The 57,671-nt window shown below is 59.2% G+C and carries 51 protein-coding genes, 2 tRNA genes, 1 other RNA gene and 1 pseudogene (1 of these 55 running past the window's edge); 26 read left to right on the top strand and 29 right to left on the bottom strand.

The features are described 5' to 3' along the window. The 10 genes from infB to ftsH all read right to left on the bottom strand — a co-directional run. On the bottom strand, positions 1–442 hold the 5' portion of the coding sequence (gene infB / locus BM275_RS19720; protein WP_044315672.1) for a translation initiation factor IF-2. Its footprint begins 2,060 nt before the window's first position; 442 of the gene's 2,502 nt are visible here — the first part of the coding sequence; it begins with the start codon at positions 440–442; its stop codon lies off the left edge, out of view. Positions 443–470: 28 nt separating this feature from the next. Further along, positions 471–1,952: a transcription termination factor NusA gene (nusA, locus tag BM275_RS19715; RefSeq protein ID WP_046620279.1), complete on the bottom strand. Its 1,482-nt coding sequence runs from the start codon at positions 1,950–1,952 to the stop codon at positions 471–473. Positions 1,953–1,999: 47 nt separating this feature from the next. Next, positions 2,000–2,458, bottom strand: a complete 459-nt coding sequence (rimP, locus tag BM275_RS19710) for a ribosome maturation factor RimP (RefSeq protein WP_015275886.1) — start codon at positions 2,456–2,458, stop codon at positions 2,000–2,002. Positions 2,459–2,585: 127 nt separating this feature from the next. After that, positions 2,586–2,662 (bottom strand) — tRNA-Met (locus BM275_RS19705). Between the two features lie 96 nt (positions 2,663–2,758). Next, a tRNA-Leu gene (locus BM275_RS19700) sits at positions 2,759–2,844 on the bottom strand. Between the two features lie 7 nt (positions 2,845–2,851). Continuing rightward, a complete protein-coding gene (gene secG, locus BM275_RS19695) occupies positions 2,852–3,235 on the bottom strand; it encodes a preprotein translocase subunit SecG (RefSeq protein ID WP_046620278.1) in 384 nt (127 codons plus the stop codon). A 4-nt stretch (positions 3,236–3,239) separates the two neighbouring features. Further along, complete coding sequence (gene tpiA, locus BM275_RS19690) at positions 3,240–3,995, bottom strand: triose-phosphate isomerase (protein WP_023446162.1); 756 nt, start codon at positions 3,993–3,995, stop codon at positions 3,240–3,242. Positions 3,996–4,060: 65 nt separating this feature from the next. Beyond that, the gene (gene glmM / locus BM275_RS19685) at positions 4,061–5,398 is read right to left on the bottom strand and encodes a phosphoglucosamine mutase (RefSeq protein ID WP_090523106.1); all 1,338 of its coding nucleotides are present in this window, start codon (positions 5,396–5,398) and stop codon (positions 4,061–4,063) included. Positions 5,399–5,408: 10 nt separating this feature from the next. Beyond that, a complete protein-coding gene (folP, locus tag BM275_RS19680; protein ID WP_090523104.1) occupies positions 5,409–6,260 on the bottom strand; it encodes a dihydropteroate synthase in 852 nt (283 codons plus the stop codon). A gap of 170 nt (positions 6,261–6,430) precedes the next feature. Continuing rightward, positions 6,431–8,341 carry an ATP-dependent zinc metalloprotease FtsH gene (ftsH, locus tag BM275_RS19675; protein ID WP_041016119.1) on the bottom strand — a complete coding sequence of 637 codons (1,911 nt, stop codon included), beginning with the start codon at positions 8,339–8,341 and terminating at the stop codon, positions 6,431–6,433. Between the two features lie 491 nt (positions 8,342–8,832). Between ftsH and yhbY the strand changes: the two genes are divergently transcribed. Further along, positions 8,833–9,144, top strand: coding sequence for a ribosome assembly RNA-binding protein YhbY (yhbY, locus tag BM275_RS19670; protein ID WP_041016118.1), 312 nt, complete (start codon positions 8,833–8,835; stop codon positions 9,142–9,144). A 33-nt stretch (positions 9,145–9,177) separates the two neighbouring features. Here the strand turns inward: yhbY and BM275_RS19665 are convergent, their stop codons facing one another. The 8 genes from BM275_RS19665 to grpE all read right to left on the bottom strand — a co-directional run bounded on the left by BM275_RS19665 (position 9,178) and on the right by grpE (position 19,402). Continuing rightward, positions 9,178–9,609, bottom strand: a complete 432-nt coding sequence (locus BM275_RS19665) for a hypothetical protein (protein ID WP_014819229.1) — start codon at positions 9,607–9,609, stop codon at positions 9,178–9,180. Beyond that, entirely contained in the window at positions 9,587–10,063 is a 477-nt protein-coding gene (gene greA, locus BM275_RS19660) for a transcription elongation factor GreA (RefSeq protein WP_014819228.1), read from the bottom strand. Before greA ends, BM275_RS19665 begins: the two co-directional genes overlap by 23 nt. Then, complete coding sequence (carB, locus tag BM275_RS19655; protein WP_090523102.1) at positions 10,060–13,281, bottom strand: carbamoyl-phosphate synthase large subunit; 3,222 nt, start codon at positions 13,279–13,281, stop codon at positions 10,060–10,062. The genes greA and carB overlap by 4 nt, the downstream gene beginning before the upstream one ends. Positions 13,282–13,317: 36 nt before the next feature. After that, complete coding sequence (gene carA, locus BM275_RS19650) at positions 13,318–14,466, bottom strand: glutamine-hydrolyzing carbamoyl-phosphate synthase small subunit (protein WP_090523100.1); 1,149 nt, start codon at positions 14,464–14,466, stop codon at positions 13,318–13,320. Positions 14,467–14,682: 216 nt separating this feature from the next. Then, the gene (dapB, locus tag BM275_RS19645; protein WP_014819225.1) at positions 14,683–15,489 is read right to left on the bottom strand and encodes a 4-hydroxy-tetrahydrodipicolinate reductase; all 807 of its coding nucleotides are present in this window, start codon (positions 15,487–15,489) and stop codon (positions 14,683–14,685) included. Positions 15,490–15,566: 77 nt separating this feature from the next. Next, positions 15,567–16,697, bottom strand: a complete 1,131-nt coding sequence (dnaJ, locus tag BM275_RS19640) for a molecular chaperone DnaJ (RefSeq protein WP_003280872.1) — start codon at positions 16,695–16,697, stop codon at positions 15,567–15,569. A gap of 122 nt (positions 16,698–16,819) precedes the next feature. Then, positions 16,820–18,733 carry a molecular chaperone DnaK gene (gene dnaK, locus BM275_RS19635; RefSeq protein WP_090523097.1) on the bottom strand — a complete coding sequence of 638 codons (1,914 nt, stop codon included), beginning with the start codon at positions 18,731–18,733 and terminating at the stop codon, positions 16,820–16,822. A 99-nt stretch (positions 18,734–18,832) separates the two neighbouring features. Further along, positions 18,833–19,402 (bottom strand): nucleotide exchange factor GrpE, encoded by a 570-nt coding sequence (gene grpE, locus BM275_RS19630; protein WP_041016112.1) that lies wholly within the window; start codon positions 19,400–19,402, stop codon positions 18,833–18,835. A gap of 201 nt (positions 19,403–19,603) precedes the next feature. Between grpE and recN the strand changes: the two genes are divergently transcribed. Next, a complete protein-coding gene (recN, locus tag BM275_RS19625) occupies positions 19,604–21,277 on the top strand; it encodes a DNA repair protein RecN (RefSeq protein ID WP_090523095.1) in 1,674 nt (557 codons plus the stop codon). 56 nt (positions 21,278–21,333) lie between these two features. On the opposite strand, the gene fur is transcribed toward recN, so the two are convergent. Continuing rightward, a complete protein-coding gene (gene fur, locus BM275_RS19620) occupies positions 21,334–21,738 on the bottom strand; it encodes a ferric iron uptake transcriptional regulator (protein ID WP_003280866.1) in 405 nt (134 codons plus the stop codon). A 95-nt stretch (positions 21,739–21,833) separates the two neighbouring features. Between fur and BM275_RS19615 the strand changes: the two genes are divergently transcribed. Then, positions 21,834–22,349, top strand: a complete 516-nt coding sequence (locus BM275_RS19615) for an outer membrane protein assembly factor BamE (protein ID WP_014819220.1) — start codon at positions 21,834–21,836, stop codon at positions 22,347–22,349. 41 nt (positions 22,350–22,390) lie between these two features. Here the strand turns inward: BM275_RS19615 and BM275_RS19610 are convergent, their stop codons facing one another. Together BM275_RS19610 and BM275_RS19605 are read right to left on the bottom strand one after the other, a co-directional pair. Then, on the bottom strand, positions 22,391–22,705 hold the full coding sequence (locus BM275_RS19610; protein ID WP_090523093.1) for an RnfH family protein: 315 nt from the start codon (positions 22,703–22,705) through the stop codon (positions 22,391–22,393). After that, positions 22,698–23,132, bottom strand: coding sequence for a type II toxin-antitoxin system RatA family toxin (locus tag BM275_RS19605; protein ID WP_023446175.1), 435 nt, complete (start codon positions 23,130–23,132; stop codon positions 22,698–22,700). Before BM275_RS19605 ends, BM275_RS19610 begins: the two co-directional genes overlap by 8 nt. 210 nt (positions 23,133–23,342) lie before the next feature. Here BM275_RS19605 and smpB point away from each other — a divergent pair, with 210 nt between their 5' ends. Further along, positions 23,343–23,825 (top strand): SsrA-binding protein SmpB, encoded by a 483-nt coding sequence (gene smpB / locus BM275_RS19600; protein WP_003299438.1) that lies wholly within the window; start codon positions 23,343–23,345, stop codon positions 23,823–23,825. Between the two features lie 71 nt (positions 23,826–23,896). Here smpB and BM275_RS19595 read toward each other — a convergent pair whose 3' ends face one another. Beyond that, on the bottom strand, positions 23,897–24,682 hold the full coding sequence (locus BM275_RS19595) for a GntR family transcriptional regulator (RefSeq protein WP_041016108.1): 786 nt from the start codon (positions 24,680–24,682) through the stop codon (positions 23,897–23,899). A 267-nt stretch (positions 24,683–24,949) separates the two neighbouring features. Between BM275_RS19595 and BM275_RS19590 the strand changes: the two genes are divergently transcribed. The 10 genes from BM275_RS19590 to BM275_RS19545 all read left to right on the top strand — a co-directional run bounded on the left by BM275_RS19590 (position 24,950) and on the right by BM275_RS19545 (position 39,110). Further along, positions 24,950–26,644 carry an L-lactate permease gene (locus BM275_RS19590; RefSeq protein WP_045667110.1) on the top strand — a complete coding sequence of 565 codons (1,695 nt, stop codon included), beginning with the start codon at positions 24,950–24,952 and terminating at the stop codon, positions 26,642–26,644. Positions 26,645–26,892: 248 nt separating this feature from the next. Beyond that, entirely contained in the window at positions 26,893–27,714 is an 822-nt protein-coding gene (locus BM275_RS19585) for a (Fe-S)-binding protein (RefSeq protein WP_014819215.1), read from the top strand. Beyond that, positions 27,711–29,171, top strand: a complete 1,461-nt coding sequence (locus BM275_RS19580; protein WP_090523091.1) for a LutB/LldF family L-lactate oxidation iron-sulfur protein — start codon at positions 27,711–27,713, stop codon at positions 29,169–29,171. The genes BM275_RS19585 and BM275_RS19580 overlap by 4 nt, the downstream gene beginning before the upstream one ends. Continuing rightward, positions 29,168–29,839 carry a LutC/YkgG family protein gene (locus BM275_RS19575; RefSeq protein ID WP_042924391.1) on the top strand — a complete coding sequence of 224 codons (672 nt, stop codon included), beginning with the start codon at positions 29,168–29,170 and terminating at the stop codon, positions 29,837–29,839. The genes BM275_RS19580 and BM275_RS19575 overlap by 4 nt, the downstream gene beginning before the upstream one ends. After that, complete coding sequence (locus tag BM275_RS19570) at positions 29,836–32,688, top strand: FAD-binding and (Fe-S)-binding domain-containing protein (protein ID WP_090523089.1); 2,853 nt, start codon at positions 29,836–29,838, stop codon at positions 32,686–32,688. Before BM275_RS19575 ends, BM275_RS19570 begins: the two co-directional genes overlap by 4 nt. 181 nt (positions 32,689–32,869) lie before the next feature. Next, positions 32,870–33,175, top strand: coding sequence for a hypothetical protein (locus BM275_RS19565; protein ID WP_014819211.1), 306 nt, complete (start codon positions 32,870–32,872; stop codon positions 33,173–33,175). Between the two features lie 133 nt (positions 33,176–33,308). After that, positions 33,309–33,687: a transfer-messenger RNA gene (gene ssrA / locus BM275_RS19560) on the top strand. 98 nt (positions 33,688–33,785) lie between these two features. Further along, positions 33,786–36,227, top strand: coding sequence for a site-specific integrase (locus tag BM275_RS19555; protein WP_014597600.1), 2,442 nt, complete (start codon positions 33,786–33,788; stop codon positions 36,225–36,227). A gap of 162 nt (positions 36,228–36,389) precedes the next feature. Beyond that, entirely contained in the window at positions 36,390–37,649 is a 1,260-nt protein-coding gene (locus BM275_RS19550; protein WP_042924400.1) for a site-specific integrase, read from the top strand. Positions 37,650–38,744: 1,095 nt separating this feature from the next. After that, positions 38,745–39,110, top strand: coding sequence for a histone-like nucleoid-structuring protein, MvaT/MvaU family (locus tag BM275_RS19545; protein WP_017243953.1), 366 nt, complete (start codon positions 38,745–38,747; stop codon positions 39,108–39,110). 125 nt (positions 39,111–39,235) lie between these two features. On the opposite strand, the gene umuC is transcribed toward BM275_RS19545, so the two are convergent. Together umuC and BM275_RS19535 are read right to left on the bottom strand one after the other, a co-directional pair. Next, on the bottom strand, positions 39,236–40,516 hold the full coding sequence (gene umuC, locus BM275_RS19540; protein WP_017243954.1) for a translesion error-prone DNA polymerase V subunit UmuC: 1,281 nt from the start codon (positions 40,514–40,516) through the stop codon (positions 39,236–39,238). Then, on the bottom strand, positions 40,503–40,934 hold the full coding sequence (locus tag BM275_RS19535) for a LexA family protein (RefSeq protein WP_011914412.1): 432 nt from the start codon (positions 40,932–40,934) through the stop codon (positions 40,503–40,505). Before BM275_RS19535 ends, umuC begins: the two co-directional genes overlap by 14 nt. A gap of 82 nt (positions 40,935–41,016) precedes the next feature. Here BM275_RS19535 and BM275_RS19530 point away from each other — a divergent pair, with 82 nt between their 5' ends. The 4 genes from BM275_RS19530 to BM275_RS19510 all read left to right on the top strand — a co-directional run bounded on the left by BM275_RS19530 (position 41,017) and on the right by BM275_RS19510 (position 46,196). Then, positions 41,017–41,730: an SOS response-associated peptidase family protein gene (locus tag BM275_RS19530; RefSeq protein ID WP_011914413.1), complete on the top strand. Its 714-nt coding sequence runs from the start codon at positions 41,017–41,019 to the stop codon at positions 41,728–41,730. Positions 41,731–42,168: 438 nt separating this feature from the next. Next, complete coding sequence (locus BM275_RS19525; RefSeq protein WP_019406364.1) at positions 42,169–43,077, top strand: DMT family transporter; 909 nt, start codon at positions 42,169–42,171, stop codon at positions 43,075–43,077. A 136-nt stretch (positions 43,078–43,213) separates the two neighbouring features. After that, complete coding sequence (locus BM275_RS19515) at positions 43,214–44,584, top strand: IS1182-like element ISCfr1 family transposase (protein WP_003116647.1); 1,371 nt, start codon at positions 43,214–43,216, stop codon at positions 44,582–44,584. A gap of 367 nt (positions 44,585–44,951) precedes the next feature. Beyond that, on the top strand, positions 44,952–46,196 hold the full coding sequence (locus tag BM275_RS19510) for a helicase/relaxase domain-containing protein (RefSeq protein ID WP_079328581.1): 1,245 nt from the start codon (positions 44,952–44,954) through the stop codon (positions 46,194–46,196). Positions 46,197–46,236: 40 nt separating this feature from the next. Here the strand turns inward: BM275_RS19510 and BM275_RS19505 are convergent, their stop codons facing one another. Then, positions 46,237–47,100 carry a DUF6685 family protein gene (locus tag BM275_RS19505; protein ID WP_020307701.1) on the bottom strand — a complete coding sequence of 288 codons (864 nt, stop codon included), beginning with the start codon at positions 47,098–47,100 and terminating at the stop codon, positions 46,237–46,239. Positions 47,101–47,343: 243 nt separating this feature from the next. On the opposite strand from BM275_RS19505, the gene BM275_RS19500 reads away from it, so the two are divergent. Then, a complete protein-coding gene (locus tag BM275_RS19500; protein ID WP_017246258.1) occupies positions 47,344–47,985 on the top strand; it encodes an SOS response-associated peptidase in 642 nt (213 codons plus the stop codon). 407 nt (positions 47,986–48,392) lie between these two features. Continuing rightward, positions 48,393–48,818: pseudogene (locus tag BM275_RS22490) on the top strand (DNA cytosine methyltransferase); the annotation flags it as partial. 125 nt (positions 48,819–48,943) lie between these two features. Here the strand turns inward: BM275_RS22490 and BM275_RS19485 are convergent. Continuing rightward, positions 48,944–49,837, bottom strand: a complete 894-nt coding sequence (locus BM275_RS19485; RefSeq protein WP_026006648.1) for a cation efflux transmembrane domain-containing protein — start codon at positions 49,835–49,837, stop codon at positions 48,944–48,946. Between the two features lie 101 nt (positions 49,838–49,938). On the opposite strand from BM275_RS19485, the gene cadR reads away from it, so the two are divergent. The 6 genes from cadR to BM275_RS19455 all read left to right on the top strand — a co-directional run bounded on the left by cadR (position 49,939) and on the right by BM275_RS19455 (position 54,296). Next, on the top strand, positions 49,939–50,346 hold the full coding sequence (gene cadR, locus BM275_RS19480) for a Cd(II)/Pb(II)-responsive transcriptional regulator (protein WP_090523084.1): 408 nt from the start codon (positions 49,939–49,941) through the stop codon (positions 50,344–50,346). Between the two features lie 107 nt (positions 50,347–50,453). Continuing rightward, the gene (locus BM275_RS19475) at positions 50,454–50,801 is read left to right on the top strand and encodes a DUF3703 domain-containing protein (protein WP_017246253.1); all 348 of its coding nucleotides are present in this window, start codon (positions 50,454–50,456) and stop codon (positions 50,799–50,801) included. After that, positions 50,798–51,307 (top strand): signal peptidase II, encoded by a 510-nt coding sequence (gene lspA, locus BM275_RS19470; RefSeq protein ID WP_017246252.1) that lies wholly within the window; start codon positions 50,798–50,800, stop codon positions 51,305–51,307. Before BM275_RS19475 ends, lspA begins: the two co-directional genes overlap by 4 nt. After that, positions 51,304–52,050, top strand: coding sequence for a helix-turn-helix transcriptional regulator (locus BM275_RS19465; RefSeq protein ID WP_023083084.1), 747 nt, complete (start codon positions 51,304–51,306; stop codon positions 52,048–52,050). Before lspA ends, BM275_RS19465 begins: the two co-directional genes overlap by 4 nt. Before the next feature lie 68 nt (positions 52,051–52,118). Next, a complete protein-coding gene (locus BM275_RS19460) occupies positions 52,119–53,027 on the top strand; it encodes a sterol desaturase family protein (RefSeq protein WP_023083085.1) in 909 nt (302 codons plus the stop codon). Positions 53,028–53,048: 21 nt separating this feature from the next. Beyond that, a complete protein-coding gene (locus BM275_RS19455) occupies positions 53,049–54,296 on the top strand; it encodes a cytochrome P450 (RefSeq protein WP_038663091.1) in 1,248 nt (415 codons plus the stop codon). A 157-nt stretch (positions 54,297–54,453) separates the two neighbouring features. On the opposite strand, the gene BM275_RS19450 is transcribed toward BM275_RS19455, so the two are convergent. The 3 genes from BM275_RS19450 to BM275_RS19440 form a co-directional block, all read right to left on the bottom strand. Next, positions 54,454–55,038 (bottom strand): protein-disulfide reductase DsbD domain-containing protein, encoded by a 585-nt coding sequence (locus tag BM275_RS19450; RefSeq protein WP_017246245.1) that lies wholly within the window; start codon positions 55,036–55,038, stop codon positions 54,454–54,456. A 17-nt stretch (positions 55,039–55,055) separates the two neighbouring features. After that, positions 55,056–56,246, bottom strand: a complete 1,191-nt coding sequence (locus BM275_RS19445) for a protein-disulfide reductase DsbD family protein (protein WP_017246246.1) — start codon at positions 56,244–56,246, stop codon at positions 55,056–55,058. Positions 56,247–56,606: 360 nt separating this feature from the next. After that, positions 56,607–57,602, bottom strand: coding sequence for an IS5-like element ISPsp6 family transposase (locus tag BM275_RS19440; RefSeq protein WP_017246247.1), 996 nt, complete (start codon positions 57,600–57,602; stop codon positions 56,607–56,609). Between the last annotated feature and the right edge of the window lie 69 nt (positions 57,603–57,671).

The following is a 57,671-nucleotide window of genomic DNA, read 5'->3' as shown; positions in this document are numbered from 1 at the left end:
AGGCCTCGCCCTGAGGCTTGACCGACTCAGCCTGACGGCGTGCTTCTTCTTCGGCACGCTCGCGCGCGTCCTGCTCGGCCTTCAGGCGAGCAGCCTCTTCAGCCGCGCGTTGCTCCTCGGCTTCGCGACGCTGTTCGGCTTCGATTTCCTCGGCGCTGCGCTTGACGAAGGTCTTCTTCTTGCGCACTTCAACGCTGATGGTCTTGCTACCGCCAACCTTGAGTTTGGTAGTGGTCTTGCGCTGCAAGGTGATCTTGCGCGGCTCGTCCACTTTCGCCCCGTGGCTGCTTTTCAAATGGGCCAACAGGGCCTGTTTCTCGTTATCGGTCACTACTTGCTCGGCGCTGGTGTGCGACAGTCCTGCCTCACGCATCTGCTGAAGCAGTCGCTCGACCGGTGTGGCGACCACCTGGGCCAGTTCTTTCACCGTGACTTGCGTCATGCATTTCTCTCCTCAGGCCGCTAATTACTTACTCGAACCAATGGGCTCGGGCGGCCATGATCAGCTTGCCGGCACGCTCTTCATCGATGCCGTCTATGTCGAGCAGGTCGTCTATCGACTGCTCGGCCAGGTCTTCGCGGGTGATGACGCCCCGCACGGCCAACTCGACCGCCAGTTCTTTATCCATGCCATCGAGTGCCAGCAGATCTTCAGCCGGCTGAGCATCCGCAAGCTTCTCCTCGTTGGCGATGGCCTTGGTCAGCAGGCGATCTTTGGCCCGCGTACGCAGCTCATTGACGATGTCTTCGTCGAAGCCTTCGATGCCAAGCATTTCCTCCATGGGGACATAGGCAATCTCTTCGAGGGAGGTGAAGCCCTCTTCCACCAGCACCTGTGCAAGTTCCTCATCAACGTCCAACTCATCAATGAAGTTGCGCAGGATGTCACCGGTTTCTTCCTGCTGCTTGGCCTGGATGTCCGCTTCAGTCATGACGTTGAGCGTCCAACCACTAAGCTGACTGGCCAGACGCACATTCTGACCGCCACGGCCGATCGCCTGCGCCAGATTGTCTTCGGCAACCGCGATATCCATGGCGTGAGCGTCTTCGTCGACGATGATCGCGGCCACTTCAGCCGGAGCCATCGCATTGATGACAAACTGAGCCGGGTTCTCATCCCACAGGACGATATCGACGCGCTCGCCGCCGATTTCGCCAGAGACGGCCTGAACCCGCGAACCGCGCATGCCGATGCAGGCGCCCTGCGGATCGATGCGCTTGTCCTTGGAGCGAACGGCGATCTTGGCCCGCGAACCAGGATCACGCGACGCCCCCATGACCTCAATGAGGCCTTCGGCGATTTCTGGCACTTCGATGCGGAACAGCTCGATCAGCATCTGCGGCGCAGTACGCGACAGAATCAACTGCGGGCCGCGGTTCTCAGTGCGAATTTCCTTGAGCAGTGCGCGAACACGGGCACCGACGCGGAAAGTTTCACGCGCAATGATGTCTTCTCGGGCAAGCAATGCTTCGGCGTTGTTGCCCAGATCGACGATTACGCTGTCGCGGGTAACTTTTTTGACCGTACCGGAAATGATCTCGCCCAGACGATCGCGGTAGGCTTCTACCACCTGCGCACGCTCGGCCTCGCGGACCTTCTGCACGATCACCTGTTTGGCGGTCTGCGCGGCGATACGCCCGAATTCGATAGACTCGATCTTCTCTTCGAACACATCACCGAGCTTGGCGTCTGGATTGCGCTCCTGAGCCTGATCGAGCGCCAGCTGATGGGCTGGATCATCGAAATGCTCATCGTCGACCACGGTCCAGCGACGGAACGTTTCGTAACTGCCGTTCTGGCGATTGATTTCTACACGCAGATCAACTTCGTCTTCGTAACGCTTCTTGGTAGCCGTGGCCAAGGCCAGCTCCAGTGCTTCGAAAATCACACTAGCCGGTACGCCCTTTTCATTGGACACCGACTCCACAACCAGCAGTACTTCTTTGCTCATCGTACGCCTCGCCTTTCGCAATCCATTGGGGTCCGCGGGATCCGTTCTCAGTCAAAACGGGGAATGATGTTGGCCTTATCGATCATGTCGATCGGCAGCAGGTATTCATGATCATCTACCAGCACCACAACATCCTGCTCTTCCACCCCACGGAGAAGACCCTGGAAATTGCGCCTGCCCTCGAAGGGCGAGCGCAGCTTTATTTTTACCTGGTCACCGACATGGGCGGTGTACTGCTCAATGGTGAACAGGGGCCGATCCATACCGGGAGAAGAAACCTCAAGGGTGTAGTCCACGCTGATCGGATCTTCCACGTCGAGCACACCACTCAATTGACGGCTGACCTTCTCGCAGTCGTCGATGAGGATGCCGTCGGCATGGTCGATATAGACTCGCAGCAGTGAATGCCGCCCCTGGGAAATGAACTCAATACCCCAGCACTGATAGCCAAGCGCCTCAACCACCGGGGCCAACAAGGCCTGCAACTGTTCTAGCTTGCTCGACATCGAAGTCCCTCGCGCATGCTGTACAAATGAAAAATGGGCGAAACGCCCATCCCTTTGACCGCCTGTAAATGCCGGCGACCTGGCCTCAAGCTAATAAAAAGCCCCTGTACAGGGGCTCTTTATTGACTGGTTGCGGGGGCTGGATTTGAACCAACGACCTTCGGGTTATGAGCCCGACGAGCTACCAGACTGCTCCACCCCGCGTCAAACTGGGCACGAATTATACGACTCACGCCTAATACAGGTCAACTTAAAACCCTTAAAACACAAGAAAGCCCGCACTAGGCGGGCCTGCTTGTTTGGTACCGAGGAGGGGACTCGAACCCCTACAGCCTATGGCCACTACCACCTCAAGGTAGCGTGTCTACCAATTCCACCACCTCGGCAAAAACCTTATTGCCCTTTTTCTACCTCAGGCAGATCACTAGCAGCATCTGCCGGCTTGCGCTGCTCGAGCACAGGCACATCTTCTACCGCCGGCATACTGACCGGAACTTCCAGCACAGCTGGATCCGGCAACCCCGCCTGAGACAACTGATCAGCCTGCTGCTTCGCGAAGAACGCCAAACCGAGACTAGTCACGAAAAAAACGCCGGCGAGTATAGCAGTAAGACGACTCAAAAAGGTAGCAGAACCTTGGCTTCCGAAAACAGTTGCCGAAGCACCCGAACCAAAAGAAGCACCAGCATCCGCACCCTTGCCCTGCTGCAGCAGCACCAGCGCAACAACACCTAGAGCAACCAGCAGATGCACCACAATCACGACAGTCTGCAACATCTGTTCAGTTCCCCGCGGCGCGACAGATCGCACCAAATTCATCCGCTTTCAGAGAGGCCCCACCAACCAGCCCCCCGTCAATATCCGCCATTGCGAATAGCTCAGCGGCATTCTCCGCCTTGACGCTGCCGCCGTACAGAAGCCTTACGCCTTCAGCGATGCGGCCATCATGACGCGACAACTGCTCTCGAATGGCAGCATGTACTTCCTGCGCCTGCTCAGGCGTTGCGGTCAAGCCACTACCAATCGCCCAAACAGGCTCGTAAGCAATAACCGCCGACTCGAATGCGGCGACACCACGGTCATCCAGCACTCGCGCCAACTGACGCCCAACCACTTCAAGCGTCTTGCCTGCCCGTCGCTCTTCAAGCGTCTCACCCAGGCACAACACAGGCTTAAGACCACCCACCTGCGCTGCCGAAAACTTGCGACTGACCACTTCGTCCGTCTCACCCAACAACAGGCGACGCTCGGAGTGACCAACCAGAACCCACTTACAACCGAAATCAGCGAACTGCTCAGCCGAAACCTCACCGGTCAGCGCCCCGAAGCCATTCTGCGCCGCACAATCCTGGGTACCGACGGCAACGTGCTCACCATCAACACCATCCAGAACCTGAGAGACATGCACAGCGGAGGGAAACACCGCAATCTCGACATCCGCAGGCAAAACCTGCATCCGGAGAGACTCGACAAGCTCTGCGACGCTAGCGCGGGTACCGTTCATTTTCCAGTTACCAGCTACCATGGGGCGACGCATGCTTTACCTCATCGGTCAAAGTGGGCGCAGATGTTACTCAACAGCAAACGCCCTGGCAAGCGCGATTACGCACAAACTTCGGTAACGATCTTCGCCAGCTCCTCAGCCACGCCACGCACCTTACTTTCGTCATCGCCTTCAACCATGACACGTACCAGCGGCTCGGTCCCGGACTTGCGCAAAAGCACGCGGCCACGCCCACCCATGCGCTCGGTAGCACTGTCGCAAGCAGCTTGCACGCTAGGATGCGAAATTGGATCGCGCTCGCCAGAAAAGCGCACGTTGATCAGCACCTGAGGGCACTTGTGCCAAGCCAGTCGCTCCTGTGCGAGCGTCTGGCCGCGCCGACGAAGCGCCAGCACCACCTGCAACGCCGCGATGATCGCATCGCCCGTGGTGGTGTGCTGCGCACAGACTATATGCCCGGAGTTCTCACCACCCAATGCCCAGCCACGCTCAAGCATCTCCGCGATCACGTAGCGATCTCCCACCTTGGCGCGGGTGAACGGTATCTCCCGCGCTTTCAAGGCAAGCTCAAGCCCCAGGTTACTCATCAGCGTGCCGACAACGCCGCCAGCCAACCGATCTCGCTCCTGCAAATCAGTCGCGATGATGTAAAGCAGTTCGTCGCCATCCACGACCGCACCGGTATGGTCGACCATCATCACCCTGTCACCGTCGCCATCGAAGGCTATGCCCAGATCCGCGCCATGATCGACAACCGCCTTCTGCAGCTGCCCGACATGAGTGGAGCCGACATCGGCATTGATGTTTAGACCGTCCGGCTGCGCACCTATAACCACCACCTCTGCACCCAGCTCACGGAACACGCTGGGTGCAACCTTGTAGGTCGCGCCATGCGCGCAGTCGATCACCAGCTTCAACCCGGAGAAATCAGTGCTGGTTGGCACGCTGCTCTTGCAGAACTCGATATAGCGGCCAGCCGCGTCATTGATGCGGGATGCCTTGCCAAGCTGTGCCGAGTCGACCACGGTCATCGGCGCATCGATCAACTCCTCGATCATCAGCTCCACTTCATCAGGAAGCTTGGTGCCGCGACCGGAAAAGAACTTGATTCCGTTATCGTGATGCGGATTGTGCGAGGCGCTGATCACAATACCCGCCTCAGCATGGAAGGTACGCGTCAGATAGGCGACTGCGGGCGTCGGCATGGGCCCAAGCAACAGTACGTCCGCGCCAGCCGCCGACAAGCCCGCCTGCAATGCTGACTCGAACATGTAGCCCGAAATACGCGTGTCCTTTCCGATCAGAATCCGGCACTTTCCCTGCTTGCGAAAGGCCATGCCAGCCGCCCAACCCAGCTTGAGCATGAAGTCCGGGGTGATCGGAGCCTGCCCGACGTGCCCACGGATGCCATCGGTACCGAAGTATTTTCTAGTCATGGTGCCTTCCCTATTGCGCCGCCTGCACTGCAGCAATCATTCGAACTACATCAACCGTCTCGGCAACGTCATGGACGCGCACAATTTGCGCGCCCTTGCCTACGGCGAGCGCCGCCAAAGCCAGACTGCCGTACAAGCGCTCATCAACTGGCCGACCCAGCACGGCCCCGATCATGCTCTTGCGCGAGACACCGACCAGCAAAGGCCGACCCAGCCGATGCAGTATCTCCATACGCCTGAACAGCACAAGATTATGGTCCAGCGTCTTGGCGAAGCCGAAGCCGGGATCGAGGACGATGCGATCGCGCGGGATTCCCGCCGCAGCACACGCACCCATTCGCTGCTCAAGAAACGAACAAACCTCCTCCACAACGTCGTCGTATCGGGGATCCCTCTGCATATCACCTGGCTCGCCGCGCATGTGCATGAGGCAGACCGGCAGGCCAGCGTCAGCCGCGGCATCCAGCGCACCGTCGCGCTGCAGCGAGCGCACGTCGTTGATCAGCCCAGCACCCAGCCGCGCACACTCGCGGATGACTGCGGGCGTGGACGTATCCACCGAAACGACCACGTCGAGCTCCCGCGCGATCATCTCTACGATCGGTGCGACCCGCTCCAGCTCCTCGGTCGGCGAGACGGCGCGCGCGCCAGGGCGCGTAGACTCGCCACCAACATCGATCAGCGTAGCCCCAGCCACGGCCATTGCTTCGGCATGCCGCAGGGCTGCCTCGCGCTCGGCAAAGCGACCACCATCAGAGAAAGAATCGGGTGTGACATTGAGAATCCCCATCACATGAGGACGGGAAAGATCGAGAACCCGGCTGCCACATACCAGCCGAGCGGGGGAAAGAGATTCGGTCATTTACGAGCCTTGAGCTTTCAGGCCGGACACCCTGAACAGGCGCCCCCACACCAGCTGCACCACCATGGCGTAGCGGGCTGGACAATTTACACCAGAAGGGGCGCCTATGCGCCCCTTCTGGTGTCTCCGATTTTCACGCGCTCGATGCAGCCATCGGCTTGCGCATGCCGTCAATGCTCGCCGGCAGGACCTCCGATCGGGGTTTGCGGGCGACTATCATCCGGCACGACTGGCGTACCGGACGCGCCCGAGCCGCCTTCCCAATCACGCGGTTCCCGAGGTGTGCGCCCAGCCATGATGTCGTCGATCTGCGGCGCATCGATGGTCTCGTACTTCATCAAGGCTTCGGCCATCACATCCAGCTTGTCGCGATTATCGGTCAAGATCTGCTTGGCCGTTCCGTAGCAGTGGTCGATGATGCTGCGGACCTCTTCATCGATCAGCCGCGCGGTTTCACCGGATACATTGGAATGCTGGCTGCCAGCACTGCGACCGAGAAACACCTCGCCCTCTTCCTCGGCGTACATCAACGGCCCGAGCTTCTCCGACAAGCCCCACTTGGTCACCATGTTCCGCGCCAACTGCGTGGCGCGCATGATGTCGTTCGACGCACCCGTGGTGACACCCTCGAAGCCCAGCGTCATCTCTTCCGCAATCCGTCCTCCGAACAAAGAACAGATCTGACTGATCAGCGCGCGCTTCGACAGGCTGTAACGATCTTCCTCTGGCAGGAACATGGTGACGCCTAGCGCCCGACCACGAGGAATGATGGAGACCTTGTAAACGGGATCATGCTCGGGGACCACGCGCCCAACGATGGCATGACCTGCTTCGTGGTAAGCGGTGTTGAGCTTCTCCTTTTCGGACATGACCATGGACTTGCGCTCGGCGCCCATCATGATCTTGTCCTTGGCCAGCTCGAACTCACGCATTTCGACGATGCGCTTATTGGAACGCGCAGCAAACAGCGAAGCCTCGTTGACCAGGTTGGCGAGATCCGCACCGGAGAAACCCGGCGTCCCACGCGCAATTACAGCGGGCTCAACGTTCTCACTGATCGGCACCTTGCGCATGTGCACCTTCAGGATCTGCTCGCGACCGCGAATGTCCGGCAGGCCGACCACCACCTGACGATCGAAACGCCCTGGACGAAGAAGCGCAGGATCGAGCACATCGGGACGGTTGGTCGCCGCAATGACGATGATCCCGTCGTTCATCTCGAAACCGTCCATCTCCACCAGCAACTGGTTGAGGGTCTGCTCGCGCTCATCGTGCCCACCACCGAGACCTGCGCCACGATGACGGCCGACTGCATCGATCTCGTCGATAAAGATGATGCACGGCGCGTGCTTCTTCGCCTGCTCGAACATGTCGCGGACACGACTGGCACCGACACCGACGAACATCTCGACGAAATCCGAACCGGAAATGGTGAAGAACGGCACCTTGGCTTCACCTGCAATCGCCTTGGCCAGCAGCGTCTTACCAGTGCCGGGCGGGCCGACCATCAGCACACCACGCGGAATGCGACCGCCGAGTCGTTGAAACTTGCCAGGATCACGCAGGAACTCGACCAACTCGTGGACTTCTTCCTTCGCCTCATCGCAGCCGGCGACGTCAGCAAAGGTCGTCTTGACCTGATCTTCGGAAAGCAGGCGCGCCTTGCTCTTGCCGAAACTCATCGGCCCACCCTTGCCACCCGCACCGCCCTGCATCTGCCGCATGAAAAACATGAATACAGCGATGATCACCAGAATCGGGAAGCTGGCAACAAGAAGCTGGGTCCAGATACTTTGCTGCTCAGGCTGCTTGCCCTCGATCAGCACGTTGTTGTCGAGCAGATCGCCGATCAGACCATTGTCCTGAATCGCCGGGCGAATGGTCTTGAAGGTATCGCCTTCGCTGCGCTTGCCGATGATCACGAAACCATCGACCGTCACACGCTCGACGCGCCCTTCCTTGACCTGCTCGAGGAAGTCGGAATAGCTCAGCGTCTGCGGCTCGCTGGGGCTGGAGAAGTTGTTCATCACCGTGACCAGGACGGCGGCGATGATCAGCCACAGAATCAGGTTTTTTGCCATGTCGTTCAAATTAACTACCCTCTGGAGCAAACCCGTTGTCTGCGGGCCGCATGACGGCCGGTTGGTTGCTCGGCCTAACTTACTACACAACGTACTGGAACTGGCAGCCGGTCTGTAACCCTATGAAACAGCCTAGCCCTTGTAACACCGAGCCGTCCATTCAACTGAAGCCTGCACGATAGACCGCAAGATATGGCATTTTGCACCGAGCGCTATTCGCTACATTTTTTGAGGCAGCGCGCCCCGCGACGCAACTCTGCAACCCATATTGGGGCCGTATGGACAATCACAAGGCCGGCATGATTTTTCGTCAGCTGATATCTGACGCGAATCCAGAGACATTCGACGCACGACCCCAGCCACCGAAGAAGAACTTTTTGTGGGTACGGACGGATACAGCATGCCCCAAGCTGACACCTCATCTGTGCGGTCATGCACCTCTCGGTTACACTAGCCGCCGTTTTTCAAGGTTCTGACGCAAGGGTCGACATATGCCGCTCACCAACGAGCAAAAGAAGCAGTACAAATCCATCGGCCACCATCTGAAACCGGTCCTGATCGTAGCCGAGAACGGACTGACCGAAGGCGTTCAAGCCGAACTCGAGCGGGCCCTGAACGACCATGAGCTGATCAAGATCCAGTTCCGCCTCGCAGAGCGTGAAGACCGCCGCGCGCTGATGGAAGAACTGTGCAAGGTCGGCAAGTGCGAGCTGGTACAGACCATCGGCAAGATGGCCCTGGTGTACCGCAAGAATCCGAAGCCGAACAAGCAGCTTTCGAATATTCACCGCTTCCAGGCCTGAGATCGTGCGCGACAGACTCAATCTGCCGCGCGCTCAGTACTCGCGTCCCGGAGCGGGCTGCAAGACCAGCATCAGGCCACACAGCGCCATCACCAGAAAGCTGAAGCTGGCCCAGTAGAGCGAGTCGAACCAGCCCGCCCGCATCAACAACTGGCTGCCCGCGAGCATCATTACTGTCAGCAAAAGCTGGCCGCGAACGTCACGCCACAAGCCGCGCAGCCCCATCACCTGAACCAATACCAGCGCCTGCAGCGCGCTACAGAATGCGGCAAAGCCGACCAGCAGCGGCTTCAGGCTGCCAGCGATCTCATCGACCAATAAAGGTGCCAGCCCGACGCGCCCAAGGGCAGGCAAGACCAGAAATTGCAGCAGCCACAAGCCGCCGACCCAGAATGTCTGGGCCAGCTGCCAGGTGATGATGCCAGCCCGCGCCGGCTGTCGGTCAGACGTGGCGGACTTCGACAATCTCGTACTCGATCAACCCACTGGGCGTTTTGACGGCTACGACATCACCTTCTTCCTTGCCGATCAATGCGCGGGCAATCGGCGAACTGACCGAAAGCTTGCCCTGCTTGATGTCAGCTTCATCGTCGCCGACGATCTGGTAGGTCACCTGCTCGTCGGTCTCGACATTGGCGATATCCACAGTGGTACCGAAGATTACCTTGCCAGTCGGCGTGATGTTGGCGATATCGATAACCTGGGCGTTCTGCAGTCGACCCTCGATGTCGCGGATACGCGCCTCAACCATGCCCTGCTGCTCACGCGCAGCATGATACTCGGCGTTCTCCTTAAGATCGCCCAGTTCGCGCGCCTCGGCGATCGCCTGGGTGATCTGCGGACGCAAAACGGTCTTCAGATGCTTGAGTTCGTCTTCCAGGGCGCGAGCGCCCTGGATGGTCATTGGAAATTTTGTCATGCCTTGATTCCTGCATGGAGATCCTGCAAGCGGCGCACGGTCTTCTCGGGACCGAACTTGAGCGCCTCACAGATCGCCTGGCCACCCGCGATAGTGGTGGTGATGCAGATCTTGTGCTGCAGGGCGTTGCGCCGAATGGAATACGAATCGGCGATGGACTGGCGGCCTTCGGTAGTGTTGATGACCAAGGTGACTTCGTCATTCTTGATCATGTCGACCACGTGCGGACGGCCTTCGGTCACCTTGTTCACACGGCGCACCGGCAGTCCGGCCGCCTCGATGATCCGCGCGGTGCCGGCGGTGGCCACCACCTCGAAACCGAGCCCGACCAGATCACGAGCGACCTGCTCGACGTAAGGCTTGTCGTCTTCGCGCACGCTGAGGAACGCGCAACCCGTGGTCGGCAGGATTTCGCTAGCGCCCAGCTGGGCCTTGGCAAAGGCTTCGGCAAAGCTGTCGCCTACGCCCATCACCTCACCGGTGGACTTCATCTCCGGACCGAGGATGGTATCGACGCCGGGGAACTTGGCGAACGGGAATACCGCTTCCTTGACGCTGTAGTAGGTCGGGATGATTTCGCGAGTGAAGCCGATTTCCTTCAGCGTCTTGCCAGCCATCACGCGCGCCGCAACCTTGGCCAGCGACTCGCCAATGCACTTGGAAACGAACGGCACCGTACGCGAAGCACGCGGATTGACCTCAAGCACGTAGATATCTTCGCCCTGCACGGCCATCTGTACGTTCATCAGGCCTATCACGTCGAGCTCCAGGGCCATCTTGCGCACCTGGTCACGAATCTCGTCCTGAATATGCTGCGGCAACGAGTAGGCCGGAAGCGAGCAGGCCGAGTCACCGGAGTGGACACCGGCCTGCTCGATGTGCTGCATGATGCCGCCGATGACGACGTCAGTACCGTCGCAGACCGCGTCGATATCCACTTCGATGGCGCAGTTGAGGAAGTGATCCAGCAGCACCGGGCTGTCGTTGGATACCTGGACCGCTTCACGCATATAGCGCTTGAGTTCCTCTTCCTCGTAGACGATCTCCATCGCCCGGCCGCCCAGCACGTAGGACGGGCGCACCACCAGCGGGTAGCCGATCGCCTTGGACGCAGCGATGGCTTCCTCCTCACTACGCGCCGTGGCGTTCTGCGGCTGACGCAGATTCAGACGCTGCACCATCTGCTGGAAGCGTTCACGGTCTTCGGCGCGGTCGATCGCATCCGGACTGGTGCCGATGATCGGTACACCCGCCTCCTCCAAAGCACGGCAGATCTTCAGCGGGGTCTGCCCGCCATATTGCACAATCACGCCCTTGGGCTGCTCGACACGGACGATTTCCAGCACGTCTTCCAGGGTTACCGGCTCGAAGTACAGGCGGTCGGACGTGTCGTAGTCGGTGGAGACGGTTTCCGGGTTGCAGTTAACCATGATGGTCTCGTAGCCGTCTTCGCGCATCGCCAGCGCGGCGTGCACACAGCAGTAGTCGAACTCGATGCCCTGTCCGATACGGTTGGGGCCGCCACCCAGGATCATGATCTTGTCGCGGTTCGACGGGTTGGCCTCGCACTCTTCCTCGTAGGTCGAATACATGTAGGCCGTGTCGGTAGCGAACTCGGCGGCGCAGGTGTCGACGCGCTTGTAGACCGGCAGCACCTTGAGCTTGTGACGGTGGCTACGCAGGTTCTTCTCGGTGACGCCCAACAGCTTGGCCAGACGCGCGTCGGAAAAACCCTTGCGCTTGAGCTTGTACATCAGATCGCGGTCGATGCTGGACAGGCCCAGCGTCTTGACGTGCTCTTCATCCTTGACCAGATCCTCGATCTGCACCAGGAACCAAGGATCGATCTTGGTCAGCGCGAACACATCTTCGACGCTCTTGCCGGCACGGAAGGCGTCGGCGACATACCAGATGCGATCGGCGCCCGGCACCGTCAGTTCGCGTTTGAGGGTGCTCTCGGCCTCGGCGTCAGCCAGATTCAGTTTCGGATCGAAACCGGTTGCGCCGACTTCCAGGCCACGCAGCGCTTTCTGCATGGACTCCTGGAAGGTGCGACCGATCGCCATGACCTCACCGACCGACTTCATCTGAGTAGTCAGGCGCGCGTCGGCCTTGGGGAATTTCTCGAAGGCAAAGCGCGGCACCTTGGTCACGACGTAGTCGATGGCCGGCTCGAAAGACGCAGGCGTGCGACCGCCAGTGATGTCGTTCTGCAGTTCGTCGAGGGTGTAACCGACGGCCAGCTTGGCGGCGATCTTGGCGATCGGGAAGCCTGTGGCCTTGGACGCCAGCGCCGAGGAACGCGACACCCGCGGGTTCATCTCGATCACCACCATGCGGCCGGTATCTGGACAAATGCCGAACTGCACGTTGGAGCCACCAGTTTCCACGCCGATCTCGCGCAGTACCGCCAGGGAGGCGTTACGCAGGATCTGGTATTCCTTGTCGGTCAGGGTCTGGGCCGGCGCGACCGTGATCGAGTCGCCAGTGTGCACGCCCATCGGGTCGAAGTTTTCGATGGCGCAGACGATGATGCAGTTGTCCTTCTTGTCGCGGACCACCTCCATCTCGTACTCCTTCCAACCGATCAGCGACTCGTCGATCAGCAGCTCACTGGTCGGTGAAAGGTCCAGGCCGCGGGCGCAGATCTCTTCGAACTCTTCACGGTTATAGGCGATGCCGCCGCCAGTGCCACCCATGGTGAACGACGGGCGAATGATGCAGGGGAAGCCGACCTTGTCGAGCACGCCGTAGGCTTCTTCCATGTTGTGCGCGATGCCGGATACCGGACAGGCAAGACCGATGTCCTTCATCGCCTTGTCGAAGCGCGAACGGTCTTCGGCCTTGTCGATGGTGTCGGCGTTGGCACCGATCATCTCGACGCCGAACTTCTCCAGAATGCCGTGCTTTTCCAGGTCCAGCGCGCAGTTCAGCGCGGTCTGGCCACCCATGGTCGGCAGCAGTGCGTCCGGACGTTCCTTCTCGATGATCTTGGCCACGGTGGCCCATTTGATCGGCTCGATGTAGGTGGCGTCAGCCATGGCCGGGTCGGTCATGATGGTCGCCGGGTTGGAATTCACCAGGATGACGCGGAAGCCTTCCTCCTTCAGCGCCTTGCAGGCCTGAGCGCCGGAGTAATCGAACTCGCACGCCTGGCCGATGACGATGGGGCCGGCGCCGAGGATGAGGATGCTTTTGATATCTGTACGTTTTGGCATTTTCTTACTCTCGAATCCTTTGGACAGTCGGCAGGCTTAGCGGCGCTTGGCCATGGCTTCGATGAAACGGTCGAACAGCGGCGCGACGTCATGCGGCCCCGGGCTCGCTTCGGGGTGACCCTGGAAGCTGAAGGCAACCTTGTCGGTGCGCTCGATGCCCTGCAGGGTGCCATCGAACAGCGACTTGTGTGTCGCACGCACATTGGCCGGCAGACTAGCTTCGTCCACGGCAAAGCCATGGTTCTGACTGGTGATCATCACCACACCGGTCTTCAGATCCTGAACCGGGTGGTTCGCACCGTGGTGGCCGTTGGGCATCTTCACGGTCGTGGCGCCGGAGGCGAGCGCCAGCAACTGGTGACCAAGGCAGATGCCGAACACCGGGATGTCGGTTTCGAGCACTTGCTGGATCGCCTTGATCGCGTAGTCGCAAGGCTCGGGGTCACCCGGGCCGTTGGCCAGGAAGATACCGTCCGGGTTCAGCGCCAGGGCTTCGCTGGCAGGCGTCTGTGCCGGAAGCACGGTGACGCGGCAACCGCGGGCGACCAGCATGCGCAGGATGTTGTACTTCACGCCGTAATCAAAGGCGACGACATGGTAGGACAGCTCGCTGGCGGGAATCTCGGCATGGCCGTCATCCTTCAGGCACCAGACACTGGAGCGCCACTCGTAACGCTCCTTGACGCTGACTTCCTTCGCCAGATCCATGCCCTTGAGGCCGGGGAAGCTGCGCGCCAGCTCCAGCGCTTTCTCTTCTGTCGCGTCGCTACCAGCCAGGATGCAGCCGTTCTGCGCACCCTTCTCACGCAGGATACGGGTCAGGCGACGAGTATCGATGCCGGCGATGGCAACGGTGCCATTGGCCTTGAGGTAGTCAGGCAGGGGTTGCTTGTCGCGCCAGTTGCTGGAAATCAGCGGCAGGTCGCGAATAACCAGACCCGCAGCCCAGACTTTCCAGGACTCGGCATCCTCCGGCGTGGTACCCGTGTTGCCGACATGAGGATAGGTCAGGGTTACGATCTGCTTGGCGTAGGAAGGATCGGTGAGGATTTCCTGATAGCCGGTCATGGCGGTGTTGAACACCACCTCACCAATGGTTTGCCCATCGGCGCCGATGGATTCGCCGCGAAAGATGCTGCCATCGGCAAGAGCCAGAATGGCTGGCGTAAGGGCTGGCTTAGTCAAGAGACCTCCCGTAGATCAAGGCTGGAGCAGACGCAGATTGTAAAAAAGCGGGATGACGTGTGAAGGTCATCCCGCTTTTTGTTTGATTCATTTCTGCGCAACTTTTAGTGGACACACTAAAGCGGGAAGCTTACATAAAACCGCCTTTCGGGTCCAGCCAAAATAGCCGGCAAACGCACTCGAACGGGGCGCGACGCTGCCAGCCGACGCACCGAATCATTTCAGACCGAGCACATCCTGCATGTCGTAAAGACCTGCCGGCTTCTCGTCCAACCATAGCGCGGCACGCACGGCGCCCTTGGCGAAGGTCATGCGGCTGGAGGCCTTGTGGGTGATTTCCACGCGCTCACCATCGGCGGCGAACAACACTGTGTGATCACCGACCACGTCGCCGGCACGGACGGTAGCGAAGCCGATGGTGTCGCGCTGACGCGCACCGGTTTGCCCCTCACGCCCATATACCGCAACCTTCTGAAGGTCACGCCCGAGCGCCTCGGCGACAACTTCACCCATGCGCAGCGCGGTACCAGAAGGCGCATCCACCTTGTGCCGGTGATGCGCTTCGATGATCTCGATATCCACGTCGTCACCTAATACCCGCGCTGCCGTATCCAGCAGCTTGAGGCACAGATTGACGCCAACACTGAAGTTGGCGGCAAAGACGATCGGGATGTCCCTGGCCGCCGCAACGAGACGCTCCTTCTCGTCAGGCGAGAATCCGGTGGTACCGATCACCATCGCCTTGCCGGCGCGCCGGCAGACTTCCAGATTCTTCAGGGTCACCGACGGATGGGTGAAATCGATCAGCACGTCGAACTCATCAATGGCCCTGACGAGCTCACCGGTCAGCGGCACCCCCAGACGACCGATGGCTGCCAGCTCGCCGGCATCGGCACCCACCAGAGTGCTGTCCGGACGATCGATGGCCGCCGTCAGGCCGGCGGCACCACTGGTCTGCTGCACCGCCTCGATCAAGGTCTTGCCCATACGCCCGGCGGCGCCGGTCACTGCAATACGTCGCATCAATTCAGCTCCAGGCTGCAGGCTTCAAGCGAAGGACGCAGGCACGAAGCCTGTCATCCTCCACCCATAGCCCCTTGTCATACATCACCGAAAAAGCGCTTCACACCTTCGAACCAGCCACTGGCCTTGGGGGAATGCGAGGTGTCACCCTGCAGCGTGCCGCGAAACTCCTCGAGCATCTCACGCTGACGCTTGCTCAGGTTGACCGGCGTCTCCACCGCGACCCGACACAGCAGATCGCCCGCCGCACCACCGCGCACCGGCGCGACCCCCTTGCCACGCAAGCGGAACTGCTTGCCGGTCTGGGTACCCTCAGGAATCTTCAGCTTGACGCGGCCATCCAGGGTCGGCACTTCCAGCTCGCCACCCAACGCGGCATCGGCAAAGCTGATCGGTACTTCGCAATACAAATGTTTGCCATCGCGCTGGAAGATCGCGTGCTCGCGCACATTGACCACCACATACAGATCGCCGGCCGGGCCACCCTGAGTGCCCGCCTCGCCTTCGCCAGACAGACGAATGCGATCACCGGTATCGACACCCGGCGGCACCTTGACCGAGAGTGTCTTCTGCTCCTCCACGCGCCCCTGCCCATGGCAGCTGCCGCACGGATCGGAAATCATCTTGCCGCTGCCGTGGCAGCGCGGGCAGGTCTGCTGTACCGAGAAGAAACCCTGCTGCATGCGCACCTGACCGATACCGCCACAGGTGGTACAGGTCACCGGGCTGGTGCCCTTCTTCGCACCGGAGCCATCGCAGGTCTTGCACTCGACCAGCGTCGGCACGCGAATGGTCACGGTGGTGCCGCGCACCGCCTCTTCCAAGTCGAGTTCGAGCGTGTAGCGCAGATCGCTGCCACGCTGTGCGCCGCCACGGCCGCCGCCGCGGCCGCCACTGAAGAAATCGCTGAACACGTCGCCGAAGATATCGGAGAAGTTCGCACCACCGTAACCGGCACCGGCTGCCCCAGCACCCATCTGCGGATCGACACCGGCGTGGCCGTACTGATCGTAGGCAGCACGTTTGCTCGGATCGGAAAGTACTTCGTAGGCCTCATTGGCCTCCTTGAAGGCGTCTTCAGCCGCCTTGTCCCCCGGATTGCGGTCCGGGTGATGCTTCATCGCAAGGCGCCGGTAAGCTTTTTTCAGCTCCGCCTCGCTGACGCCGCGCTCGACGCCCAGCACCTCATAAAAATCGCGTTTGGCCATAACTATCCTGAACCCTCAAATTCATGCCTTCCAGACACGCCGACGCGGGAGCAAGCCCCCGCGCAGCGGTCGGGCCCGCCCGAACGATGTCGGCGCGGGCTGGAGCGGAAGCAAGCCAGGGCTTACTTGTTGTCCTTGACCTCTTCGAACTCGGCGTCGACCACGTCGTCGCCCGGCTTGCCCTGCTCATCTGGCGACTGACCTTCACCAGCCTGGGCCTGCTCGGCGTACATCTTCTGCGCGACCGGGGTTGAAGCCTGGGAAACCGCCGCGATCTTCGCTTCGATTTCGGCCTTGTCGTCGCCCTTGATGGCCACTTCCAGCTCGCCAAGCGCCTTCTCGATGGCCGCCTTGTCATCGTCGCTGGCCTTGTCGCCGGCTTCGGTGAGCATCTTGCGAGTGGCATGCACCAGCTGGTCGCCCTGGTTACGTGCGGTGGCCAGCTCCTCGAACTTGCGGTCTTCCTCGGCATTCGCCTCGGCATCGCGGACCATCTGCTCGATTTCCTCCTCGGACAGACCCGAGTTGGCCTTGATCACGATGGATTGCTGCTTGCCAGTGGCCTTGTCCTTGGCAGACACGTGCAGGATGCCGTTGGCGTCGATGTCGAAGGTGACCTCGATCTGCGGCATGCCACGCGGTGCCGGCGGGATCTCGGCCAGATCGAAGCGACCCAGCGACTTGTTCTGCGTAGCCTGCTTGCGCTCGCCCTGCAGCACATGAATGGTCACGGCGCTCTGGTTATCGTCCGCAGTGGAGAACACCTGCGACTTCTTGGTCGGGATGGTGGTGTTCTTCTCGATCAGCGGCGTCATCACGCCACCCAGGGTTTCGATGCCCAGGGTCAGCGGCGATACGTCGAGCAGCAGCACGTCCTTGACGTCACCGGCCAGGACCGCGCCCTGAATGGCAGCACCCATGGCCACGGCTTCATCCGGGTTGACGTCCTTGCGTGCTTCCTTGCCGAAGAACTCGGCGACTTTCTGCTGCACCAGCGGCATACGGGTCTGACCACCGACCAGGATCACGTCGTCGATCTTCGAAACGTCAACGCCGGCATCCTTCAGCGCAATGCGGCAAGGCTCGATGGTGCGCTGCACCAGATCCTCGACCAGCGCTTCCAGCTTGGCCCGGGAGATCTTCACGTTCAGGTGCTTAGGACCGGTCGAGTCTGCGGTGATGTATGGCAGGTTGACGTCGGTCTGCTGACTGGAGGACAGCTCGATCTTGGCCTTCTCTGCTGCTTCCTTCAGGCGCTGCATTGCCAGCGGATCACCCTTGAGGTTCATGCCGGTTTCTTTCTTGAACTCGTCGACGAGGTAGTCGATCAGGCGAATGTCGAAGTCCTCACCACCGAGGAAGGTGTCGCCGTTGGTAGCCAGCACTTCGAATTGATGCTCACCATCGACTTCGGCGATCTCGATCACCGACACGTCGAAGGTACCGCCACCCAGGTCATAGACGATCACGGTGTGGTCGCCCTTGGCCTTGTCCATGCCGTATGCCAGCGCAGCCGCGGTCGGCTCGTTGATGATGCGCTTGACGTCCAGACCGGCGATACGACCGGCATCCTTGGTAGCCTGGCGCTGGCTGTCGTTGAAGTAGGCCGGAACGGTGATCACCGCCTCGGTCACCGCCTCACCGAGGTAGTCCTCGGCGGTCTTCTTCATCTTCTTCAGAATTTCCGCGGAGATCTGCGGCGGCGCCATCTTCTGGCCATTCACCTCGACCCAGGCGTCGCTGTTGTCGGCCTTGACGATCTTGTAAGGGACCATCTGAATGTCTTTCTGCACGACGTCTTCGTCAAAGCGACGACCGATCAGACGCTTCACCGCATACAGGGTGTTGTGCGGGTTGGTCACTGCCTGGCGCTTGGCCGACTGGCCAACCAGGATTTCGCCGTCGTTCGCGTACGCGATAATCGACGGAGTGGTACGGCCGCCTTCGGCGTTTTCAATAACCTTGGCCTTGCCGTTTTCCAGAATCGAGACGCAGGAGTTGGTGGTTCCCAAGTCGATACCGATGATCTTGCCCATTTAATTCGCTCTCCAAATTTCGATTGGTCCGCGCCTGTTTTACCGGCTGCGGGTAACACAAAAACGCTTGGCTACCAGATGGGGGTCGGCAACCGGATTTCAAGCCTTCTCATCAATCGAAGGCGGCACATCGGCGGGCGCCTTGCTGACGACGACCATCGCCGGACGCAGCAGGCGACCGTTGAGTAGGTAACCTTTCTGGAACACCTTGAGCACGCTGCCCGGCTCGACATGGGTGCTTTCTTCCATGGCCATGGCCTGGTGATGCTCAGGATTGAACGGCTCGCCATGCGGATCGAGCTGCTCGAGCTGGTGACGCGCCAGCGTGTCCTGAAGCAGCTTGAGGGTCAGCTCGACGCCCTCACGCATGGGCTTGACCGCCTCGTCATCAGCACTGGACAGCTCAAGGCCACGCTCGAGACTGTCGGCAACGGCAAGCAGATCACCGGCAAACTTTTCCAGGGCGAACTTGTGCGCCTTTTCCACATCTTGCTCGGCGCGCCGGCGGATGTTCTGCAGCTCAGCCGCAACGCGCAGTGACTGGTCCTGCGCAGCGGCCAGCTGCTCTTCCAGCGACTGCACGCGGGCGGCCAGATCCTCGGCTACGTCCGCTTCCGAATGCTCGGGCGCTTCCGGGTTCTGGTTATCCAGGTTCTGCTCGTCGGCCATAGGTCCTCCTCTCTATACGATCAGCGGGCAGCAAACCCGCGCTTGTGCCGCTATATGGGGGCGCGAAAACAGGCTTCAAGGGCAGATAGCGAAGAGCGCCCAGCGAAATGACGAGCAACCGCACATTCATCCTTCAACGCTTGTAGCGCCCAGGAAAACCACTGTATAAATACCCAGCCACGCAAATCGGGAGCCCTTGCCATGCTGGTTCATCTATCGGTCCACAACTACGCCATCGTCGAGCACCTCGACCTCGAGCTGAAACGCGGCATGAGCGTCATCAGCGGAGAAACCGGCGCAGGCAAGTCGATCATGCTCGATGCCCTCGGCCTGACGTTGGGCGACCGGGCCGACAGCAGCGTGGTGCGCATCGGCGCCGACAAGGCCGACATTCTTGCCAGCTTCGACCTGGACGATATTCCCGACGCCCGCGCCTGGCTCGCGGAGCGCGACATGGACCATGACGGGCCCTGCATCCTGCGCCGCGTCATCACCGCCGAAGGTCGTTCCCGCGGCTACATCAACGGCACCCCTTGTCCGCAGAGCGACCTCAAGTCGCTGGGCGAGCTGCTTATCGATATCCACAGCCAGCATGAGCATCAATCCCTGCTGAAGATCGACACCCATCGGCGCCTGCTCGATGAGTACAGCGGCAACCAGGAGCTGGCGCGACAGGTCCAGCTGGCCGCCCAGCGCTGGCGGCAGACGCGACAGACCCTGGAACGCCTGAGCAACAGTGGCGACGAACAGCGCGCACGCCACCAATTGCTCAGCTACCAGCTGGAAGAGCTGGAGAACCTGGCGCTGGGCGAGAACGAACTGGAGCAACTCGAGCGCGAACACAAGAACCTGGCCAATGCTGAGCAGTTGCTCGGCGCCTGCCGCCAAGTCATGGAGCTGTGCAGCGAGAGCGATGCCGGCAACGTGCTGTCGGCACTGACCAGCAGCCTGCAGCGTCTGAGCGCCTTCCAGAACCAACCTCAAGCCCTGAGCGAAGCAGTCAATCTGCTGGCGAGCGCGCAGATTCAGGTCGAAGAGGCGATCGGCGAGCTGAACCGCTTCGTCGATCACTTCGACGCCGATCCGGAGCGCCAGCAGATGCTGGAAGAGCGGCTGGATACCATCTACACCCTCGCTCGCAAGCACCGCGTGCAACCGACCGAACTGCCCAACCTGCACCAGCAGCTGCTGGAGGAGCTAGAAGGGCTGAACGCCGACGACGAAGCAGTCGAGCGCCTCGGTGAAGAACTGGCGGCCTACGCTCGGCACTACGAAGAAAAAGCCGGAGAACTCAGCCGCATGCGCCAGGCCGCGGCCGAACAGCTGGCCAGCGCTGTCGAGGTAGAGATTCAAAGACTGGGTATGCCAGGCGGCAGATTCAGCGTGCAACTCAAGCCTGCAGCCGAAGGCGAACTGATGCCCTACGGCCTGGAGCAGGTCGAGTTCCTGGTCAGCGCCAACCCGGGCCAGCCCCTGCGCGCACTGGCCAAGGTCGCATCCGGGGGTGAACTATCACGCATCAGCTTGGCGATTCAGGTGATCACCGCGCAGACATCCCGCGTACCGACGCTGGTGTTCGATGAAGTCGACGTGGGTATCGGCGGCCCCACCGCGGAGATCGTTGGCCAGCTGCTGCGCCGCCTCGGCGAGCGCGGCCAGGTGCTGACCGTCACCCACCTGCCCCAGGTCGCCGCCCAAGGACATCACCACCTGTTCGTGCACAAGGCTCGCGGGGCGGATGAAACCCGCACTGCCGTCGCAGAGCTGGATCAGAACGGCCGCGTCGAGGAAATCGCGCGAATGCTCGGCGGCGTCGACCTGACCGAGCAGTCTCTGGCACATGCCCGACAGATGGTCACCTCCGCACAAGCCTGAGCCCGGCAGCCAGGCACAAAAAAGGCGGCCTTGGCCGCCTTTCTCATATGTCTGGATCAGTCTTTCTTGCGCACGTAGAGCACCAGATTGTGATCCACCAGCTCGTAGCCGTGACGCTTGACGATTTCTTTCTGCAACTTCTCGATCTCGGGATCGAAAAACTCGATGACGTCGCCGCTATCGACGCAGACCATGTGGTCGTGATGCCCGCCGTCGGCCAGCTCGAAGACCGCATGACCACCATCGAAGTTGTGCCGAACTACCAGACCGGCCGCCTCGAACTGGGTCAGCACGCGATAGACCGTCGCCAGACCGACATCCTCACCCGCTTCCATCAACGCCTTGTAGACGTCTTCGGCGCTCATGTGACGGCGATCGGTAGTGTCCAGCATCTGCAGGATCTTGACCCGCGGCAGAGTTACCTTGAGACCAGCTTTACGTAGTTCGCTATTTTCAACCATGGTTGGCTTTCTCGCTGCTGCTGTTTCGCAGCCTCCTTCAATACGGGTATGATCCGGGTTCTTTGCCCAGCCAAGATAGTGGAAGTCACCCACCGATGCAAAACACCAAGCTCATGCTGGCCAGCCTCTCCTTCGCAGGTCTGGTCGCACTCGCCGGTTGTTCATTCCCCGGGGTTTACAAGGTCGACATTCAACAGGGCAATGTCGTCACGCAGGACATGATAGACCAGTTGCGCCCCGGAATGACCCGCCAGCAGGTGCGGTTTATCATGGGCAACCCGCTGATCACCGATACCTTCCATGCCAACCGCTGGGACTACCTGTACAGCATCCAGCCCGGCGGCAGTCCGCGCCAGCAGGAGCGCGTCAGCCTGGTGTTCAACGCCAACGACCAGCTGGCAGGCCTGGCCGGCGACTTCATGCCCGGCGTAAGCCGCGATGAACAGATCCTTGGCCGCGACGCCCAGGCGCCTGACGCGGCTCCTGCCGCCCAACCAAGCCAGCCTGAAGAGCGCCCTGCGCCTGGCTCGCTGCTGGAGCAGATTCAGCGTGAAGTGGATGAAGCGGAGCCGGTTCCGGTGCCGATTCCCGAACCGCTGGAAACCGAATAAAGAAACGCCCGGCTAGCCCGGGCGTTTTTGTTTCAGCATATTCAAGCGTCTTCGGCCTTGTTCTTTGCTGCCCGTGCGGCGCGCTGTTTGCGCACCTCTTTCGGGTCGGCAATCAGCGGCCGGTAGATCTCCACTCGCTCACCCTCCTCGAGCACGCGCTCATCGGGCCTGGGCACGGCCTTGCCGAAGATACCCAACGGAGCTGCGGCCAGATCGAGCCCCGGGAAGTGCGCATCCATTCCCGAACGCAAGGCCGCCTCGCGCACGGTGGTGCCCGCGGGCACGGTCATCTGCAGCAGCTTCTGCTTGTCGGCCAGGGCATAGACCACTTCGACCGCAATCGATTGCTTATCCATATAGCTGCTTCGCCCGCTCGCAGAAGGCATCGACCAAAGTGTTGGCAGCCTGATTGAACAACGGCCCAAGGGTCGCCTTGACCAGCGGCCCGGCGTAATCAAAGGTCAGATCCAGGCTTATCTTGCAGGCCTTCTCGCCCAGGGCCTTGAATTCCCAGATGCCATGAAGATGGCTGAATGGGCCTTCCTCAAGCGTCATCTCGATACGCTTGCCGAGGTCCAGGGCATTGCGCGTCATGAAACGCTGGCTCAACCCGGCCTTCGCCACCGTCATGCTGGCGTGCATTTCGGTCTCGCTGCTGGAAAGCACCTCAGTCGCTGAACACCAGGGCAGGAACTGCGGGTAGCTGGCTACGTCGTTGACCATGTCGAACAGCGCCTGGGCCGGGTACGGCAGCAGCGCGGAACGTTGAATGTGCGTCGTCATGCGGACCTTCTACGTCGTCGTTTCATTGCGCGCCATCCAAAAGTTGGCGCAGCCAGCCCGCAACCGCGGCTTCCGGGCGACACCCGGGAAGCGGCTCAGCGCAAAGCGGGGCACATTGTCGGGGATTAACGGCTGCCCCTCAAGTTTCTGCCACCAGCGCTCTTGCAGGCTGTCGCCAGCCGCAGCGGGACTCCCTATAATGCGGCCCCTATGGCCAAACAGAAGAAACAGTCCCCCGGGACCATCGCGCTGAACAAGAAAGCGCTACACGACTACTTCATCGAACAGAAATTCGAGGCGGGCCTCGTCCTGGCCGGCTGGGAAGTGAAGAGCATGCGCGCCGGCAAGGCTCAGCTGGTCGACAGCTACGTCCTGCTCAAGGATGGCGAAGCCTGGCTGATGGGTGCGCACATCACGCCGCTGACCAGCGCCAGCACACACGTCATTGCCGATCCGACCCGCACCCGCAAGCTGCTGCTGAACAAGCGCGAGCTGGGCAAGCTGTTCGGCGCCGTACAGCAGAAAGGCTACGCCTGCGTAGCGCTGTCGCTGTACTGGAAGAAGCACATGATCAAGTGCGAGATTGCCCTCGGCAAAGGCAAGAAGGAGTACGACAAGCGCCACACCGAGAAGGAACGCGATTCCGATCGCGAGATTCAGCGCGCCATGCGTACCAAGGGCAAGGACGACTGAGCCCTGCTCAGCGTTTGGCCTGATCAGCCTAAGCAGTGATACCGAGCCGACAGCCAGTGCCGGCTCAGCTCTCAACCTTCCTTCTGCATCCTTTCACCCTGCCGACGCTGCGCGCGCGCCAGCCGCTGGGCTTCCTGCTGACCTTCAGCCAGCACTTCCTGCACGTAATTGATATGGCGATGGATGACCTCCCGCGCCTCGGTCGCTCGCCTGGCCATGATCGCCTCGTACAACTCGCGATGCTGGCTCATCAGCATGTCCCGCGTTTCGTCACGCAGGGCGTACATGCCGCCGATATTGGTCACCACGTTGCGCTTGAGCAGGTCGAACAGGCCACGAATGGTATGCAGCAGCACCGCGTTGTGGCTGGCTTCGGCAATGGCGAGATGGAACTGGGCATCGGCTGCGCCCTCTTCCGCCCGGGAGACCTTGCCTTCCCGGGCGTAGCAGTCCTGCAATGCGGCAAAGGCTTCGGTGAGCCGCTTCCGATCCACCTCGGTCGCACGGAGCGCTGCGTAGTAGGCGCAGCTGCCCTCGAGCGTGTGGCGAAACTCCAACAAGTCGCGCTGCGCATCGCTGTTGTTTTCCAGCAGGTGCAGCAACGGATCACTAAACGTCGAGCCTAGCGACTCGGCGACGAACGTACCTCCGCCATGCCGGCTGACCAGCAGCCCCTTGGCCGCGAGCTTCTGAATCGCTTCGCGCAGCGAAGGCCGCGAAACACCAAAGCTTTCAGCCAGGGCGCGCTCCGCAGGCAGACGCTCACCCGCCTTGAGCGTGCCCTCGAGAATCATGGTTTCCAACTGCGCGACGATATCGTCCGCTAGCCGCCGCTGCCGCACCATCCCCACGTCCATAGCCACCCCGAATGGTCATACCAATCCGAAAATGCTAGCCATGACCGCGTATCTGCACAAGGCCGGCTGTTGCGACCAAAGTCTATAGCTAGCTAATTGACGACCCTATACGCAGCTCTTACGCTGGCCATTCACTTCTGTTAATTGGTATTACCACTTTACAGAGTGGTCTAAAAATAAGAGGACTCAGCATGAGATCTGCGCACAAAAACTACTCCACGGTCCGCTCAGGGCCCCATCTGAACCGAACCGCAGGGGAAGCCTGACATGTCCAACGGACTGCTCGCACTTTTCGCCTTCACACCCATTCTGCTCGCAGCAATCATGCTGATCGGTCTGCGCTGGCCCGCCAGCCGCGCCATGCCGCTGGTCTTCCTGTTCACCGCAGCCATCGGGCTGTTCGTCTGGGACATGAGCGTCAACCGCATCATCGCCTCGACGCTGCAAGGCCTGGTGATCACCCTGGGCCTGCTGTGGATCATCTTCGGCGCAATCCTGCTGCTGAACACCCTCAAGCATTCCGGCGGCATCACCGCCATTCGTGCCGGTTTCACCACCATCAGCCCTGACCGCCGCATCCAGGCCATCATCATCGCCTGGCTGTTCGGTTGCTTCATCGAAGGCGCTTCCGGCTTTGGCACTCCGGCCGCCATCGCCGCACCGCTGCTGGTTGCGGTCGGCTTCCCGGCAATGGCTGCAGTCCTGCTCGGCATGCTGGTGCAAAGCACGCCGGTGTCTTTTGGCGCGGTCGGTACGCCGATCGTCGTGGGCATCAACAGCGGCCTGGATACCGCCACCATCGGCGCGCAACTGGTTGCGCAGGGGTCCAGCTGGAACGCCTACCTGCAGCAGATCACCAGCAGTGTGGCGATCACCCACGCCATCGTCGGCACAGTAATGCCGCTGGTCATGGTGCTGATGCTGACGCGCTTCTTCGGCAAGGAGAAAAGCTGGAAAGCCGGCTTCGAAGTATTGCCGTTCGCGATCTTCGCCGGCCTGGCGTTCACCCTGCCCTACGCTGCCACCGGCATCTTCCTCGGCCCGGAATTCCCGTCGCTGCTCGGCGGCCTGGTGGGCCTGGCGATCGTTACCACTGCCGCTCGCTTCAAGTTCCTGACGCCGAAGACCACCTGGGACTTCGCCGACGCCAAGGAATGGCCAGCTGAATGGCTGGGCACCATCGAAATGAAGCTGGACGAGATGGCCGCCCGCCCGATGAGCGCCTTCCGCGCCTGGCTGCCCTATGTGCTGGTGGGTGCACTGCTGGTAATCAGCCGTGTGTTCCCGCAGGTGTCTGCCGCGCTTAAATCGGTATCCATCGCCTTTGCCAACATCCTTGGCGAAGCTGGCGTCAGCGCCGGGATCGAGCCGCTGTATCTGCCAGGCGGGATTCTGGTCGCAGTGGTGCTAATCACCTTCTTCCTGCACGGCATGCGCGCCTCGGAACTCAAGGCCGCCGTCAAGGAGTCCAGCAGCGTGCTGCTCAGCGCTGGCTTCGTACTGCTGTTCACCGTGCCGATGGTGCGCATCCTGATCAACTCGGGCGTCAACGGTGCCGAACTGGCCAGCATGCCGATCGTCATGGCGCGCTACGTCGCCGATAGCGTTGGCAGCATCTACCCGCTGCTGGCGCCGTCGGTGGGCGCTCTGGGTGCATTCCTCGCTGGCTCCAACACCGTCAGCAACATGATGTTCAGCCAGTTCCAGTTTGGCGTTGCACAGTCGCTCGGAATTTCCGGCGCGATGGTAGTTGCCACCCAGGCTGTTGGCGCTGCGGCGGGCAACATGGTTGCGATCCACAACGTGGTGGCGGCATCCGCTACCGTCGGCCTGCTCGGTCGCGAAGGCTCCACGCTGCGCAAGACCATATGGCCTACGCTGTACTACGTGCTGTTCACGGGGGTGATCGGCCTGATCGCCATCTACGTGCTAGGCGTGACCGACCCACTGGTCGGAGTGTAAGAAACAGGAACCGTGCCCCCATCTGGGGGCACGGTTGCATTCCAGAAACCGCACCTGACAGGCCCATTGAAAAACGTAGGCGAGACAGGCAAGACGAGGCAAAGCAGCCGAAGAAAGGACTGGGCTCGCATACGAGTTCAGGTTCCTAAATGAGCATTCTGAGGCTGCTTTAACGACGCATTGCCAAACGCAGATAGTTTTTCAAAAGCCTGTTTGCGGATAACCGGGCTAACCCGGAGACCAAGCCGATGAGCGAACTCTTCTACGATGCTGCGCCGAACGCTACCCGCGTCGCGCCGCCGCTGCCAAAGCCGCGCGAATACCCCGCCAAGCCGAGCCAGGTTTATCTGTTCGGTACCTGCGTGGTCGACCTGTTCTATCCCGAGGCTGGCCTGGATGCCATCCGCCTGCTCGAGCGCGAAGGATTGACCGTGCACTTCCCGCAGGGTCAGACCTGCTGCGGCCAGCCGGCCTACACCAGCGGCTACACCGACGAGGCACGCAACGTCGCACGGGCGCAACTGGATCTGTTCGCCAACGACTGGCCCGTGGTCGTCCCGTCCGGTTCCTGCGCCGGGATGCTGCGCCACCATTATCTGGACCTGTTCAAGGACGAGCCGGCCACGCTGAAGAAGGCACAAGCGCTGGCCGAGCGCACCTTCGAGCTGGCCGAGTTCCTGCTCAACGTCTGCAAGGTCGAATTCAAGGACGCCGGCACGCCGACCAAGGTTGCCCTGCATACCTCCTGCTCGGCCCGCCGCGAGATGAACACCCACCTGCACGGCCGCGCCCTGCTCGCACAGCTGGGCCAGGTCGAACGCGTCGAGCATGACCACGAAAGCGAATGCTGCGGCTTCGGCGGCACCTTCAGCGTGCGCATGCCCGACATCTCCGGCGCCATGGTGCTGGACAAGACCCGCGCACTGAAGGAATCCGGCGCGCATCAGGTGATCAGCGCCGACTGCGGCTGTCTGATGAACATCAACGGTTCGCTGGAGAAGCAGCGTGAAGCCCTGCGCGGTCAGCATCTGGCGACCTTCCTCTGGCAACGCACCGGAGGTGCCCGATGAACGCCGAACAGCGTATCCCCGCGATACAGATCGAGAACGCCGGTGACCCGGATTTCCGCGCCCGCGCGCGCAAATCCCTGAAGGACGACCAGCTACGGCGCAACTTCCGTACCGCCATGGACTCGCTGATGACCAAGCGTGCCGTGGCCTTCAGCGATGCCGACGAACGCGAGCGGCTGCGCGAGATGGGCAACCGCATCCGCGCCCGCGCACTGTCCAAGCTGCCCGAACTGCTCGAGCGGCTGGAAACCAACCTGACCCGCAATGGTGTGAAAGTGCACTGGGCGGAGACGGTTGAAGAGGCGAACAACATCGTCCTCGAGATCGCCCGCGCCCACGAGGCGAAGCAGGTGATCAAGGGCAAATCGATGGTCAGCGAAGAGATGGAGATGAACCATTTCCTCGAAGGCCATGGCATCGAATGCCTGGAATCGGACATGGGCGAGTACATCGTCCAGCTCGACCACGAAAAGCCTTCCCATATCATCATGCCGGCAATCCACAAGAACGCCGCCCAGGTCGCGTCCCTGTTCCACGAGAAACTCGGCGTGGAGTACACCAAGGACGTCGACCAACTTATTCAGATCGGCCGCCGCACGCTGCGCCAGAAGTTCTTCGAGGCCGATATCGGCGTCTCCGGGGTGAACTTCGCGGTGGCTGAGACCGGCACCCTGCTGCTCGTGGAAAACGAGGGCAACGGGCGCATGTCCACCGGTGTGCCGCCGGTACATATCGCCGTCACCGGGATCGAGAAGGTCGTGGAAAACCTGCGCGACGTGGTCCCGCTGCTCTCGCTGCTGACTCGCTCGGCGTTGGGCCAGCCGATCACCACCTACGTCAACATGATCTCCAGCCCGCGCAAGGCCGATGAGCTCGACGGCCCGCAGGAAGTGCACCTGATCCTGCTGGACAATGGCCGCAGCCAGGCCTTCGCCGACAGCGAGCTGCGCCAGACGCTGAACTGCATCCGCTGCGGCGCCTGCATGAACCATTGCCCGGTGTACACCCGCGTCGGCGGCCATACCTACGGCGAGGTCTATCCCGGACCGATCGGCAAGATCATCACGCCGCACATGGTCGGCCTGGACAAGGTGCCGGATCACCCCAGCGCCTCGTCGCTGTGCGGCGCCTGCGGCGAGGTCTGCCCGGTGAAGATCCCGATTCCGTCCATCCTGCGGCGCCTGCGTGAGGAGAACGTCAAGGCGCCGGACGATCCGCACAAGGTCATGCGCGGCCAGGGCAGCAAATACTCGAAGCAGGAACGGCTGATGTGGGCCGGCTGGCGCCTGCTCAATACCAGTCCGACGCTGTACCGCGTGTTCGGCTTCTTCGCCACCCGCCTGCGCGGCCTGACGCCATCGAACATCGGCCCTTGGACGCAGAACCACAGCGCACCGAAACCTGCCGCCCGCTCGCTGCACGAGCTGGCCCGCGAGCACCTGGAGGGCAAGCGATGAGCGCCAAGGCCAATATCCTCGCCAAGCTGAAAAAGAGCCTGGAAGGCACCACGCCTATCGTCGATGACTACGACGTATCGCTGGTCACCCAGCCCTGGAGCTACGCGCCCGAGCAGCGCATCGCCCGTCTGCGTCAGCTGATGGAAGCGGTGCACACCGAGATTCACCTGACCACGGACGCCGATTGGCCCGCCCTGCTCGAACAGCTGCTGCACGACCGCCAGCTGCCGAGCCTGCTGATCGCCCCGACGACGCCGTACGGCCAGCGCTTCACCGAGCATTGCGCCGGCCGTGAAGGCCTGCCGACGCTGAAGGCCTACGACCGCCCGGTCGAGGACTGGAAGGACGAGCTGTTCAACGACACCCCGGCGAGCCTCACCGGCACACTCGGCGCCATCGCCTCCACCGGCAGTCTGATCATGTGGCCGACCCGCGAGGAGCCGCGCCTGATGAGCCTGGTGCCACCGGTGCACTTCGCCATCCTCAAGGCCAGCGAAATCCACGACAACTTCTACGAGATCCAGCAGAAGTTTCAGTGGGCTGCCGGCATGCCGACCAATGCGCTGCTGGTCTCCGGCCCGTCGAAAACCGCCGACATCGAGCAGGTGCTGGCCTACGGCGCCCACGGGCCGAAGGATCTGATCCTGCTGATCCTGGAGGACGCATGAACGCGGCCGCCCAGCTTGAACGTGCGCCTTTGCCAGCCGCGTTCCTCCGCGAAGTCGAACGTCTGATCCCGGTCGAGCGGCGCTTCGACGACCCGCTCTCCACCCTCGCCTTCGGTACCGACGCAAGCTTCTACCGGCTGATTCCCAAACTGGTGGTGCGCGTCGAATCCGAAGCCGAGGTGATCGCGCTGCTCAAGCTGGCCCATGCGGAAAACGTCCCGGTGACCTTCCGCGCCGCCGGCACCAGCCTGTCCGGCCAGGCGATCAGCGACTCGGTGCTGATCGCCCTCGGCGACAACTGGAACGGCCGCGAGATTCGCAACGGCGGCGAGCAGATCCGCCTGCAGCCGGGCGTAATCGGTGCCAACGCCAACGCCGTGCTCGCGCCATTTCAGCGCAAGATCGGCCCTGATCCGGCCTCGATCAACGCCGCCAAGATCGGCGGAATCGTCGCCAACAACTCCAGCGGCATGTGCTGCGGCACGGCGCAGAACACCTACAAAACCCTCGCCGGCCTGCGCGTCGTGCTGGCCGATGGCACCGTGGTCGACAGCGAGGATGCCTCCAGCGTTGCCGCCTTCCGCCAGAGCCATGCGGCGCTGCTCGAACAGCTGGCCGAGCTGGGCCGCGAAACCCGCGCCAACACCGAACTGGCCGCGAAGATCCGCCACAAGTACCGACTGAAGAACACCACCGGTTTCTCGCTCAATGCGCTGGTCGACTACGACGAGCCGCTGGATATCCTCAGCCACCTGATGGTCGGTTCCGAAGGCACGCTGGGCTTCATCAGCGCGGTGACCTACGACACCGTGCCGGATCATCCGCACAAAGCCAGCGCGCTGGTGGTGTTCCCTGACGTGGAAACCTGCTGCCTGGCCGTACCGGTGCTCAAGCAGCAGCCGGTGTCGGCCGTGGAGCTGCTCGACCGCCGCAGTCTGCGCTCGGTCGAACACAAGGCCGGCATGCCCGAGTGGGTGAAGGAACTGTCGCCGACCGCCTGCGCACTCTTGATCGAATCGCGCGCCGCCAGCCAGTCGCTGCTGCACGAGCAGATCAACCTGATCATGACCTCCATCGCGCATTTCCCGGTGGAAAAGCAGGTCGACTTCAGCGAAGACCCGGTGGTCTACAACCAGCTTTGGAAGATCCGCAAGGACACCTTCCCGGCAGTTGGCGCCGTGCGCCAGACCGGCACCACGGTGATCATCGAGGACGTCACCTTCCCCGTCGAGCGCCTGGCCGAGGGCGTCAACCGGCTGATTGAATTGCTCGACAAGCACCGCTACGACGAGGCGATCCTCTTCGGCCACGCGCTGGAGGGCAACCTGCACTTCGTCTTCACCCAGGGCTTCGATGATCCGGCGCAGGTCGCCCGTTACGAAGCCTTCATGGGCGAAGTGGCGCAGCTGGTCGCCGTCGAATTCGGCGGTGCGCTCAAGGCCGAACACGGCACCGGGCGCAACATGGCGCCCTTCGTCGAGCTGGAATGGGGCAGCGAAGCCTACGCGCTGATGTGGAAGATCAAGCGCCTGCTCGACCCCACCGGCATCCTCAATCCGGACGTGGTGCTCTCCGAAGACCCGGACATCCACCTGAAGAACCTCAAGCCGATGCCGGCCGCCGACGAGATCGTCGACAAGTGCATCGAGTGCGGTTTCTGTGAGCCGGTCTGCCCGTCCAACGGACTGACCCTCACTCCACGCCAGCGCATCGTCATCTGGCGCGACATCCAAGCCCGTAAGCGCGCCGGCGTCGACACCACGGAAATCGAGCGCCTCTACCATTACCACGGCGTCGAAACCTGCGCCGCCACCGGCCTCTGCGCCCAGCGATGCCCGGTCGGCATCAACACCGGCGACCTGGTACGCAAGCTGCGCGGGCGTGAAGCGAGCAAAACCGGTGCCGCCAACTGGCTAGCCGACCATTTCGGCACCGCCGTGCAGGGCACCCGTTTCATGCTGCATGCCGCCAACGGCGCGCACATCATCCTCGGCACCAAGCGCCTGGCTAAGCTGTCCGCAACCATGACCAACGCCAGCAAGGGTCGCATCCCGCAATGGACACCAGCGATGCCGCAACCCCTGCAGCGCCTGCACCTGCCCCAGCCTGTCGTTCAGGATGAGCGCCCGCGGGTGGTCTATCTGGCCGCCTGCGTCTCCCGCGCCATGGCGCCCGCTGCCCGCGATCAGGAACAGGAGCCGCTGCTCGACAAGACCCGCAGCCTGCTTGAAAAGGCCGGCTACCAGGTGATTTTCCCCGAGCAGCTGAACGACCTGTGCTGCGGCCAACCGTTCGCTTCCAAGGGTTACGCTGAACAGGGCGAACGCAAGCGTCAGGAGATGCTCGACGCGCTGCTCAAGGCCAGCCGCGGCGGGCTTGATCCGATCTACTGCGACACCAGTCCCTGCACGCTGCGCCTGGTCCAGGGCCTGACCGATCAACGCCTCGACATGTACGACCCGGTGCGCTTCATCCGCACACACCTGCTCGACAAGTTGGACTTCGTCCCGCAGGAAAAGGCGATCGCCGTGCACGTTACCTGCAGCACCCAGCACCTTGGGGAAGCACAGGCACTGATCGATATCGCTCGTCGCTGCGCCAGGGAAGTCGTGGTGCCCGAAGGCATCCACTGCTGCGGCTTCGCCGGTGACAAGGGCTTCACCACGCCAGAACTGAACGGCCACGCTCTACGCAGCCTGAAAGACGCCGTGCAGATCTGCGAGGAAGGCATTTCCACCAGCCGCACCTGCGAGATCGGCCTGTCGCGTCATGGCGAGATCGACTACCACGGGCTGGTCTACCTGGTGGACCGCGTAACGCGTAGCAAAACAACCACGCAGCCGCTCTAGAAAAGGCACTACGGCCCCGCTCAGCGAAGCGCGGCCGTTTCGTTTGTGGCGTTTCGATGAACGCTCACGCGCAATCGCAGTCGGAATTTTAGAGCCCCTGACGGGTTCGATTCGACTCGGCGCCGCCGTTTCAGTTGGTATCTGGCAGGCCCGGGAAGTCCATAAGACTGGAGGACCCACAATGAAAGTTCATGCACTGCTCGCATCCGCGGTACTGCTCGCCAGCCCGGCCGTCTTCGCCCAAGACGACCTGTGCCAGCTCAACCTGCAGGAAATCGACGACAACATGGCCACCAACACCGCCACCTTGGGTGAGCCGGCCAAGAGCCAGGTCGACGAGTACGTTAAACAGGCCCGCCAAGCCCAGCAATCGGGCGACACCGAAGCTTGCATCGCGCACTCCACCAAGGCACTGCAAGAGCTGAAAGGCCCAGGCAGCACCGGTAGCGGCGGCACCAGCGGCTCCGGTTCCGGCGCCGGCAACTAAGCCAGGCCGGCGGGATCGTGCGAACGATCCTGCCGCAGCCGAGCTGTACATTTTGTAACCAGCATGGCTACAAACTGATCGACAGCGCAGAGAGATCGCCGTACACTCGCGCCCAGCACCACAAGCGTCACCAGGGGCCGATTAGGATTCGACGCCGGTAACAAAACTTGAGGGGCATGCCGAGTTGGTAACAGAACTCGTAAATAAACTGTTGCAAACTTATAGTTGCCAACGACGACAACTACGAAGGGTACGCGCTAGCCGCCTAACCTTCATCTGGTAGCTTCGGCTCCAGCGGTCACTAGGGGATGCCTGTAAACCCGAAATGACTGTCAGACAGAACAGGATCGCCGCCAAGTTCGCTGTAGACGTAACGGCTAAAACTCATACAGCTCGCTCCAAGCACCCTGCCAATCGGGCGGCGCGGAGTTAACTCAGTAGATCTGGCTAAGCATGTAGAACCGATAGCGGAGAGCTGGCGGACGGGGGTTCAAATCCCCCCGGCTCCACCAATTCAACACTGAAACCCGTCTAGAACGCGGGTTTCAGCCCAGATTTGATGGCATTGGATTACTCACAGTCCGTCTGTGAATCCAAAAGGTATGCCATCATGTCCAAGCGCCAAAGCAAAACGGGTGTCCCCCACCTGGTCTATCAAGCCAACACTGGCTTCCAGTACTACCTCACATTCCCTAAGCATTTCGCGGCCAACCCGAAACTGCCTGCGCAAATCCGGTGGTCGCTCAGCCACGACGAAGCCCTGGCCCGCGATCTCGCTAAGTACCTGAATGCTTCTTTCGAGCAGTTCCTTGCCAAGGCAACCGAGCACTATGTCGAGCTCTTTTCTGACCGCCTGCTGGTTGACCTCCAAAGGTTTCACTTAGCGGTAGCGGAAGCACTCAAATTCGCCGACCGGGTTTGGAAAGTCCGTCCGTCGCCCATGAAGCTCGCGAACCAAGACCTTTCGGTCGCCCACGCTCGCATGATGAAAGAGAGTGCCGAGCGTGTAGTGCTCTATAGCCACGAGCCAGGGGGCGAAATTTTCTTCGCACTGACACCAACGCCCGCACTGGTAAAAGCGCTTGGGGTCGGGTTCGTACGCTTTGACTGGCCGCTCGGAACCAACAACCAGAACGTGGCGAGCGACGCTGCCCGGTACATTTACGCCGCCCTTGATGTACTCGAGACCGTCCCACCCTCCCCAGGGCGCTATTCGAAAGAATCTCCTGCATTTGCAGCGATGACGCTTTATGAATACCTGTGCCATGCCCGCCCAGACCAGGGTCGGAATCTCATGCACATCCCCCCAGCACTACCGCAATCTCGGCAAGCTTTGCATTTTCATCTTCAGCAAGCCAACGCGATGCATCTGAAGCTCCGCATCATTGATCGAGCGCTCTTGGTGCAGGAGGGATCGGGGCTTTATGTGATGCTTATCGAACTCGATCCGCTGTGCATGAAAGCGCATCTGAGAGAAAAGAAAAGCTTTCGGGTTGAGCTGCTCACTAGCTCCATCATCATTGCGGTCCTCATGCTGACGTATACGCTGCAGAAGGTTGATAAGGTGCTGTTGCGTTACTTTCAGGAAGACGATCACCAAGATCCTTACGCCCAAGCCATGCAGGAAATCGGTGACCTGGTTCGGCGGATGTTGGGTTCTGCTGCAACCGCCGAGCCTATGCAGACGATTCCGGAGCTGAACTCGCCGACAGATGCTGTGGCACCGCCACAGGATCCAGGCACGCTCGCGTTGCTGAATGCGCTCGGGAGCGTTCTGCCCGACGCGCAGAAAGCCAAGCTTGAAACCCTCTTTACGCAACCCTCCGTCAACGATCGCATTGTCTCGCCGGCGCGTGGTTCAAACGCAGGGTTGAGCCTCGCAGCTTTGGTAAAGGAATACGAAGAACGGCAAATTCGTGAAGGCGCCTGGGCTAACCCGCGGACTCGCATTACCGCAAAGGCCCGCCTGGAAGGCCTGTGCGAGCTGCTTGGCGGGCACCGGCAAGTCGAGACGCTGACTCGCGCTGAATTCAACACGCTACGCGATCATCTGCGTAGCTATCCGAAGAACCGGCATCGCCTCCGTGCCACGCGTAACCAGCCGCTAAGTAAGATCATTAGCGACGGTAAGTTCGAGCCAATCAACCCTCGCACTGCGAAAAAGTTTTTTGAGCTGGCAAGGGCCCTTGTCACCTACGCTCATGATCAGGGTTACATCACCGAAAATATCGCGGCCGGATTGGCATTCAGCACCAAAGGAGCCGAGGCGCCGAGGAAGCGCACGTATAGCCCAAGCCAGATCGAGAAACTTCTTCACGGTCCGGCCTACACACTGACCACGCCGCCGCGCTGGCGCTTGGATGACTACAAGTTTTGGCTGCCGCTGCTTGGCCTTTTTACAGGCGCAAGGCTAAGTGAGCTGTGCCAGCTACGGCTCGAAGACATTCGGCAAGAACTCGGCGTCTGGCTCATCAGCATCAATCGAAGCGGGTCGAAACAGCTGAAGACGTCCGATTCGGAAAGGTTGGTGCCGATTCACCGGCAGCTTATCGAGTCGGGCTTCCTGGAGTTTCATCAAGCACGCCTGGAAGCTGTCGAGCGAGACGGCAAGGCTCCGCTTTTCGACAATATTCGGGTATACGGCGACCTTTCTCCCGGGCATGTTGCGAGCCGTTGGTTTCTCGGCTCAAGCCAGATTAGCCGGGGTTACCTTGGGCTTTGCGGCCTGGGAGATGACGGCCTGACGTACCACGGTCTGCGCCACACCTTTATCAATCAATTTCGCAGACAGAACCTTGACCTGGCGAAAGCCAAAGCGCTTGTAGGCCACTCGGATAAAAGTACCACCGGTGGGTACGGCGACTGCTATCCGTCTGACGTGCTCAAAGACGAGCTCGACAAGCTCGATTTCGGGCTAGGGCTGGGACACATCCATTACCGGCACTATCAAGAGTTACGAGAACGCCAGGGCGTTTTCAATGTCGGTCGCCCGGTTGGCACCCCCTTCCCCAGCGTGCGGGTTGCTAAGCGACACTGGAAAACGTACGCATAATATTCAGCTAATAAAAGGTAGGGGCTCGCTCTTACCTTTTGCTCATCTTGCGATTATTGACAAGTTGTCAATAAAAACTATCGCATGGTAAATCCTAATAGATTATCTTGACTGTTTATCCATCCAGTAATAATCTCAAGCCTCACCCACTGTGAGGTATATATGAATGTAACTGCCCCCCTCTCCATTCCTTTTTACAAAGGCCTGAGTCTTATCGTCGAACCCGGCCATGAAGAACACTTGCGAATCGCGTTGGCAAACATTTCAGCGATTACGGATGCGATAAACCGCTTTCAGTCTTCTCCTTTGCTTACCGAGTTCATGGACATAACGCTGTCCCGCTTTCTGCGAGAAAACAATTACGCAGGGAAATCCGAGCACATGCTTCGAGCGCGGATGGAGAAACTAAAAATCGCTCTGACGCAAGATAATCCTACCCGCCGAGTTGCTGAGCTTGATCGGGCCGACGTACAGCGTCTGAAGGATCAGCTACCGTCGTTACTCAAGCAGAACGCTGCGTCGGGTAGCAAAGGCGCAAACCTCACGACCTACTATCAGTTGTTCAATCGAATGCTGGACGAAGCACTTGAGAGCAAGCTGATTACCGAGGCGATCAAAGTCGCGACCTGCAATACAAAACACGCCGAAATCACCAAGCCATTTCTGGATAGCAATCTGAATCAGATGTTCTCAGGCTGGCCCTACAGAAAGTATCTCGCAGGCGACCTGCCGAAAATCAACCAGGACGCCAAGCCCTATCGGTTTTGGTTGCTCCCGCTTGGGCTCTATACCGGCGCGCGGCTTAACGAGCTCTGCCAGCTACGTGTGCATGATGTGATCCAGGATGTCCACGGCGTAGACCTTATCGATATCAACGATAATGGCTACAACAAGTCGTTGAAGACGGGGCCGTCGGCTCGGCAGATTCCAATCTGCTCGAAGCTAGTGGAGATGGGCTTTCTAAATTTCGTAGAAGAACGGCGCCAGGCCGATGGCAATGACGCTCTGCTTTTCAACGAGCTGAGCTTCGATCCAAAGCACCTATACTCCCGCGACCCAAGTCGGTTTTTCTGCGGGCCGTGCACGGGTACAGGATACATCGGTCAGCACTGTCCGCCGGCGGTTAATGGCGGGCTCAATTTTAAAAGTCTCCGTCGCTCGTTTGCCGTTCGGCTGGAACGGTCAGGCATATCTCCATCCACGATCGCCTATCTGCTCGGCCATGAGGGTGGTGCACCAGAAGTCACAGCAGACCATTACCTGGAGCAGCCACTGAGTCTGAGATTACTGGAGCAGATGGAACGGGGACTGACATACAACGCACAGACCGAGCAGATCCGCTGGGAGCATTTTAAAAAGCTGCTCACAAACCAAGCCGGACGCGGAAAGCGAGGAAGGAGAACTAAGCAAAAGCCTTGCTAGCGCGTAGCGTTCAAAACAATCATCGCCTGGAGATGATTATGAGACAGGATGAATAAAAGGCCGCAGCCAATCTGCGGCCTTTTTCGTTCTGAACACAACAGGAAAGAAACCGAATTTTCACGCAACTCCGGGCATCGCTTGCGGCGACGGTTGGCACGCCCTATCGCTGAGCACAGTCCACCATCGAAGAACTTGCATCCGCTGCGACGAGAATTCCGTGACAGTCGGCTGCTGCCACACAAATTTCAGTTGAAGCGTGGGCGCTTTGGCATCAGACCGGACACCGCTTCATAACGCCACTGTGACAGACACACGGCACGGTCACCCGGCGCATCGACACTCACTAACTGCCGCAAGCCCTACGAGTGACACGGCGAGACTGCAGCACTCGAGTCATGTGACATGGCGGTCGTAAGACAAGTGTGCCGCAGTGATCGGGCTTATGATTGAGGCCGGGGCGGCAGCGCCCGCGAATGGCGCAGCTCACGTCTGTGCACAATCGCCATTTCGGCCAGGCAACGCCTGGCGGCTATGATTTGACAACAAAATTGCGGGGGCATACTTGAAGCAGCGAAGCGTTCCTTCAAGTATGCCCCCGCGCCCCATACTTGAAACCTTCAAGTATGGGGCAGTTGAGCATTTTGGGCGTTTGCAGGTAAGCGAAACGAATGTGGAGCGAGACCGAGCAATAAGACCAAAATGATCAACTGCCTTCGCGAAGCGGCTGCCATTGTTGTCAAAAAAGGCAGCTTTCTTCATTTGCCGCAGGTAAATGGCTAGCTCCAATTTCGATGCTATGCATGGCTACCTCTGCTAAAGCAGAAGAAGCCTGCTCACGTCCGCTTCCTCTACGGGATGCGCGACGTTTCTATGCAACGGCCGCCGCTTGGTCACCTCCCATTTTGCTAACCCACCACTTCATATGTCAGGAAGTACGCACCTCTCTGGCTGACAAACACTCCGCAGCGCCATCCCTGTACCAGCCTTCTCGATGACTGAATTACTCACGAAATCGGTCGGTCCTTAGTTTTCTCCCTCCGTGCCCAAGCGGTAGACTGAGACACACAAAGCAGTTTCGTTCTCCGAAGGTTACCCATGTCCAAACTCGCCGAATTCAAAGCTCTAGAAGCCCAGCTCGCAGCCCAGCTCAAGCAGCTTGATGCTCTTAAGAATGACGACAAACTCAAGCGCGAAATCGAGTTCGAGGAAAAACTCCGCAATTTGATGGGGCAATATGACGTAGGCCTGCGCGAAATTATTTCAATATTGGATCCGCAGCCCAGCCGCACCAGCATCAGCGCCACCCCGACGTCTCAAGCGCCTCGTCGGCAGCGCCAAGTTAAGGTTTACAAAAACCCAGAAACTGGAGAGGTGGTAGAGACGAAGGGTGGCAATCATAAGATTTTGAAAGCTTGGAAAGAAAAGCACGGCGCCGAAAAGGTAGAGGGTTGGCTTCAGTAAGCTATCCGACCAACACAAGAGCCAGGCACTGCCTGGCTTTTTCTTTACGCTTTCAGCGGTCAACGGATGCAAGCGATCGCACTACAACCAGTACCTGGAATTCATCGGTCCTCGCATGCACTCGCCTAGTTGCACCGCACCACCCACAACTGATCCAGCCTGGTCGTGAAACTTTGGCTCATCATCTCCCGTCGCATGCCCCAGTCCGGCGCGGTGGTTACGCGGCCGGGCCGGAGGGTATTGCGGCCCCACTTGGCGTTGATTGCATCGAGCACGCCCATAACGCGCTCCGACGCGGCGGGCTGGGTTTGGGCGAATAGATCGTCGGTGTACTCGCCGCGCTGGCAGAGGTCCATCAGCAGGACCTCTGCCTTGCTGAACGAAAAGCCATCGCGATAGATGTGTTCCAACCCAGCGATCGCCGCCCGGATGATGTAGCGGGTGTCGTTGGTGGGATACGGCAGCTCACACACGACGCCTTTCGCGAACTTGGGCTCGTCGGGATTAAACATGCCGGTACGGATGCTGATTCGGACGCGCTTGCACATGGACTGCTGTGCCCTCAGCTTCTCGCTGGCCCGAGCGGCATATGCCGCCACTGCGTCCTTGATTGGCTCAAGCTCGCGCAGGCGCTTGCCGAACATCCGCGAGCAGCAGATCTCCTGTTTGGGTGACGCGACCTCCTCCAGATCGAGGCACGGCGTCCCGCGCAGTTCGCGTGCGGTTTTCTCGATGACCACGCTGAATTTTTTGCGCAGGGTCCAGGCATCCGCGCTAGCTAGATCCCAAGCAGTACGTATGCCCAACCTGTTCAGGTGCTCGGTCATCCGGCGACCGACACCCCATACATCGCCGACGTCAGTCACGCGCAGCACCTTGTCGCGCCGCACCGGGTCGAGAAGGTCCACTACCCCACCCGTCTGCTTCTGCCAGCGCTTCGCTGAATGGTTCGCCAACTTGGCGAGCGTCTTGGTCCCCCCAATGCCCACCCCGACCGGGATACCTGTGCTGCGCAGTACCTCAGCGCGGATCCGCCTGCCGAGCACTTCGACGTCTGGCACACCGGTAAGGTCGGCAAACGACTCGTCGATTGAGTACACCTCAACCGCAGGCACCAGGCTCTCGATGACCGTCATGACGCGCTCGCTCATGTCGCCGTACAGCGCGTAATTGCTGGAAAACACCACAACGCCCCAACGCTCCAGGTCGCGCCGGATCTGAAAATACGGCACGCCCATTTTGATACCGAGCTGCTTTGCCTCGGCCGAGCGCGCGATCACGCAGCCGTCATTGTTCGAAAGCACGACGATAGGCGTACGGCGCAAGTCTGGTCGAAAGACACGCTCGCAGCTGGCGTAGAACGAGTTGCAATCAATGAGGGCGATGGCCCGCTCAGTACTTGCCATGGATTCGGATGCTGTATGACACCACGCCCCATACGTAGAGTTCTTCGCTTTCGAGGAGGTACCGCGGCGGGAACTTCGGATTAGCCGAGCGCAGAATGACCTGGCTGCCGGCTCGGTCGAAAATCTTGACCAGAGGCTCGTTATTCAGCGCTGCGATGATCACCTCCCCTTTTTCTGCCTCCCGTCCCCGGTCGATGATCAGAATGTCTCGGTCGAAAATGCCGACCTGGATCATGCTCTCCCCGTCTGCGCGCGCCAGGTAGGTATGCGGAGCTCGGATGTTCATCAGCTCGTCGAGCGAGATGCTCCCCTCCATGTGGTCCTGCGCTGGGCTCGGGAATCCGGCGGGCACGCAGAAACTGAAAAACGGCAGTGCAATTGTGGCGGGAGCAGCAGGTCCCAACATATGGACGGGCATGGCACAGACCTCATAACTGTATGTATATACAGTATTCTGAAGCTAGAGTCCGGTCAATTGAACCAGATGTGCGGGGGCACCCATGTGTGGACGTTTCGCTCAGTACCGAATCGCCTATGAGTACCTGGACAAGATCGCGATGCAGCTGCCCTTGCCATTGCGTGGCAGCGTGAATCCTGAGCCAATCGGACGCTACAACGTGTGTCCGCAATCACTGGTTCAGCTCCTGCACCAGGACGATGATGGCCTGCGCATGGAGCCGGTCAAGTGGGGTTACGCCCCATTGTGGGCACAGGGGAAGCGACCACCAGCGATAAATGCCAGGGTGGAAACGGCCGCAACTAGCAAGTTCTTTCGCGATATCTGGCAAACCGGCCGCGCAATAGTGCCCGCTGATGGTTGGTACGAGTGGAAGAAGGACGCGGCCAACCCGAAGATCAAGCAGCCCTACTACATCACGCTCCGTAGCGGCGAGCCGATGTTTTTCGCTGCGCTCGGGCGGTTTCAGCGAGGCGCCTCGCTGGAACCCCGAGACGGCGACGGCTTTGTTGTCATTACGTCATCTAGCGCTGCCGGCATGCTCGATATTCACGATCGGCGTCCTCTGGTTCTATCGCCAGAGTACGCTGCGCTCTGGATGCAGCAGGAGCTTTTGCCGCTCAAGGCTGAGGAGCTAGCACTGGCGCATGGTTTATGCGTCGAGGAATTCGAGTGGCATCCGGTGGGTAAGGACGTCGGGAACGTGCGGAATGATGGGCCGGAACTTATCAATAGGATCGCCCAGCCGCTGGTATAAAGGCATTTCGCTTCAATGACCGTTGGTGACAACCTAAATCAAGTGCGAGCTTTGCTTTCAGGCCCGCCACTGTATGGGCTCGCGCGACGGTGAGTCGTCAGTTTAGAAAAGTGAGCCAGGGAAATTCGCTAAAGCTCAAACGACGAGCTTGAACACACCTCTTAGGGGCAGATAGCACCGCTTCCGCTTACGGCCAGAAGCGGAAGCTGGCGACAGTGCATCGGGTGCCATGTTGTAGCCATCTGTCGATGGCAGCTTGCTGCAGACTGGTTTGTAGCACCTGTTGACAGCCTGCTGCCCCAGATTGATTAATAGCGGCAGATGAAAGCGCTTTACCGACTTGCCTTAACGTTAGAGAAGAGATTGAAGGCAAACTCGGGCTTTCTTGCGGCCTCTCCGCATGCTCTAACCACTCCAATTTGAATGGATGGTTTTCGCATGCCTGTTCGTCAGACATATCTATGCCTGTTAATCCTCGGAACCGCGTTCTGGGGGATTTCGTTTGCCTTCACCAAAGTGGGTGTTGCGGACGGGTCACCCTTCGTATTCCTGGGGTACAAGTTCGCACTCGCTACGCTAGTGCTTTGCGTGATCTTTTTCAGACGGCTGAAACTGATCAACAAAGAAACGCTCCTGGCCGGCGTGGCCATAGGTCTACCCTTGTGTTTGGGTAACATTTTCCAGACTGTCGGGCTTCAGCACACCAGCATCACCAACACCGCCTTCATCACTGGCCTGGATGTATTGCTCATCCCGGTCTTCAAGTGGGCTCTCTTTCGGAAGCGCGTCGAGCCTCGAATCTGGCTCTGCTGCGCCGTCGCGCTGACAGGGCTCTATCTGATCGTTACGAGGGCCGGGCTTACTCTGAATCCAGGTGACATCTGGATCATGTGCTGTGCAGTCTTTTTTGCCGCATATGTGCTCACGGTTGGCTTCTTCTCGCATAAGTACGACTCGATGCTTACGGTCATCATTGCGCTGGCTACCTGCGCTACTGGATACCTTTTTGCTGCACTTTTCGACGCTAGGGCCGAATGGGCCCCAATGGATTCCTCCTTCTGGGAAGGAGTTCTGTTCTGCGCGTTGCTCGCCACAGCCTTCATGTACGCGGTTCAGAGTGCTGCGCAGAAGTATCTCGAAGAAGAAAAAGTAGCCCTGACCTACCTGTTCGAGCCCATCTTCGCAGCATTCGCGGGAGCGATGCTCCTTGGCGAAACCTTGGATGGAAGAACCCTGGCCGGTGCAGCTCTCATCTTTTCAGCTCTGCTGATCGCCGAGATTGATGTACCCAAGTTCTTATCCCGCCTGCTGCGCGCCCTGTTTGCCCCGTGGGCTAGGCGCCAATGAGTATTTGGATGGAATTCTGTGGAGGCTTTGGTCGGTAGCTGCCGGAGGCAGCATTTGGCCGATTCTGTTGAAAAAGTAGCGGCCTCTCCATGCCGTTGGCAAAATTGCTCTGTCAGCGAGCGTGGGGGCGAACAGCATGATGGGGCAGTTACCGGGAGGACAGCAGCGCCTGTTCTACTCGTTCAACCTAGAAGATCACGTCCCGGCTCAACACCTCCTGCGCAGCATCGACCAGTGCCTGGATCTTAGTGATCTGCGCGCCTACCTGGCGGACTTCTATAGTCCCATCGGACGCCCCTCGATTGACCCGGAATTGATGGTGCGCATGCTGGTCGTCGGCTACTGCTATGGCATTCGTTCCGAGCGGCGATTGTGCGAAGAGGTGCACCTGAACCTGGCCTATCGCTGGTTCTGCCGGCTGGGTCTGGAAGACGAAGTCCCCAATCACTCGACCTTCTCGAAGAATCGCCATGGGCGTTTTCGTGACAGCGATCTGTTCCGCTGGTTGTTCAATGAGGTGCTGCGGCGTTGCATGGCAGCCGGCCTAGTCAAGGGCGAAGGTTTTGCCGTCGACGCTAGCATCATCAAGGCGGATGCCAGCCGGCAACGTGGGGTAGCGGGAGATGAGGTCGATTGGAACGATCCAAAGCTCAGCAGCCGCGCAGTGCGCGAGTACCTCGAAGCCCTTGATGAAGAGGCGCTGGCTGAGGCTCTTCCCAAGAAAATTTCGCTCACAGATCCTCAGTCCCGTTGGACAGCAGCGCCAGGTGGGCCGGCCTTTTTTGCCTACTCCACGAATTACCTGATCGACACTGAGCACGGTGTGATCATGGACGTGGAAGCTACCCCGGCGCACCGTACCGCCGAAGTCGATTCGACTAGGACGATGGTCGAGCGTGTCAAAGCTCAGTTCGATCTCACACCGGAACGCCTTATCGGCGATACCGCTTATGGCACCGCCCCGATGCTGGCCTGGATGGTCGAAGAAAAGGACATCGAGCCGCATGTGCCGGTGTGGGACAAGACTGAGCGCAAGGACGACAGCCTCTCCAGTAACGACTTCCACTGGAACCAGGAGGCCAATGAATACCGCTGCCCAGCCGGCAAACCACTACGCAGTGAGTGGCGCGCCTTCACCCAGAAAAGATCGCGGGTGACCAAGGCCAACACCATCATTTATCGCTCCAGCCAAACCGACTGCACTACCTGTCCGCTGAAAGCGAAATGCTGCCCCAACACGCCGAATCGGAAGATCGTCCGCAGTATCCATGAGGCTGCCCGCGATGTGGCCAGGCGCATCGCCAAGACACCGGAATACCTCGTCTCTCGCTGCGAACGAAAGAAGGTGGAGATGCTGTTCGCCCACCTCAAACGGATCATGAAACTCGATCGTTTACGACTGCGCGGCCTGACAGGTGCCACTGACGAATTCACTTTGGCGGCGGCGGTGCAGAACCTGCGACGCATGGCCAAGCTTTTGCCTCAAGGGCCACCGCTCACGGGATAGGTACGCCTGCTGAGAGCAGAAACCTTCAAATTAACCCTCAGGCCTGAGCAAGGACGCTCAGCGAAACGCCGAAAGGCAACCTGAAGTGGCTTGCAGTCACTTCGACAGCAGGCACACCTGATCGGCAGGCCGCCGCTAAACCTACTTTTTCAACAGAATCGGCCGATTGCCGCCGGTGACGACTGGCAGCTACCGGGCCAGAGCGGCGTTTCGGTTCACGTGCTTCAGCACGGCGCCGGCTCTTCGAGCAGGCTCGCTGAGCACTCTTAAACCCCGCAGCGCTGCTTCACCAATGAATGCCCTCTCTCTGCCGCTCACGAATCAACGCACACACGAATTCCGCGTATGCGTTCTATGGGTACATTGATTGAATGGTATCGGATGGATCTCATCCAATCCAGAGCTCTGGGGTGCTTTGCTGTACGTACTGGCTGGCCAGTTTGAGCACGCTGGGGTTCTTGGGGACATCGTTGTAAGGTCTGACCAGGCGTCGGTCGCCCATGAGCTTGGCGGCAATCCAGACAGAGCTGTGGCAGCACCGCGTAACACTCTTCAGCGTCAGCTCCTCGATGGGCTGCGCTACCTGGTGAAGAACGAGCTCAAGTTGAATCAGCCAGACGCTTCCGATGGCTGGATCACGGCCGATGCGATCTGGCTGGTCAGCAAGACCGTTTCGGATCGGCTGCGTGCTCACCTCCTCAGCCAAGGGATTGAGGGTGTTCCGGACCGCAACTCCACTCTCTTCAATGTCTTTCAGGATAACGGCCTGATTGTTGCGAATCCTGCTGGCAAAGCTATTTGGGATGCCGAAATCCTGAGCCCTACGGGATGGAAGAACGCATTCACGTTCTTGAGAGTTTCACCTTCACTCATATGGGCAGCTGGCGAAGACCGCCCGGAGCCTTTTGGCGGCTCGGTGCAAGTCCTCAACGAAGAAGCAGCCCCTGCCGCAGCTTCCGAAGCGCAGGAGGAAAAGCCCAGCCTTACTGCCGGGGGCGGCGATGCCGTTGCGGCAGAGCCTCAAGGGGACGAACCCGCAAGTGACCATGGACCGCAACCCGATGAGGTAGATGATACGGACTACCTTCTGGATCTGATGGATATGCGTGACGCGCCGACCAATTCGGTACCCGCCCCGGCGATGCCGGCGGCGTCCGAGGTCGAAGCTCAGTCAGACACTGCCGCGACCGCTACCATCGCTGGCCCGATCGGCGACACGCTAGGTCACCTTTTCATGCACTGGCTAAAAGTGGGTGTAGGAACCCACAAGATCATTATCAATGATGCAAAAGCCAAGGTTCACACCGTCAACGGCACGGCTTTTCTGGTGACTCCTGAAATATTCAGAAGGTATGCCCAAGAGCATCCGACCCTCTTCTCAGCGAGGGCTGGCGAAGGACAGCCATGGCTGCAGGTCCAAAAGTCGTTCGAAAAGCTGAAGCTTCACGTTAAGAAGAGCAACGGACATAACATCTGGACGTGCGAAGTCTTTGGACCTCGTAAAACGAAAACACTGAAGGGTTATATGCTCAAAAAACCCGGCGACGTATTCACAACTGAGATGCTGGATAATCCCAATCTCAAACTTTGTGAGAGTCAGGATGATCACTAGCTATCATTGGATAGTTGCGCTGAGGTCTGGACTACCCTAATTATGGCGGATTGACTTTGTTGATGACCGCTTGTGACTGGGCAGCTAGGCCAGCCAAGTAAGCGCCTAGGTCCTGGAAATTGTTTTCCTTGAGAATCCTCGCAACCATGGCAGAGCGCTTCTCCTTTAGCGGTAAAAAAATTGCGCAACGCTGGTGGTTGTGCGGGCGGGGCAATGTCTTCCAATAATACGTTGCCTTGAAGCGAGCCATAGCTTCGTTGAACCCCAACCAAGCATCAGGCTCATGCGACAACACGAACATGCCGTATTCACGCCTGAGTTCTGTTATAGCCTGCTCACATAACCCGTAGATCTTATAGGTTCCGGTCAGCTCAACCGGCTGTTCAAGCCGCGCCGCGATGTACTTGGCAGCTGCGAAGTGATGCGAACCGCCGGAGTTCATCAGAAAGACGCGTCCGTCCCAAGCCCAAGTGGCGAAATAATCGTGATCGACGTGGCTGATGATCCGAATTTCATCCCAGGCCAGATTCTTCGCCAGCTTCGCCGGAGATATCTCGTCGATCATCTCGGGTGAGTTCCTTACCACCATGTCATCCATGGTGGCGAACTCCTTGAGTTCGGATTTCGACGCGGAGAAGCCATCTACCTGTTGGATATCGCACCGCCACCGTTGGATCTGCATCTCGCTGCCAACGCGCAATAGTGGGGCGCATTCGATGCTAGTCGAGCCATACCGACCATAGGTGCGGCAGTGGGTCCATCCATTCAGCTTGTCGCGATATATCCCGCGCTCATAAATAAGAGATCCGAAGTCGTGCCACCTAACAACCGCTCCTGCGCCAATACCTTTTGCTGTTTCCTGGATGGGCGAATTAAGTTTGACTGGGCTCTTAATCAGCTTCATGAGCGTTGCAGGATACCCACAGTCCTCACGCACTGAGTCCCATAGAAATGTTCCTGCTCTGCGCCAGAAAGGGAGGGGCTGATCTATCGACATGCATTCACCATCGTCGGAGGCAGGCGTTCAGTATAAGGATGTACTCAGTAAGCGGGGTGCCGCGAGAGATAGTCCTAATCATAGATCCCACTCGCCAAGGCGTTGCGGGCCGCAACACCGAGCAGCACAGTGACGAATGAGAGGTGTGTTATGTGCAGTCGTTACGAAGCCCCTACCCCAGAGCGTCTCCAAGAAGAGTTTGGTGTCGAGTTCGACGCTCAGGAGAAGCTCGAATTGTGGCCAGGTTATGCCGGGCCGTTCCTGCGCAAGCCTCGCAATGTCGACCCGTACGATGACGCCGTGTTGCCATTTGAAGCTGAGGTGGGAGTGTTTGGGCTCCTGCCCTTCTGGGCCGACAAAAAGCTGGCACGGTCCACCTACAACGCCCGTTCTGAGACGGCCTCGGTCAAGCGGTCATTCAGGGAGGCATGGAAGAAGGCACAGCACTGCATCATCCCTGCGGTGGCGATCTATGAGCCCGACTGGCGAACAGGCAAGGCTATTCCTACTCGAATTTCCCGTGCCGATGGGCGGCTGCTAGGGATAGCGGGCCTATGGGAGGAGAGGAAAACTGCTGCAGGTGATAGGGAGCTGTCGTTCTCAATGCTGACGGTGAATGCCGATGACCATGCGCTGATGCGCAACTTCCATCGCCCGGGGCATGAGAAGCGCATGGTGGTGGTGCTCCCTCAGGCGCTGTACCAGGACTGGCTGACAGCTCCCGCTGAAATCAGCAGTGAGTTCATGACCCAGTATCCAGCCGATAGGCTGGTTGCCTATCCCCAGCTTTGAGTTGACGCCAAGTACAATAAAACCTCTTGCCCCTTGTTGAATCACAGTTCAATGTTGGCCTGCTGCCGATAGCTTGGCAGCGCCGCGGCCAGATAGAGATCACTATGACTGGAAAAATTATGTCTGACGGCGAGGCCGATAGGCCGGCACGCATGACTCCTGCCGAGTTCAAGGCTGCTTATAAGAGCAAAGGTTGGACAGGCAGGCTGCTCGCTGAGCGGTGGAGCTACTCAGTAGCTTGGATCAGCAAAGTGGGTAACGATCCCGAGCGTGATCAGATTTGGGATGATGCAGTCCGCGGGTTACCGTCCGTCAAGTAATTGAACCACAGTTCAATTATTGTGTTGCCATAAGTTGAACTGTAGTTCAATGTCGCGCATGCAAACATATCCGTTAGAGGATCTAGCATGTACGACAGCTCCCGCGATTCCAGCTCTGCTCACCTGAAACGCACCCTGTACCATTTCCATTTCTGCTGCGGCCTTGGGGGTGGGGCTCGAGGGTTCAATAGAGCGCGCCCCGTTGTCGGGAATGTAGAGGCCCAATGGGAGTGTCTTGGAGGTGTAGACGTAGACCCAGCTGGGCTCCGTGACTTCGAGCGACTAGCTGGCGTTCCCGGCACCCTGTTAGACCTCTTTACCCGCGAGCAATACACCCGTTTCCATGGCCAGCAACCGCCTGCTGGCTGGACCGAGGCGACTGCCGAGGACATACGCCGCGCCGCGCAGAATCTGCGCCCCGACGCCGTATTCATCAGTTCGCCATGCAAGGGCGCCAGTGGGCTGCTGTCCGAGGCCACCAGCAAAACGCCCAAGTATCAGGCCCTTAACGAGCGGCATGCCCTTCGGCAATTTTGCCGTCCAATCCAGCCATCAGCTGTTCTATCTCAGCCGTCTCAACGTCACTCACAAGCTACGCGTCTCTGTTTGGAAAATGGGGGTGCTGTCGATCCGGTTGGTCAGGCTTTCAATGCCAGGATTCGGCGCGCACCGTTGAGTACGATGAGGCCAACTACCGTACCAATCACCAAATCTGGATAGGAAGAGCCTGTCCACGCAACCAGAGCTCCAGCGGCGATAACACCAATATTCGCGATCACATCGTTGGCCGAAAAAATCCAACTCGCTTTCATGTGTGCACCGCCTTCACGATGGCCGTAGATCAATAAGAGACAGCTGACGTTCGCGACGAGTGCAACTAAGCCAATCCCCATCATCAGCATCGACTCAGGTTCGCTGCCATAGATGAAGCGCCTAACCACCTCCACGAGTACCCCCAGAGCCAACACGATCTGGATAAAACCCGCCAGGTGCGCAGCGCGAACCTGCAGCTGCGCAGCCCGACCGACCGCAAAGAGAGCCAGACCATAGACGGCAGCATCAGCAAACATGTCCAGCGAGTCGGCGATCAGACCCGTCGACTGAGCAATCAAGCCTACGCCCAACTCGATGACAAACATCGTGGCATTGATACCGAGCAGGATTTTGAGCGAGCCAGCCTCCTTGGAAGCAGTCAGCTCTTCACTGGCGCTATTGGCCGAAGCTGCTTCCTGGCTGGCCGGTTGAGTACCGAGCAATGTTGCCCCCAAACCAAGTGATTCCAGCTTGGTTGCGATCTGGTCAACCGGACCGTCATGGAAAGCGCGTACCTGTCTGCTGCTCAGATCAAAGGACAGCGAATTGAGTTCAGAAAAGCCATTGAGCGCGAGCCGAATCATTCGCTCTTCTGACGGGCAATCCATCTTGGGCACAGAAAAACTGCTGACCCAAGTCCCTTCATTCGAAGGCGCGGCTGCCGCTTCAGTGCTTACCGGCTCAGGGCCACAGCCACAGGATTTATCACAAGAAGTCATGACTCGCCTCTCCTATAGGACTTGATTCTACCGATTAAAAACCATGTAGTGGCTATAGGGTCAAGCCTGGATATACTGGCTTTTTTACCAAGGGACAGACCATGCGCATCGGTCAACTTGCACAGCGGACAGGAGTGGACACTCAGACGATTCGTTTTTATGAACGTCAGGGACTGCTTCCACCGCCCGAACGCGAGGACAATGGCTATCGAACCTATAAAGCACACCATGCGGACAAACTGCTGTTCATTCGCCGATGCCGCTCTTTTGGCATGTCACTGGAAGAAATTGGTGTTTTGCAGAGCTATCAGGAACAGCCGCAGCAACCCTGCGTTGCGGTCAATGAGCTCCTTGATAGACATATCGCACAGGTAAGGGCTCAGATCGCATCCTTACATGCTCTCGAAAACCAGCTGGTGACGTTGCGAGGTTGCTGCGATAACGAACGACAAAGTCTGGACTGCGGGATACTTTCGGGCCTGCTGGGGGGCGACAAACCTCTTTCGTAATTCCGACATAAAGTCATTTTTGCGTCGTCTTGAATCGCCCATAGCGCTTGACCCTATAGCAGCTATAGGGTGTTCACTCGGGCATCTACTGCGTAAGTGAGATCCAGATGAATACCACCCTCAGCATTGCCATTGATGAGGCCTTCTTCCAGGCTAGGAAAGCACTTAATGCAGAGGCGCCAACCGAGGCTTTCTCCTGGCTGGAGCGAGCCCACATATTGAGCCAGCGAATGCCTATTCTTCATGCTCAGAGCCATTGGCTGATGCTGAGGGCCGACTGGCAGTTGCGCGACTTTCGAAAGGTGCTCAGCCAAGTACCGCGAATCATGGCGGCCCTGCTGTTCTCGAAGATCTGGGTGCCGCTCGGAAACAGCGGGCGCGCCAGGGTTAGTGCTTTTGCGCCGATGCCTATTTCACCGGAGCTGCAGCGACTTCTTCAAGGAGAAATGCAATGAGGTCGTCTCCTAGATCACCTCTTGTTGCTCCTGGGTTCTGGTGGATGCTATCGCTAGCCATTGCCTCGGCCGACCTAGCGTTGAAAAGCGCAATTACGGGTTCGCTCCCGGTCGGCACCGTGATTCCTCTCACCCCGTTCTTCAACCTGGTTCACTTCTGGAATACCGGTGCAGCGTTCAGCTTCCTGGCTGACGCGGGTGGTTGGCAGCGTTACTTCTTCATTGTCATAGCTTTGGTCGTTTCGATCGTGCTGGCTCTGATATTGCGTAAACGCAGAGCCAAAAGCGAAGCCCTAGGCTATAGCCTTATCTTGGGCGGGGCAGTTGGGAATCTGATTGATCGCGCATTTCGAGGCCATGTAATCGACTACCTGGATTTTTACTGGCAGTCCTGGCATTGGCCTGCGTTTAACCTGGCGGATATTGCTATCGTCGGTGGCGCCGCCATGTTGATCCTGAGCAGTTTGCTAAGCCCAAATGCGGAAGCCGACCGAGTCAACGAATGAAAGGCTCGCTCTCAACGGATACCGTACGCTGGGCAGGCCAGGCCTGGATAGGGCCCGGCATCGGCATCTTTCATGGCCGTGCCGGCCACCAGGAGTGGCACCACCATCAGGCGCATCAGATTTCAGTGGGCCTCGATTCACCTGTATCGGTTGAAACTCCGTTGGGCATTCAAACAGGGGCTGCCATCTTCATCGCCGCGGGCCTGAAACACCGGATCAGTGCTGGTCGAGTGCTGTCGATCTATCTGGATGCACTATCCGATGAAGCCCCAACTATGCGGGGTACCGAAGAAGCAAGGGTAGTCGTGATCGCCCCGGCGGACGTAGTAGCGATTATCGATATGCTGCGCGAGACAGGACATACCGCTCTCCAGGTTAGGACGGGGGTGCGCCAGGCACTGCGGCTACCCGATCCACCGATTCCAGATCCTCGCTTGACAAAGGTGATTGAAGCGCTGCATAGAGGCCAAATGAGGCGCGAAGAAATGGCCGCGTTGGTGCATTTATCCCCTACACGGTTTTCCCATTGGTTCGTGGAACAGACAGGCTTGCCGCTGCGCAGCTATGCGAAATGGTTACGTCTCACACAAGCCCTACAGCACCTAGCCAAAGGGGGTCTACTCACCGAAGCGGCCCATGAGGCGGGCTTTTCTGACTCGGCACATTTCTCCCGGACATTCCGGGCACTGCTGGGCATCGATCCTTCCTCCGCCCTGGCTGAAGTCGATCTTCAGGGGTCGTAGCTCTTTCGTTCAAGCCGAAAGCGGACCTTCCCACATACAGTCATGGCTCCCTACTCAGGAGCTGAGCGATGTCTATTCCCTTGCGATTCGCCATAAGGTGGCTGAGCTATCCACTTGTGTTTGGCGGCTGTGCCTCCTTCATGATTTGGGCGCTGTATGCAGGTATACCGTATTGGCCCACCACACCCATAGTCGCCGCGGCGGGGCTGCTACTCATTGCTGGCTTGGAGCGCATCCAGCCTTTTCGGCGAGCCTGGCTGGAAGATCATCAGGACACCCTGACGGATCTGCTGCACATGCTGGTGAACCTGTCTGTCATTCAATTTACTGCAGAATTCCTGGCTAAGTTAGGCGATGCGGTACCGGCTTCGGTTCGGCTCTTTCCGATCGAGAGCCCATTGTGGCTGCAATTGCTACTAGTCGCCGCCGTGCTCGACTTGAGCCTGTATGTAATGCACCGCATCAGCCACCGGGTGCATTGGCTGTGGCGCTTTCACATGATCCATCACAGCGCTGAGCGGCTCTACTGGATGAACGGAGAACGTCGACATCCTCTGCATGCGGCGTTGATGGCCGGGCCGGGGCTGGTGGTTTTGCTCATATCTGGAGCTCCGTCTGCCGTAGTCGCAACGTGGTTTGGGATCCTAACCGTCCATCTGGCCTTTCAGCATTCGAACCTGGACTACAGCGTGGGTTGGCTGCGGCATGTGCTAGGGGTTGCTGAGGTCCATCGTTGGCACCATAAGCGCGACTTCGAAGACGCTCAGGTCAACTTCGGTGAGTTTTCAACTGTGTGGGATCAGATGTTTGGAACCTTCTACGACAGCGCCGGGAAGCTGGGCGAGGCTGAGGTTGGATTGCATGAAAAGGACTACCCCAGAAATTATTTCGGGCAATTTATTGATCCTGTTCATCCAACATCTGCTTACCCGGCCGGTCACAATTCTTCAGAGCAGGATGAAATCCGCAACACGTAGCTAGAACGGGTGGGGTCAGCAATGCCAAACATACCGCGTGACACCGGATTGGACAGTACTTGGGCCTTTTTGCGAGATCCCTACCGATTTATCTCCACGCGCAGTAAGTTTCATCAATCGCCTGTGTTTCAAACTCGCTTGATATTACAGAAAACTCTGTGCCTAACAGGTGCCGAAGCTGCTCGCTTGATTTGCGACCCTGACCGATTCGTTCGCCAGAACGCTGCGCCCAAGCGACTGCAAAAAACCTTATTCGGACAAGACGGTGTCCAAGGTTTGGACGGTGATGCGCATCGTCACCGAAAGGCCCTCTTCATGGGAGTGCTCACACCCGCGAACGTGCAGGAACTAGCAGAGTTGAGCGAGGTTCGTTGGAGGGAGTATGCGCGAACTTGGCGTCCCGGTGAGTCAATCGTCCTCTACGAGATTGCTCGCGAAATTCTATGCCGCACCGTATGCGACTGGGCCGGTGCTCCAATCGCTGAAAGAGATGTTCAACAATGGACTCAAGATCTTGCAGCTCTCTATGAGCACGCCGGCGCGATCGGTCTGCAGCACTGGCAGGCACGGAAGGCACGTCGCCGATTGGAGCAATGGGCGGCAGAGCTCGTCGAGTCCACTCGCGCCGCTCCCCCTACACCCGAGCAATCGCCTCTCGAACGCATCGCCCATTACAAGGACCAGCACGGACAGCCGTTGGATCTACATACCGCATCAGTGGAACTACTAAATCTGCTGCGGCCGACGGTAGCCGTCTCTGTATTCATAACCTTTGCAGCGCTAGCGCTGCACAAGCACCCGTTCTGTCTGAGAAACCTGCAGTCGGGAGATGAAAGAGATATAGGTTGCTTTGTGCAGGAAGTGCGGCGTTTCTACCCCTTCTTCCCAGCGATCAGCGCTCGCGTGAAAGAAGATTTTCTATGGGAAGGATTTTCCTTTGGCAGGGGCACCTTAGTCCTGCTGGACTTATACGGAACCAATCACGATTCCCAGCTCTGGGAGGAGGCAGATCGTTTCAAGCCTGAGCGCTTTCGATCCAACTCTCCGTCGCCATACTGCTTCATCCCACAAGGACCAGGCGACCCGCATGTTAACCATCGCTGTCCAGGTGAAGGCGTCGCCGTCGCATTGATGAGCGTTGCTGTTCGCTTCCTGGCTCGCTCGCTCCAATATGAGGTTCCCGAACAGGATCTATCAATCACCTGGGACCGATTGCCGGCACTGCCCCGAAGCCACTTCGTCATGCGGAATGCGCGAATCACAATGTAAGTTTGGTGTTTAACGAAGCGAGTCTCGCCCATCTCAAGATATGAACGGTGGGGCATGGCGTTGAGCTGCCCAGCGCAACCACGGCAATCGGGGAATACTCAGAATAAGCTGTTCACAGTCATTCCCCAATTGAGTCATTTCCGAGGGCCGTTCTGACTTATTGTCGCTTGGTATCGTCCAGATTCAGCGCAACGGGCAGGTCAGTCGGTGCCAGACAAATGCCCTCGTCACTGCAGGCCTGCACCCGTACAATCATTTCGAGCCTGCCTACCTTTTCCAGCACGGCGGTCTGTTTTTCGTCGGGCCGCAGCCGAATACTTGCACCGTCGTCATACACCTCTAGGGCGGTGTCACTCAGCACAATGTCACTGACCCGGCCGCGCGGGTACTGCGTCGGGATTATAAGCGCCTGGCCGTTGACTGAAGAGCTGACGACGGTGGGAATCAGGAATTCCATGGAGGCCGGATTTGCATTCACATGCCAGCCCGGTTGAATGTTCAGTGTTAAAACGAAATCACCCGTCTTTCCCGCCATTGCTGCGGCGCCTCCCGCAACAGTGAGGCGGACCTTATCAGCGGAATTTGCCAACCCTGCTCGGGTCGGCACCGGGACTTCAAGACCGGCACGTTCAGTCTGGGCAGCGTCGAGGTTGTTTCCGTTGGTGTCGATCAACATGAACGCAGCGATCGCGATCGCAAAAACCACTACTCCAGCTAGCAATCCTTTTTGTCGAATCACCATGATTGGGTCTCCAGTATCTAAGGTTGTGGGTTTCCGGTGCGATTGATAGCTTCGACCAAGCTGTCGGTGTCAAAAAGCCCCGTGAAACGGGCGATAACGGTGTCGTCACGGTCAACAACCACTGCGAAGGGTAAGGCCTGCCCGCCGGTCGCAGTTAATAGCGCATCTTTTTCTGGGTTGCTCGCTGTCACGTCAACTTGTATGGGCACCATCTTGGTGCGCCGCACGGCTTCGGCCACAGCGGCCTCCTGGTAGACCGTGCGCTCAAGTATCTTGCAGTTGATGCACCAGTCGGCGGTGAACTCCAGCAAATAGGGTGTGCCCTGGGCTTTTGTCTCCGTCAGTAGTTTTGCGGAGTAGGGTTGCCAGACGAGTTCGTCTTCGCTGTTGCCCAGCGGGGATGCGAATTCCACAGTCATCGCAAGGGCAAGGCCTGCCGCCGTTGTGGTGATCACACGCACGGTACCATTACCCTGGACGAAACGGCGGGCACCCCAGGCCAGCACCAGGGCCAGCCAAGACCACCATAGCCAGGTATAAACCGCTTTGGGCACCAGGCTCGCGCTGAAAAAGACGGCTGCGGCCAGCAAGACCAACGCGAGCACTTCTCTAATGACCAGGGTCCAGGGCCCCGCCTTGGGCAACCGGCTCAGCCAATCGGGTTTGAGCATCAATGCTGCGTAGGGCAGCGACAACCCCAGCCCGATACTGCCGAATATCCCCATACTTACCGGCGTCGGCTGGGTAACGGCAAAGGCTAGGACTCCACCAAGGAAAGGACCGGCGCAGGGTGCGGCCAAAACCGCACTCAATAACCCAGATACGAATGCTTCAAAGTAGCGCCGGCCATGGACCGAGGCGGCGAACGCCGGGATCGGGATGGGCAAATCCAGCCAGGTGACCACCGCAAACCCGACCATCAAGGCAACAAGGACACCAACGAACACCGCAGACTGAAACAAAGTGCCCCAGCTCCACTGCAGAAGTGCGGTCAGTCCGCCCAACGTCAGGAAAAACGCGAGCGTTCCTGCGGTGAACGCCAATGCCGCCAGCACGCGGTGCGATCGTTGGCTGCCCGCCTCTCGTAAGATGGTCCGGACCTTAATGGGAATTGCAGGCAAAACGCAGGGCGTCAGGTTGAGCAGCAAACCTGCCACTATCGCCATTAAGAGCTGGCCGGCGATGAGTAAAGAGGGAATTTGATCCATCACTCAGCTATTCCCAGCCCCTTCCCACCCTTCCTGGCCGGAACGTCCGGTCTGACCCCGCCATTGGCTGCTTGCATACTTAAACAGCAGATTTTTTGAGTGCTCATATCTCTTCTCCATATAGACCCCGTCCTTTGAGTTATTGGCAAACGTCAGCTATCGGTAACGATTATCGCATCGGCTTCAGGCATCGCGAAGAGCTGAGATGACATTAAGGAGACGCTGAACAATTAGCCAATTCTCACCGTCCCCCTTTTTCAACCCGGTTTTTTCAACCTACCGGCCTTATTCTGCGTTTCTTGGGCCGATTTCTACCCTGATTTTGCTGATTAGCGGGCCAGCCCCGCCTTTCGGACGGACTTATCCCGCCGTCCGTTGCAAATACCGCTTGGCCAGTACCAGATTGGCCAACCCAAACAGACTGAACAACTGCGCCGTATTCTTTTCCAGTCCACGGTAGCGAACCTTACGATGATTGAAGCGCACCTTGATCACCTGGAAGGGATGCTCGACCTTGGCACGCAGCTGCGCCTTGGCGTATTCGACTTTGCGCTTGACTCGGTACAGCACGCTGTCTCTGCCGTGATGTTTGTAACTGCTTGGCCGTGCTGCAATCGACCAGACAACGTCCCGTTCAGCATGCTCCGGTCGCTTGGCCGCACCAGTGTATCCAGCGTCACCCGAAACATAGGTTTCGGCGCCGTGCAGCAACTGATCGACCTGGGTGACATCCGCCACGTTGGCGGCAGTCCCTACCACGCTGTGCACGAGTCCCGATGTGGCGTCGACACCAACGTGGGCCTTCATCCCGAAGTGCCATTGATTGCCTTTCTTGGCCTGATGCATCTCAGGATCACGCTTACCTTCTCGGTTCTTGACCGAGGGCGGCGCGGCGATCAGGGTAGCGTCGACGATAGTGCCTTCCTTGAGCAGCAGACCCCGGCTGGCCAGATGCTGGTTAATCGTTTCAAACAGCACCCGCGTTAGCTGATGGGTTTCCAGCAAGCGGCGAAATCGCAACAAGGTAGTGGCATCCGGTGCCGACTCACGGCCCAGGTCGATGCCGATGAAACCACGAATGGCCTGGCTGTCGTAGACGGCATCTTCGGTACCTTCATCGGAGAGACCGAAACACTGCTGCACGACATACATGCGCAGCATGCGCGACAACCCAATCGCAGGGCGTCCACGCTTGCCTGTGGTGTCGCTATAGAACGGCGCCACTTGCGCCTCCACTTGTGCCCAGGGCACCAGCTGTTCAAGGTCAGCCAGGAAGCGATCTCGGCGAGTCTGCTTTTTCTTGCCGGTGTATTCGAGTTCGGAGAAGGTCTTCTGCACGCGCGTAACAAAGCTCATGGAGGGGGCTGGTTGAGGGGGCTCAGTGTGCCAAGGGTGGGGGCGGCTGGCTATTTATGCAGTGTCTCC

Origin of the sequence: Stutzerimonas kunmingensis, assembly GCF_900114065.1 — a bacterium.
GTDB classification, from domain to species: Bacteria; Pseudomonadota; Gammaproteobacteria; order Pseudomonadales; family Pseudomonadaceae; genus Stutzerimonas; species Stutzerimonas kunmingensis.
This window is presented reverse-complemented; position numbering and strand designations above follow the sequence as displayed.

Excerpts from the sequence above, each read along its gene's own strand:
- nusA (WP_046620279.1), bottom strand. The coding sequence starts at position 1,952 with ATGAGCAAAGAAGTACTGCTGGTTGTGGAGTCGGTGTCCAATGAAAAG.
- rimP (WP_015275886.1), bottom strand. The coding sequence starts at position 2,458 with ATGTCGAGCAAGCTAGAACAGTTGCAGGCCTTGTTGGCCCCGGTGGTT.
- secG (WP_046620278.1), bottom strand. The coding sequence starts at position 3,235 with ATGTTGCAGACTGTCGTGATTGTGGTGCATCTGCTGGTTGCTCTAGGT.
- tpiA (WP_023446162.1), bottom strand. The coding sequence starts at position 3,995 with ATGCGTCGCCCCATGGTAGCTGGTAACTGGAAAATGAACGGTACCCGC.
- glmM (WP_090523106.1), bottom strand. The coding sequence starts at position 5,398 with ATGACTAGAAAATACTTCGGTACCGATGGCATCCGTGGGCACGTCGGG.
- folP (WP_090523104.1), bottom strand. The coding sequence starts at position 6,260 with ATGACCGAATCTCTTTCCCCCGCTCGGCTGGTATGTGGCAGCCGGGTT.
- ftsH (WP_041016119.1), bottom strand. The coding sequence starts at position 8,341 with ATGGCAAAAAACCTGATTCTGTGGCTGATCATCGCCGCCGTCCTGGTC.
- yhbY (WP_041016118.1), top strand. The coding sequence starts at position 8,833 with ATGCCGCTCACCAACGAGCAAAAGAAGCAGTACAAATCCATCGGCCAC.
- greA (WP_014819228.1), bottom strand. The coding sequence starts at position 10,063 with ATGACAAAATTTCCAATGACCATCCAGGGCGCTCGCGCCCTGGAAGAC.
- carB (WP_090523102.1), bottom strand. The coding sequence starts at position 13,281 with ATGCCAAAACGTACAGATATCAAAAGCATCCTCATCCTCGGCGCCGGC.
- dapB (WP_014819225.1), bottom strand. The coding sequence starts at position 15,489 with ATGCGACGTATTGCAGTGACCGGCGCCGCCGGGCGTATGGGCAAGACC.
- dnaJ (WP_003280872.1), bottom strand. The coding sequence starts at position 16,697 with ATGGCCAAACGCGATTTTTATGAGGTGCTGGGCGTCGAGCGCGGCGTC.
- dnaK (WP_090523097.1), bottom strand. The coding sequence starts at position 18,733 with ATGGGCAAGATCATCGGTATCGACTTGGGAACCACCAACTCCTGCGTC.
- grpE (WP_041016112.1), bottom strand. The coding sequence starts at position 19,402 with ATGGCCGACGAGCAGAACCTGGATAACCAGAACCCGGAAGCGCCCGAG.
- recN (WP_090523095.1), top strand. The coding sequence starts at position 19,604 with ATGCTGGTTCATCTATCGGTCCACAACTACGCCATCGTCGAGCACCTC.
- fur (WP_003280866.1), bottom strand. The coding sequence starts at position 21,738 with ATGGTTGAAAATAGCGAACTACGTAAAGCTGGTCTCAAGGTAACTCTG.
- BM275_RS19615 (WP_014819220.1), top strand. The coding sequence starts at position 21,834 with ATGCAAAACACCAAGCTCATGCTGGCCAGCCTCTCCTTCGCAGGTCTG.
- BM275_RS19610 (WP_090523093.1), bottom strand. The coding sequence starts at position 22,705 with ATGGATAAGCAATCGATTGCGGTCGAAGTGGTCTATGCCCTGGCCGAC.
- BM275_RS19605 (WP_023446175.1), bottom strand. The coding sequence starts at position 23,132 with ATGACGACGCACATTCAACGTTCCGCGCTGCTGCCGTACCCGGCCCAG.
- smpB (WP_003299438.1), top strand. The coding sequence starts at position 23,343 with ATGGCCAAACAGAAGAAACAGTCCCCCGGGACCATCGCGCTGAACAAG.
- BM275_RS19595 (WP_041016108.1), bottom strand. The coding sequence starts at position 24,682 with ATGGACGTGGGGATGGTGCGGCAGCGGCGGCTAGCGGACGATATCGTC.
- BM275_RS19590 (WP_045667110.1), top strand. The coding sequence starts at position 24,950 with ATGTCCAACGGACTGCTCGCACTTTTCGCCTTCACACCCATTCTGCTC.
- BM275_RS19585 (WP_014819215.1), top strand. The coding sequence starts at position 26,893 with ATGAGCGAACTCTTCTACGATGCTGCGCCGAACGCTACCCGCGTCGCG.
- BM275_RS19580 (WP_090523091.1), top strand. The coding sequence starts at position 27,711 with ATGAACGCCGAACAGCGTATCCCCGCGATACAGATCGAGAACGCCGGT.
- BM275_RS19575 (WP_042924391.1), top strand. The coding sequence starts at position 29,168 with ATGAGCGCCAAGGCCAATATCCTCGCCAAGCTGAAAAAGAGCCTGGAA.
- BM275_RS19570 (WP_090523089.1), top strand. The coding sequence starts at position 29,836 with ATGAACGCGGCCGCCCAGCTTGAACGTGCGCCTTTGCCAGCCGCGTTC.
- BM275_RS19565 (WP_014819211.1), top strand. The coding sequence starts at position 32,870 with ATGAAAGTTCATGCACTGCTCGCATCCGCGGTACTGCTCGCCAGCCCG.
- BM275_RS19555 (WP_014597600.1), top strand. The coding sequence starts at position 33,786 with ATGTCCAAGCGCCAAAGCAAAACGGGTGTCCCCCACCTGGTCTATCAA.
- BM275_RS19550 (WP_042924400.1), top strand. The coding sequence starts at position 36,390 with ATGAATGTAACTGCCCCCCTCTCCATTCCTTTTTACAAAGGCCTGAGT.
- BM275_RS19545 (WP_017243953.1), top strand. The coding sequence starts at position 38,745 with ATGTCCAAACTCGCCGAATTCAAAGCTCTAGAAGCCCAGCTCGCAGCC.
- umuC (WP_017243954.1), bottom strand. The coding sequence starts at position 40,516 with ATGGCAAGTACTGAGCGGGCCATCGCCCTCATTGATTGCAACTCGTTC.
- BM275_RS19535 (WP_011914412.1), bottom strand. The coding sequence starts at position 40,934 with ATGCCCGTCCATATGTTGGGACCTGCTGCTCCCGCCACAATTGCACTG.
- BM275_RS19530 (WP_011914413.1), top strand. The coding sequence starts at position 41,017 with ATGTGTGGACGTTTCGCTCAGTACCGAATCGCCTATGAGTACCTGGAC.
- BM275_RS19525 (WP_019406364.1), top strand. The coding sequence starts at position 42,169 with ATGCCTGTTCGTCAGACATATCTATGCCTGTTAATCCTCGGAACCGCG.
- BM275_RS19515 (WP_003116647.1), top strand. The coding sequence starts at position 43,214 with ATGATGGGGCAGTTACCGGGAGGACAGCAGCGCCTGTTCTACTCGTTC.
- BM275_RS19505 (WP_020307701.1), bottom strand. The coding sequence starts at position 47,100 with ATGAAGCTGATTAAGAGCCCAGTCAAACTTAATTCGCCCATCCAGGAA.
- BM275_RS19500 (WP_017246258.1), top strand. The coding sequence starts at position 47,344 with ATGTGCAGTCGTTACGAAGCCCCTACCCCAGAGCGTCTCCAAGAAGAG.
- BM275_RS19485 (WP_026006648.1), bottom strand. The coding sequence starts at position 49,837 with ATGACTTCTTGTGATAAATCCTGTGGCTGTGGCCCTGAGCCGGTAAGC.
- cadR (WP_090523084.1), top strand. The coding sequence starts at position 49,939 with ATGCGCATCGGTCAACTTGCACAGCGGACAGGAGTGGACACTCAGACG.
- BM275_RS19475 (WP_017246253.1), top strand. The coding sequence starts at position 50,454 with ATGAATACCACCCTCAGCATTGCCATTGATGAGGCCTTCTTCCAGGCT.
- lspA (WP_017246252.1), top strand. The coding sequence starts at position 50,798 with ATGAGGTCGTCTCCTAGATCACCTCTTGTTGCTCCTGGGTTCTGGTGG.
- BM275_RS19465 (WP_023083084.1), top strand. The coding sequence starts at position 51,304 with ATGAAAGGCTCGCTCTCAACGGATACCGTACGCTGGGCAGGCCAGGCC.
- BM275_RS19460 (WP_023083085.1), top strand. The coding sequence starts at position 52,119 with ATGTCTATTCCCTTGCGATTCGCCATAAGGTGGCTGAGCTATCCACTT.
- BM275_RS19455 (WP_038663091.1), top strand. The coding sequence starts at position 53,049 with ATGCCAAACATACCGCGTGACACCGGATTGGACAGTACTTGGGCCTTT.
- BM275_RS19450 (WP_017246245.1), bottom strand. The coding sequence starts at position 55,038 with ATGGTGATTCGACAAAAAGGATTGCTAGCTGGAGTAGTGGTTTTTGCG.
- BM275_RS19445 (WP_017246246.1), bottom strand. The coding sequence starts at position 56,246 with ATGGATCAAATTCCCTCTTTACTCATCGCCGGCCAGCTCTTAATGGCG.
- BM275_RS19440 (WP_017246247.1), bottom strand. The coding sequence starts at position 57,602 with ATGAGCTTTGTTACGCGCGTGCAGAAGACCTTCTCCGAACTCGAATAC.